We start from the raw sequence: 47,590 nt of genomic DNA, 5'->3' as shown, positions 1-47,590 counted from the left end.
CCCGGCCCCCTTCGACCGGTCCACGCCGGGCAGCCCCCTTCCGCGCAGGTTGGGGGCTTTCCTCGCTTTCCACCCGTGTTGCGAGAATCATTCCCCTATCCTGGGGTCGTCGGCCGGCGTCGCCCGGCCGCCCGCACCACCGTCCCGCGCTGCTCCGCCCGACCGGTGAGCGGCTGATCCACATAGAGCGCGCCCCTTCGTCGCCGGGCCGGCGGTGAGGGGGCGCGCGTTGTCGTCTTCTCCCCGGGCCGCTGCGGCGAATGGTGGCCCCAGCCCCGTTCGCACCCTCCCCACGAGGTAAGAGCAGATTCACCCTGTCCGCACCTAAACGCAGAGATATTTCGGGTTTGGCTACAAGGCGAGGAAAGTTCTCATAGCTTAGGTTTCGGCAGCTACAACCGATTTGTAGCAGGGGACGCCCCGCCTGAGGTGTGGTGACCCTGTCTGGTACGAGGAGAGGGCAGAGAGCTCCGATGTCCAACTACCTAGAGAAGAACGCAACCTCCGACCGGGCCACGGCGGCCACTCGCCGCCGTCGGCTCTGGTGGGTGGGCGGCGTGGCCGGATTGACCGGAATGGTGAGCCTCGCCGCCGTGGGCGTCGCCGGCACCGCCGTGGCGGTCGGGGTGAGCGACCTCAAGCTGGCCGTCGCCCAACAGATCGCCAGCGGCGGCGACCAGGGCCGCGAGGACAACCGATCCGACCAGGACAACCGCTCCGACCAGGACAACCGCAAGGACAACGGCAACGGCAAGGGATCCACCCAGAACAACCGGGAGAACGAGAACCGCCGGGAGAACGAGGACCGCCGGGAGAACGAGGACCGCCGGGACGACAAGCGGGGGAAGGAGGTGCCCTGCAACACGGACAGGCTGATCCAGGCGATCATCTTCGCCAACGACAACCACGGTGGCGACACCGAGCTGCGCCTGGCGAAGGACTGCACCTACACCCTCACCCGCAGCGACCACGGCAACGGTCTGCCGGTGATCACCAACCGGGTGACCCTCACGGGCGAGCACACCACGATCGTCCGGGACGCCACCGCCGACTACTTCCGCATCCTCAACGTCGGCCCCGGCGGGCACCTGACCGTCAAGGGCGTCACCGTCAAGGGCGGCCAGACGCTGCCCTACTGGAACGGCCCGACGCCGCACTCGGTGTGGTCGGCGTACTCGACCTCGACCGAGGTCACCGAGGCGGTCAAGGCCGGCAAGCAGCTCGACAAGGCGCTCGCCACCGAGGGCAAGGCGGCGCTGAAGGCGGCGCCGAAGGTCTCCCCCAAGCCGGGGCTGGCCGCGCCACTGGTGGAGTACCCCGGATGGTTCGACGGGGCCGGCATCCTGGTGCAGCCGGGCGGCAGCGCCGACCTGGTGGACACCAGGATCATCCACAACCAGGCCGGCGGCAACGGCGGCGGCCTGGCGAACTACGGCACCACGCAGGTACGCAAGAGCGAGATCGCCCACAACACGGCGTTCTTCTTCGGCGGTGGCATCTTCAACGCCGGCCTGCTCAAGGTGAACGAGTCGAAGATCAAGGACAACACCGCCATCATCGGCGGTGCCGGCATCTCCAACGGCGCTCCGCGGATCTTCAAGAAGGACATCGACGCCGGGACCGTCATCGTCGACAAGACCGACCTCGTCGACAACGAGACCCTCGGCTTCGGCGGTGGCCTGCTGGACGTCGGCGGCACCACCAACGTCTACAACTCGCACATCGTCTCGAACACCGCGGTGGTCGCCGGCGGTGGCATCGCGACGGCGGACGCCCAGCTCAACCTGCGGCACACCACCGTGGCGCGGAACAGCACCGCGGGCGTCGGCGGCGGCCTCGCCATCACCTTCGGCAGCGCGGCCACCATCGAGAAGAGCGTCATCAAGGAGAACACGGCCGGCTTCTTCGGCGCCGGGCTGTTCAACTCGCACAGCACCACCACGCTGCGCGAGACCGAGGTGCTGGGCAACCGGGCCATCGGCCCGTTCTCGTTCGGCGGCGGCATCTTCAACTGGGACGGTCAGGTCACCCTGACCAAGTCGACGGTCGCCTTCAACTTCGCCACGTTCCCGCCGGGGGGAATCTTCACCAACAACTCCGGCGTGTCCCTGGACGAGAAGACGGCGGTCACCGGCAACCGGCCGACCAACTGCAAGGGCAGCTTCACCACGATCCCGCGCTGCTTCGGCTGACCACGGGGTAACGTGCGGCCGACCACCGGCGGCACGAGGCACGAACCAGGGCCGGCCCCCTTCCGCTCCGCGCGGAAGGGGGCCGGCCCACGGGTACGTCAGCGCTGGACGAAGACCGCCACGCTGCGCGCCGGCACGGTGAACGTGCCCGTGTCCCGGTCGAACGACGCGGTCCGCAGCACCGGGTCCGCCGAGTCCCGCAGCACCGGGTGCAGCGACACGTCCGCCCCGCGCAGCCCGGTCACCCGCTGCGTCGCCGCCCGCCCGGTGGCGTTGAAGACCACGGTCACCGACCGCCACTGGCGGTCCAGCCCCCGGCCGTCCACCGTCATGGTCAGCACGCCCGGCGTCTCCTGCGGACCGGAGAGCGGGAAGGCCACCCGCTGCTGCACCTGGGCGGCGGTGCTCAACCCGAACACCGGCGACGAACGGCGGATCCGCAGCAGCTCGGCGTACCGGGCCCGGGTCAGCTCGACCGCCGCGCAGTCCGGCACCAGCGCCGGGTCGGCCAACAGCGGCTGCGCGTACGGCCACTTGTCCCGGTTGTCCGCCGCCGGGGGCAGGCCGATGCCGAACCCGTTGCCCTGCCGGCAGTCCCACCGGATCTGGTTGAACCAGTCTCCCGAGTTGTACGAGTTGCGGTCCAGCGACTTCGACCGCAGCAGCTCGGTGCCGGTGGTGACGAACCCGGCGCCCTGCCCCATCACCACCGTGCCCAGCGCCAGCACCTGCATCCGCGCCCGGTCGGCCGCCGGGGTGTCCTGCGGCAGCTTGTACGCCAGCGCGTCGTACAGGATCTCGTTGTCGTGCGCGTCGACGTAGGTGACCGCCTCCCCCGGCGCGGCGGTGTACCCGGCCGGCGCGCCGTTGTAGTCGACCTCGCCGCCGGTGACCGACCGGCCGGCCGAGTCGGTGAACCGGTAGTCGCGCAGGTTGCCGGTCAGCCCCACCTTGATCTGGTCGTGGGAGTGCAGCAGCCGGGCCCGCTGCTCCGCCTCGGTGCCGTTGACCGGGTCGCCGTTGGGGTCGGTGAACAGGCCGGAGGCGAAGCCCTGCTGCCGGGGGTTCGGGTCGAACGGGCCGCCGCCCCGGACCGCGTCGCGGAGCCGGTCGTTGAAGGTGCCGATCCCGGTGCCGGCCAGGTTGGCCTGGGTGGCCTGGACGAACCGGGCGTCGTCGGCCACCTCGCCGAAGTTCCAGCCCTCGCCGTAGAGCAGGATGCTACGGCCGTCCACGCCGTCCCGGGCCAGGGTCAGCTTGTCCAGCGCGGCCCGCACGGCCAGGATGTTCGCCTTCGGGTGGTGGCCCATCAGGTCGAACCGGAACCCGTCCACCTTGTAGTGCTTCGCCCAGGTGACCATCGAGTCGACCACCAGCTTGCCCATCATGGCGTGCTCCGGCGCGGTGTTCGCGCAGCAGGTGGAGTTGGCCACCGTGCCGTCGTCGAGTAGCCGGTGGTAGTAGCCGGGCACGATCTGGTCGAGCACCGACGTCGGGTCCGCCCCGGCGGCGGAGGTGTGGTTGTAGACCACGTCCAGCACCACCCGCAGGCCGGCGCCGTTGACCCCGGCGACCATCCGGCGGAACTCGGTGGTGCGGGCCGCCCCGGCCGGGTCGACCGCGTACCCGCCCTCCGGCACGGTGTAGTGCAGCGGGTCGTACCCCCAGTTGTAGCCGTCGGTGTCGGCGACCGCCGCGACGCACTCCTGCTGCCGCGGCGAGTCCGGCGGCAGGGCCGCCAGGTCGCAGTCGGTCCGGCGCTGGTCGGCCCGGCGTTCCGGGATGGTGGCGAAGTCGAACGTGGGCAGCAGGTGCAGGTGGGTGACCCCGGCGTCGCCGAGGCCGCGCAGGTGTGTCATCCCGGTGCTGGCCGGGTCGGTGAAGGCGAGGTAGGTGCCCCGCCGGTCCGCCGGGACGCTGTCGTCGGCGACCGAGAAGTCCCGCACCGACAACTCGCTGATCTGCACCTTCGCCGACGGGACCGCCGCCGGCTTGCGCAGCCCGGCCCAGCCCGCCGGGGCCAGCGCCGGGTCGGCCAGGTCGACGAGCTGGCTGTGCGTGGAGTCCGGGGCCAGGGCCACCGAGTACGGGTCGGTCACCGCCACCGTGGCGAGCCGCTGCGTCGCCGGCTGCCACGCCCGCACCTGGTACCGGTAGTACCGGCCGGTCCAGCTCCGCTCCCCGCGCACCGACCAGACGCCGGTGCGGTCGTCCCGGCGCATCGCCACCGTGCGGGGCTGACCGGTCGGGGTGTCGAAGAGCTGCAGCGCCACCGTCTGCGCGGTGGGCGCCCAGACGGCCAGGCTCGGGCGTCCCCCGGTGAAGGTCGGCCCCAGCTCGGCGGCGGTCGCCGCCCGGTAGACGTCGTCGAGCACGCCGGGGATCTGCACCCCGGTCGCGCCGAGCAGCCGCCCGGTGTGGTCGCGTTCGGTGACCAGGAGCTGCCCGCGCAGCGCCGCCGGGACCGTCGCCAGGTCACCCCGGTCGAGGGTGAACGTCCGGTGCGCCCACAGGTGCGGGAAGGCCGCGCGCTGGGCCTCGGTGAGCCCGTTGCGCTGTGCGGTCAGCGGCAGCGAGGTGTACCGGCCGGACAGCTCCCCGTCAACCACGCTCACCCCGCCGTCGGCGGCGCTGACCAGGGCGTACGTCCGCCCGTCGGTGGCCGGCACCGACCAGGCCACGGTGGACCGGTCGATCCAGTGCGCCCGCTGCCGGGTGATGTCGAGGTCCTGACCCGGGCCGCTCGCGGTGGACGGCAGCACCCGGCCCGGGGTGGCCGCGAGCAGCCACACCTCCCGACCCGCCTCGGCGAAGTCGAGCCGCTGGTCGGTGGGGAGGTCCTTCTCGTCGCCCCGATGAATGATGTACGACAGCCCGGTCGCCCCGTCGGCCAGCGGCACCCGGTACACCGCGCCGAACGAGTCCACCTCGGCCGGCGGCAGCGGCTTCGCCCAGTCCGTCGGCTCGGCCGCGCCGTCCCAGACGTGCAGCCCCCAGCCGTCGTAGTTCCCGTCGGCCCGACGGTGGTGGATCACCGCCGTCGACTCGTCGACCGGTGGGTCCGGTTCACCGGTGGCCGCCTCCCGGCTCGGGTGCACCGTCGGGTCGCCCTGTCTGATCCAGACCTCGCCGGTGCTGGCCACGTCGATGGTGCGGTCGGCGTCGACGTCCTTGTTCCCGTCGGCGTCGACCACCAGGAACCCGACCGACCGCGCGCCCGGCTTAAGCTTCACCCAGGCGAACCGGCCGTACGAGTCGGTGCCGGCGAACGGCTGCCCCTTCGGCCACTCGGTGACGTACCCCGGGTCGATGTCGCCCCAGGCGTACAGGTTCCAGTCGTCGTAGCGGCCGTCGGGGCGCTGGTAGTGCACCACCGCCCAGTCCCGGGACGCGCTGGTGTCGGGGGTGCCGACGGTGGCGCTGGTCCGGGCGGTGGCGGTGCGGCCCCGGCCGTCGCGGACCACCGCCTTGTACTCGATCCGGGTGCCGCCGGGCAGCCCGGTCAGGTCGTGGTGCACGGTGTACGGCGCGCGGTGGGCGCTGCCGAGCAGGGTCCACCGCCCGCCGTCGACCCGGGCGGCGACGGTGACGGTGGCCAGCGGGTCGCCGGCCACCTCGGCGGTGACGGCGGCCCGGGTGGCGACCGGGGCGTCGGCCTGCGGGGCGGTGAGGGTCAGCCGGGGCGTGCCGGCGGGCAGGGCGACCGGTGTACCGGCCCGGTGCACCACCGCCGACAGCGGCGGGACGGTGACGGTGAGCCGGCCGTCCGGCCCGGCGACGGCCGCGCTGCTTGCGCCGTAGATACCGGTGAACCGGGCACCGGGCGACCAGGTGTCCACGGTGACAGTCTGCGGGGTGTCGGCGTTGTTCGCCGCGACGAGGTACTCGGTGCGGGTGCGCGGGTCGAAGCGGGAGAAGGCGAAGACGCCGGGGCCGTCGGCCGCGTACCGGGTGACCTGGACGCCGTCGCGAAGCGCCGGGTGCGCCGCGCGGAGCCGACCCAGCTCGGCGATGGCGCGGTAGAGCGGGTGCCGCCGGTCGAACTGGTCCTCGGCGTGGGTGCGGTCGGTGCCGAGCAGGTCGTCGTCGAGGTAGTCGGGCACCTTCGAGGCGAACATGGTCTGCCGGGAGTCCTTGTCCCCACCGGGGCCGGTGAAGCCCTGCTCGTCGCCGGAGTAGACCACCGGCTGCCCCCGGGTGAGGAACATGAGCTGGTGGGCGAGCTGGTCGCGGCGCAGGTGGCTGGCCGGGTCGGTGCCACCGGAGGCGATGAACGAGCCGATCCGGCCCATGTCGTGGTTGCCGAGGAAGGTGGTCAGCCGCCGGGCGTCGGTGTCCCGGGCGGCGTACAGGTCGTCGCGGGCGTACACGTCGGCGAGGGCCTTCGCGGAGCCGGGGCCGGCGGTGAAGCCCCGGGCCGCCTCCTGGAAGGCGAAGTCCAGGGTGGCCGGCAGCCCGCCCTGCCGCACGTACGTCGAGGTGACCTCGGGGTCAGCGCTGTAGACCTCACCGAACATGAAGAAGTCCGGCTTGCCGGCCCGCTCGGCGGCGCGCTCGACGCCCTGACTGAACTGCGGCCAGAAGTCGAGGTTGACGTGCTTGACGGTGTCCAGCCGGAAGCCGTCCACCCCGGTCTCGGTGACCCAGTCGGCGTAGATCTTCGTCAGCCCGCGCACCACCTCGGGCCGCTCGGTCCACAGGTCGTCCAGGCCGAAGAAGTCGCCGTACTCGCTGTTCTCGCCGACGAAGGTGGAGTCGCCCCGGTTGTGGTACATCGTCGGGTCGTTGAGCCACGCCGGGACCTTGACCTTCGCGTCGGCGGGGGTGGCGAAGGTCGGGGTGTACGGGAAGGAGTCCCGGTTCACCGCCGGGAAGTCCCGGGTACCGTCGGCGTAGTGGCGGTCCTCGAAGGCCCGCCCCTGCGCGTCGGTGTACGGCGCGGTCTTCTTGTCGACGTAGGAGTACCGGTCCTCGGCGTAGGTGATGACGTCGGCGGTGTGGTTGACGATGACGTCGAGGTAGACCTTGATCCCGCGCCGGTGCGCGGCCTTGACCAGCTTCTTCAGCTCCTCGTTAGTGCCGAAGTGCGGGTCGACCTGGGTGAAGTCGGTGATCCAGTAGCCGTGGTAGCCGGCCGAGACGTCGTCCCCGCTGCCCTGCACGGGGCGGTTGGTGAACACCGGGGCGAGCCAGATCGCGGTGGTGCCCATCCCCTCGATGTAGTCGAGGTTGTCGAGCACTCCCTTGAGGTCACCGCCCTGGTAGAAGCCCTTGTCGGTGGGGTCGAGGCCGGTGCGCAGCCGGTCGCCGGTGAGGCCACCGGCGTCGTTGCGCCGGTCGCCGTTGGCGAACCGGTCCGGCAGCAGGAAGTAGAACTGTTCGGCCCTCCCCGCCGGGGCACCGGCGGCGAGCAGGTCCGCCGCCGACGGCTCGGTGCGCCACTGGCGCGCCCCGGCGGCGGCGAGCGGGTCGGTGCCGGGCTCGACCCTGGCCGGCCGCCCGGTCGGCTCGGCGCCGAGCTGGTGGACGACGACCGGGGTACCGACGAGGGCGAGGGTGAGGGTGGAGACCAAGGCGAGCAGCGCTCTGCGCGGCAGCGGCGGGGGTTTCATCGACGGCCTTCCTCTGGTCGCTGATTGGCCCGCACGCTAGCCCTTGCCGAAACATTCTGCAATACCTTGCAAACAGAGCCGCAACAAGGTCATCATCTTGCGCAAGACAGCGCGGAGAGGGGGCAGCGCGAACCGCCGAGCGGATCACCCGGGGCGGTCGGCGGGCGGGGACCAGCCGGGTGGGCAGGGCCTGCCGGCGGGCGGGGATCAGCCGCCGGAGCAGGGCGAGCCGTTGACGGTGCAGCGCACCGGACGGGTGCTCGGGCCCGTCCGTTCGAGGTGGAACCGCAGCACGGCCGAGCCACCGGGCGGCAGGTCGACCCCGCCGACGTAGCTGAAGACACCGTCGGACATGGACCCCCGACCCTGCTCGGCGCTCTCCACCCAGGCGGTCACCAGCCGCCCCTGCGGGTACACCAGCCGCACCTGCCACGGCTCGGACCCCGACCCGGCGTTGGTCAGCCGCAACTCCCCGATGAAGGCGTCACCGTAGTTGCCGACGACCCCGTACCGGCCGGTCACCTCGGAGCGGGGTGCGTCGGGGCTGGGCTGCCCGGACGCCTGCGCCGGGCGGGACGGTCGCGGCGACCGGGCCGGCGTCGGCTCGGTGGGCTCGGGCGACTCGGAGCCCTGCGGCGTCCGGGGCAGGTCGGTGGAGCGCGGCGACAGGCCCGGCACGGCGGGCGGCGCCGGCGTCCGCACCGCCACCTCGGGCGTCGGCGCGGAGGGCTCGTCCTCGGCCGGCGGCAGCGCCGGCAGCGAGACACCCGCCCCACTCGATCCGAAGTGGACGTCGTCGGTGAGCCCCTGCCCCTGACTCGAACAGAACGCCACCACCATCAGCACGACCATCACGATCACGCCGACCGACACCACGATCCAGGGCGAGGACGCCACAGCATTGGCACGGACCGAATGCTGCGCGCGACGCGTGCCGGACATACCCCTCCCCGGTCGGTCCCGTCCGGAGAGCGTAGCGATCGTGGGCAATGTCGGAAAGTACCGGGGTGATCACGGAACTTCCCCGACAGCGCCGAGAAGGCCGCCGAACGCTCGCCGATCCTGGTTGGAGCCCGGTCAGCCGGTCCGAACCACGGTGCAGATGACCGGGCCCTCGTCGGTGCCGCGCAGCAGGTAACGATACCGCTCACCCGGCACCCGACGCCCCTCGCCGTCCAGGAACTCCCACTCCACGGCCACCATGGTCAGCAGGGCGGAGACCGGCTGGACCTCGCTGATGAGAGCGTTCGCCGCGATCAGCGCCCGCTCCTGGTAGTCCGGGGCGGCGCCGATGAACGAGAGCGCCACCGCGGCCGGGCTGGTGAAGGTGAAGCTGTAGGTGTCCGCGACCACCAGCCCCGGCAGGGCGTAGCAGCCGGCGACGGCCGCGATGTCGCCGGTGGTCAGGGCGACGCCGTACCGGTTGAAGAAGTCGGCCAGGGTCTCGAGATCGGTCGAGGCGTTCACGGGACTGCAATTGCCGCCCGGCCGCCCCGGCAAACCCGTCCGGCGACTCAGCGGGGCGGGATGCGCACCTCGATCTCCGCGCCGAGCTGCGCACCGGCGGCCAGGCCGAGGTCGTCGCCGCTCCAGAACCGGCCCGGGTCGTACCAGTTCGGCCGGCGACCGGCCGGCAGCAGCCCCATCGCCTCGTACGTCACCGCGACCACCTCGGCGCAGTACGCCGTCTCCAGCGCCGCGTCCCGCACCGGCGTCCCGCCGGCCGCCTCCGCCCGCCCGGCCCCGACCGGACCGCCGGAGTAGTCGTCCGTGGCCGGGCCGCCCGGCAGGTCACCCGCCACCGGGACGCCACGCCCCGGGCCACGCCGCCACCGCTGCGGCAGCCGGCTCGTCAACCGCTGCGGCAACGACCCCGGCAACCCGTCGGGCAGCCGGACGGCCGGCGTGCGGCCCCGCAGCCAGCGCCAGGCGAGCTGGGCGGTGGACGGGAAGGGGGTGCCGTCCAGCCGGGCGATGGTGCGCAGCACCGCCCGTTCCATCTCCGCGTCGGCCGACGGTTCGAGCTGCCGCAGCCAGGCCCGCTGGCCGTACCGGTTGGCCCAGACGCAGACCGCGTCCCGCAGGTCGTGCAACTGCACCCCGCGATGGTGGGTGCCGGTCCACATGTCCCGCAGCGACCGGCCCAGCTCGGCGTGCCACATCAGCGGCGGCATGTCGTCGAGCACCACGGCCATCCCGACGTGGTTCACCGGACTGTTCGTGGTGAACTGGATCGCGCGGTCCGGCACGCTGCGCCCCCGGAACACCCACACGTCACCGGTCCGGGTCAGCTCCACGGCCTCGTCCAGGCTGATGCTCATGCCGCCCGCGCTCCCCTGGTGGTTCGGTCGCTCATGGAGGTCTACCCTAGGCCGATGCGGCAACGGGTGCAGTGGTGGAAGGTGCTCGGGCTGGCCGGTCTCGCGGGGGTCGCCGCGACCGGCGTGGTCATCGCGCGGGCCGAACGACGCCGCCGGGCGTACACCCCGGAGGAGATCCGGGCCCGGCTGCGGGACCGTTACGAGGAGGCCACCTCTCCCGGCGACGCCGCCTCCTCCTGATTCGACACCGCGGCGCCGGGCGGGGCGCGACGGCGAAGGTCGCCCACGGCCCGGTCCCACACCGCCGCCGGGTCGACCCCGGGCGGAAACCGGCCGGCGGGTTCGCGGTCGACCAGGCCGTGCGTGAGGCCCCAGCGGCACCCCGGACCATCGCCCCACCGACCCCCGTGTCCGATATGTGGTGATATGTCCCGTGACCGGGGCCACCCCGGCGGCGGAATCGTGGCGGGGCGGGGGTCGTTACATCTCCCGGACGCCCGAGCAGGCCGAGCCGCCGGGCGACCTCCTGACTTCCCCCTCGCGGCGCGCCGCTCCCCCGTGGCGTGCCGTACCTCCGACAGAGAGGCACTCATCATGCGTACCACTCTGCTTCGCAAGGCCGCCCTGACCGCCGCCGGCCTCGCCTTCACCGGCGGTGCCATCGCCGGCCCCGTGACCGCCGCCCACGCCGCCCCCGACGCCCTCGGCCGGACCACCGCCGCGGTGCAGACCGAGCGCAAGCCCGGCGGCGAGCGCGAGCTGAACGTCCGCTACGAGGCCCAGCCCAACTTCTACTACTGCGGCCCCGCCGCGGCCCGCAACGCCCTGAGCGTGCAGGGCAAGAACATCGACGTGCACGCCATGGCCAAGGAGATGGGCACCACCGAGAACGGCACCGACTCCATCAACGACATCACGCCGGTCCTGAACAAGGAGACCGGTCGGGACGCGTACCGCAGCACGGTGATCCCGTCGGGCAAGGCGGACACCACGCGCGTCGACACCCTGCGGGCCGACATCGTGCGGACCGTCGACGACGGCCGTGCCGTGGTCGCCAACATCGCCGGCACCGCCACCGACACCGACGGCAACGCCCACTCCTTCGAGGGTGGCCACTACATCAGCGTGGTCGGCTACACCGACGAGGGCCGCACCGTGACCATCGCCGACTCGGCCGACCCGAACCAGGCCTCCTACCGCCTGGACGTCAGCGAGCTGGCCCAGTGGATCGCCAGCCGTGGCTACGCCCACTGACCCGACCCAGTCCACGAACGGGCCGGCCCCCTCTGCGGGGGCCGGCCCGTTCGGCGTATCCGGCCCGGCCCCGCCCACACCCCCGAGGCCGGCCCGTTCGGCGTGTCCGGCCCGGGACCGCCCACACCCCCCGCAGCCGGGCGGACGCGGCCCCGGCCCGCAAACACCCCGGGCCGGGCGGACGCCTCCACCGGGCGGACATCGGCGCGCCGGGTGACCTGGTCGTTCCTACCGGCGACCCGGCGTGGATGCACCGTCGCGACCCACACCCGTTCCTTCAGGTCTGCGTCACGGCATGTCTGCGCGCGAGGCCGGACCGGGCGACCCGGCACACCTGGCGGCATGACAGCCGCGCGACCGGCAGCCTGACGCCTGCGAGACCGGGGCCGGGAGCCGCGTCCCCCGAGGCCGTCCGCCGGGATGTCCCCCGACTCCCCGGTGTCCGGTTCGCCACCCTGGCCGGTGGCGGGGGTCACCCGGGCGGCGGAATCGTCGCGGGGGTGGAGGCGTTGTACATGGCATACCCCGGGCGCTCCCCCGCCCGCCCTCGCCTCCCCCGGCGTGGGCAGTGGGCCCCGCCCCGGGATCCCGGATGACGCCGGCCGGAATGTGGCCGGCCCCCGGGTCGTTACATCTACCGGACGCCCGAGCAGGCCGAGCCGCCGGATGTCCCGCTCACTTTCTCCCCCTCGCGGCACCCGTCGCTCCCCCGTGGCGGTGCCGTACCCCCGACAGAGAGGCACTCATCATGCGTACCACTCTGCTTCGCAAGGCCGCCCTGACCGCCGCCGGCCTCGCCTTCACCGGCGGTGCCATCGCCGGCCCCGTGACCGCCGCCCACGCCGCCCCCGAGCAGGGGCGTGCCACCGCCGCCGTGCAGACCGAGCGTCGCCCCGGCGGAGAGCGTGAGCTGAACGTGCGCTACGAGGCCCAGCCCAACTTCTACTACTGCGGCCCCGCCGCGGCCCGTAACGCCCTGAGCGTCCAGGGCAAGGACATCTCCGTCCACGAGATGGCCAAGGAGATGCGCACCACCGAGGCCGGCACCGACTCCGTCAACGACATCACCCCGGTCCTCAACAAGCACACCGGCAAGGACGCCTACCGCAGCGTCGAGATCAGCAGCAGCAAGGCCGACGACAAGCAGACCGATCGGCTGCGGGCCGACATCGTGCGGACCGTGGACGAGGGTCGGGCCGTGGTGGCGAACATCGCCGGCACCGCCACCGACACCGACGGCAACGCCCACTCCTTCGAGGGTGGCCACTACATCAGCGTGGTCGGCTACTCCGACGAGGGCCGGACGGTCACCATCGCCGACTCCGCCGACCCGAACCAGGCCAGCTACAAGATGAGCGTGGACAACCTGGCCGACTGGATCGCCACCCGCGGCTACATCCACTGAGCCACCGGCACGCAGACGAAAGGGCCGACCCCACCCGGGGTCGGCCCTTTCGTCTGCGTGCCGGTCGCCGCCGGGCGGCCGGTGACCGGGTGGTGGATCATGGGTGCCGGTCGTCCCGGAGAGTGACGCGAGGTTGCGCCAATAGCAAGACGGACGTACGGTTTTGTTGAAGCGCGAAGTGGCGGTAAGTGTCGCCTAACCTCGGCGGCGCCCCGACCGGTGCGACAGACTGCTCAGGACTACTCACGGTCGCTGGTGTGAAGGAGTACGACGTGGCGAGCCTCGACACCTTCGGTGCGAAGACCCAGCTACGCGTCGGAGACGCGAGCTACGAGATTTTCAAGATCGACAAGGTGGACGGTCACGACCGGCTGCCGTACAGCTTGAAGATCCTGCTGGAGAACCTGCTGCGGACCGAGGACGGCGCGAACATCACCGCCGACCACATCCGGCAGCTCGGCGGCTGGGACCCGACCGCCGACCCGAGCGTGGAGATCCAGTTCACCCCGGCACGGGTGCTGATGCAGGACTTCACCGGCGTACCCTGCGTGGTCGACCTGGCCACCATGCGCGAGGCGGTCCGCGACCTCGGTGGCGACGCCACCAAGGTGAACCCGCTCGCCCCGGCCGAGCTGGTCATCGACCACTCGGTCATCGCCGACCTGTTCGGCCGCGAGGACGCCTTCGAGCGCAACGTCGAGCTGGAGTACGAGCGCAACAAGGAGCGCTACCAGTTCCTGCGCTGGGGCCAGACCGCGTTCAACGAGTTCAAGGTCGTTCCCCCGGGCACCGGCATCGTGCACCAGGTCAACATCGAGTACCTGGCCCGCACGATCATGGAGCGGGGCGGCCAGGCGTACCCGGACACCGTCGTCGGCACCGACTCGCACACCACGATGGTCAACGGCCTGGGGGTGCTGGGCTGGGGCGTCGGCGGCATCGAGGCCGAGGCCGCGATGCTCGGCCAGCCGGTCAGCATGCTGATCCCGCGCGTGGTCGGCTTCAAGCTCTCCGGCGAGATGCCGGCCGGCACCACCGCCACCGACCTGGTCCTCACCATCACCGAGATGCTGCGCAAGCACGGGGTGGTCGGCAAGTTCGTCGAGTTCTACGGCCCCGGCGTGAGCGCCGTGCCGCTGGCCAACCGGGCCACCATCGGCAACATGTCGCCGGAGTACGGCTCCACCGTCGCCATCTTCCCGATCGACGCCGAGACCGTCCGCTACCTGGAGCTGACCGGCCGCGACCCGCAGCAGGTCGCGCTGGTCGAGGCGTACGCCAAGGAGCAGGGCCTCTGGCACGACCCGGCCCACGAGCCGGAGTACTCCGAGCGCCTGGAGCTGGACCTGGGCACCATCGAGCCCTCCCTGGCCGGCCCGAAGCGCCCGCAGGACCGGGTGCCGCTGGGCAGCGCCAAGACGCTGTTCCGCTCGGCGCTGGCCGACTACGTGACCGTCGAGGCCGGGGCCGAGCTGCCCTCCGGCGCCGCCGGCCCGGCCGACGAGGCCAGCGCCGAGTCCTTCCCGGCCAGCGACTCCCCGGCCAACGACGTCAACGACCCGGCCGACGCCCCGCGTGACCTGGTCACCGCCGCCGTCGGCGCCGGCGGCCGGGCCAGCGACCCGATCCGGGTCACCGGCGCCGACGGCGTCGAGTACGAGCTGGACCACGGCGCGGTGGTGATCGCCGCGATCACCTCCTGCACCAACACCTCGAACCCGCAGGTGATGATCGGTGCGGCGCTGCTGGCCCGCAACGCGGTGGACAAGGGTCTGGCCCGCAAGCCGTGGGTGAAGACCACCCTGGCCCCGGGTTCCAAGGTCGTCATGGACTACTACGACCGCTCCGGCCTGACCCCCTACCTGGAGAAGCTCGGCTTCAACCTGGTCGGGTACGGCTGCACCACCTGCATCGGCAACTCCGGCCCGCTGCCGGAGGAGGTCTCCGCCGCCGTCAACGAGAACGACCTCGCCGTCGTCTCGGTGCTCTCCGGCAACCGGAACTTCGAGGGCCGGATCAACCCGGACGTCAAGATGAACTACCTGGCGTCCCCGCCGCTGGTGGTGGCGTACGCCCTCGCCGGCACGATGGACATCGACCTGGCCAACGAGCCGCTCGGCGAGGACAGCGCCGGCAACCCGGTCTTCCTGCGCGACATCTGGCCGGCCACCGCCGAGATCCAGGACGTCATCGCCTCGGCGATCGGCGCCACCGGCTTCAGCGCCGCGTACGCCGACGTCTTCGCCGGTGACGAGCGCTGGCAGTCGCTGCCCACCCCGACCGGCGACACCTTCGCCTGGGACGGCGAGTCGACGTACGTGCGCAAGCCCCCGTACTTCGAGGGCATGGGACAGCAGCCGGCGCCGGTCGCCGACATCAGCGGGGCCCGGGTACTGGCCAAGCTGGGCGACTCGGTGACCACCGACCACATCTCCCCGGCCGGCGCGATCAAGGCCGACTCCCCCGCCGGGAAGTACCTCGCCGAGCACGGGGTGCCGCGCCACGAGTTCAACTCGTACGGCTCCCGCCGGGGCAACCACGAGGTGATGATCCGGGGCACCTTCGCCAACATCCGGCTGCGCAACCAGCTCGTCCCGGGCGTGGAGGGCGGCTTCACGGTCAACCACCTGACCGGCGAGCAGACCTCGATCTACGACGCCTCGACGGCCTACCAGGAGGCGGGCATCCCGCTGGTCGTGCTGGCCGGCAAGGAGTACGGCTCCGGTTCGTCGCGGGACTGGGCGGCCAAGGGCACCATGCTGCTCGGTGTGAAGGCGGTCGTCGCCGAGTCGTACGAGCGGATCCACCGGTCGAACCTGATCGGCATGGGCGTCCTGCCGCTGCAGTTCCCGGCCGGCGAGACCGCCGAGTCGCTGGGCCTGACCGGCACCGAGACGTTCAGCATCGCCGGGGTGACCGAGCTGAACGAGGGGCGCACCCCGCGTACCGTCAAGGTCACCACCGACACCGGCGTCGAGTTCGACGCGGTGGTCCGGATCGACACCCCGGGTGAGGCGGACTACTACCGCCACGGCGGCATCCTGCAGTACGTCCTGCGCCGCATGATCGCGAGCTGACGGCACACGACGCGGGGCCCCTGCCGGTGTACGGCAGGGGCCCCGCGTCGTTGCGGCCGGGCCGGTAGGCGGCCGGGCTAGCGCTGCTCGGGCGGCAGGTCGGGCAGCCGGGACGGGGAGTTGACGAACTTGCCGACCCGGGCGACCAGCATCGCCATCTCGTAGGCGATGAGCCCGACGTCGGCCTCCTCGTCGGCGAGGACGGCGAGACAGGCGTTGCGCCCGGCGGCCGTGACGAACAGGAACGACGACTGCATCTCGATGATCGTCTGCTGCACCCGGCCGCCGCCGAACCGCTTGCCGGCCCCCCGGGCGAGGCTCTGGATGCCGGCCGCCATCGCCGCGAGGTGCTCCCCGTCGTCCCGGCCCAGTCCCCGCGAGGACGCCATCAGCAGGCCGTCCGCAGAGAGCGCGACCGCGTGCTCGGCCTGCTGCACCCGGCCGACCAGGTCGTCCAGCAACCACGTCAGGTCTGCGCTCGGAGTCGTCTGCTGCACCACTCGTCGTCCTCTTCCCCGGCTGGTGTCGCCGTTCGCTCGTGTCGGACTCTCCGTCGTACCCGACCCGTGGGCCCGGCGGCGGCCCGGCCGGTACGGCCCGGCGGCGGCCACGGAGCCGGGTGCGACCGGCGCCGCCCGGCGCCGCACCTGATCATCCATTATGGACTGTCATCGACGCTCCGGTCGGAGCCGCCCCTCCGCCGCCGACCGGGCGGCCGACGTTCTCCGTCGGCCACCCACCCGATCGTCGGGGCCCACCGGCCGGCGGGCGCACGCACCGGCACCGACCGCTGCGGGCCACCCCGTAGACCTGAGGCGGGCACCGGCGCGAGTCGGCCCGCAATGGCCGGACGGGCAAAATTTTCACCATACGGCTGGTGAGCATCTCACCCTTCGCCTCGCGGCTGAAGGCCGGGCGGCCATCCGGCGGTGTGAGATACCCGGTACCTTCGCCCGACCGGCCCGCCGACGGCACCGTCCACAGCCGAGAACCGGGCGGCCGGGCACGGTGGTGCGTGGGGCGCGGTGATGTGCGGGCACGGGGCGGCATCGCCCCGGCAGGCCGGGTGGCGCGCAGGATCGACGACCGGCCGCGCGTTGCGCCGGGCTGTGCCAGGCTCACAGGCATGGACGACAGGGACATCTTGAAGCGGATCTCCGACCTGGTCGACGAGGAGCACCGGCTCCGGTCGGCGGCGCAGGTCCACGAGTCGGGCACCGAGGGCGACCGGGACCGGCTGCGGGAGTTGGAGGAGTCGCTGGACCAGTGCTGGGACCTGCTCCGTCGGCGGCGGGCCGCCCGACAGACCCACGGCGACCCGGAGGCCCAGGGGGTCCGCCCCACCTCGGAGGTCGAGCGGTACCTCCAGTAGCGCGACCCGGCGGCCCGCCGGGGGCGGACAGGTCGACCCGCCCCGGGCAGCCGGGCAGCCGGACGCTCGGGCACGGGGCGCTCACGCACCTGCGGGCGGCCCGGACGGCTGGTGTGCCGTCCGGGCCGCCCGTGCTCAGCGCAGGCCCGCCTCGCGCAGCAGGGTCCCGGTGAGCGCCGCCGGGTCCGTGGCGGCGCCGGTGAGGCCCCGTGCGGCGAACCAGGTGGCGACCACCCGGACGTCGCGGGCCAGGAACTCCGGCCCCTGCGGGTTCGCCACCAGGTCGACCACCTGCGGCAGGTCGATCAGGACCAGCCGGCCGTCGTGCACCAGGAGGTTGTACGGGGACAGGTCGCCGTGCGCGTACCCGGCCCGCGCGAGCAGCACCAGGGCGTCCACCAACTGCGTCCAGAGGTCGCCGAGCTGCGCCGACCCGGGCCGGAGCTGGGCCAGCCGGGGAGCGGCCCGCCCGGAGGCGGGGTCGCCGAGGAACTCCAGCATCAGCTCGGTGCCGAGCAACTGGACCGGGTACGGGACCCGGATCGCGCCGGTGGCGTCGCCCAACTCCCAGAGCCGGGCGAGGACGGCGAACTCGGCGGCGGCCCACTGGCCGGCGATCATCTGCCGGCCGAAGGCGGTCCGGCCCGCCATCGCTCGGTTCTCCCGGGACCGGCGGACCCGGCGGCCCTCCAGGTAGCCGGCGTCGCGGTGGAAGAGCCGGTGGGTGGCGTCCCGGTACCGCTTCACCGCCAGCAGGCAGGACCGGTCGGTCTCCGGTACCGCCCGACGGACCAGGTGCACGTCGGCTTCCTTGCCGGTCTTGAGCACGCCCAGTTCGGTGTCCCGGGCGGCCAGCTCGGTGACCAGCCAGTCCGGGTACGGCTCGGGGCCGTGCACGGCCGCGTCCCAGGAGGACCAGTGGTCCCCGGTCGCCGGGTCCGGCTCGTCGTCGGGCTCGGCCGGGGCCGGCTCGGCGGGCCGGCCGCGCTTCAGCAGGTACGGTTCGTCGTCGTCGAAGCGGCGCTTGCCGCGGGTACGGCGCGCAGGCGCCGGCAGGTCGTGGTCTTCACGCACGTCGTTGGTGATCCCTTGATCGAGGCTGGTGGGGTCGGGCGGGCAAACCCTGCGAAGACGGCCATGACCGACCTCCTCACCACTCGACCGGGCGTCACCCGGGCACATGCCGTACGTGCGCCGACCATCCTGGTGACCGCCGGGCGGGCGGTCAACCGAATTCCGGCCGGGCCGGGCCGGGTCAGCCGGCGAGCACCAGGGCGATCGCGGCGATCAGACTCTCGACGGCGTGCGTGGGAGCGAACCGGGCATCCGGCCACCGGCGGCCCCGGTGCAGCCAGACGCTGGGCAGACCGGCCGCCGTCGCGCCCCCGATGTCGGTCTCCGGGCTGTCGCCGATCACCCAGGCCCGGCGCAACGGCATCCGGACCCGCTGGGCGGCGAGGGCGAAGATGCGCGGGTTGGGCTTGCTCACCCCGGCCTCTTCGGAGATCACCCAGTCGGCCACGTACCGGTCCACCCCGGTGCGCCGGATCAGCTCCTCCTGGTGCCGTACCGCGCCGTTGCTGACCACCACCGGCACCCAGCCGGCGTCGTCGGCGATCCGCAGCGCGCAGGCGACCAGCGGATCGAGCCGGGTGTGGGCTAGCACCCCCTCGTGGAGCTCGTCGACCAGGTCGATCGAGGGCACGAGCAGGCCGTACCGGCCCCGGATGGCGTCCGCGAGGTCCCACCGGTCGGTCAGGCCGTCGGCGTCGATGGACAGCAGCCAGTCGAGGTCGGCGGGCGGAGCACCGACATTGGCCAGGAAACGCGCCCCCCAGGTACGGAACGCCCCGGACCGGTCGATCAGGGTGTTCTCCAGATCAAGCAGGAGCAACGGCACCCGCCGAAGGGTACGGGACGACCGGGTGCCGCCGACAGGGCCGGGTGGCCCACCGTGGCCTTCCGACGCCACCGCGTACACCCCGGGCCGGAAGCGCGCCGCCGGCCAGCGGATCAACGGAGCGACTGCCCGGGACGGCGGCGCTCCCCAAGCCGTACGTACGGTTTGCACGGGCCTACCGCACCTGACACGATCGACCCGTGCCCAGAGTAAGTCAGGACCAGCTCGACGCCCGGCGACAGGAGATCCTGGCCGCCGCGCGGGCCTGTTTCGCCCGCCACGGCTACGAGGGGGCCACCGTACGGCGGCTGGAGGAGGCGACGGGCCTGTCCCGGGGCGCGATCTTCCACCACTTCCGGGACAAGGACTCGCTCTTCCTGGCCGTCGCCGAGGACGACGCCGTCGCCATGGTCGAGACCGTGGCCCGCAACGGTCTGGTCCAGGTGATGCGGGACCTGCTGGCCCGCGCGGTCTCCCCGGACACCACCGGCTGGCTGGGCAGCCAGTTGGAGGTGTCGCGCCGGCTGCGCACCGACCCCGCCTTCGCCCGCCGCTGGACCGAGCGGTCGGCGGCGATCGCCGAGGCCACCCGGGACCGGCTGGCCCGGCAGCGGGAGGCCGGGGTGCTGCGGGAGGACGTCCCGATCGACGTCCTGGCCCAGTTCCTGGAGCTGGCCTACGACGGGCTGGTGCTGCACCTGGCGATGGGCCGCCCCGCCGGCGACCTGGGTCGGGTGCTCGACCTGGTCGAGGAGGCGGTCCGCCGCCCCTGACGGTCGCCGGGGCCGGGAGCCCACGGCTGGGGCTGATGGCCCGGGGCCGGTTCGGCGGCCCGTACGCGCCGACGACCGGAGACCGACCGGACGTCACCGCTGCACCGGTCCTGGCACGGCTACCCCACAATGAGATCCACCCTTCTCGCGCGACAACCAGGAGCCGAGCATGATCGTCATCGCCGCATCCGGTGACACCTGGGGCATCTCCGGTCCGGTCTTCCTCGGGATCTACCTCACCGCCGTCGCCGTGGTCGCCGTCGGGGCGGCGGTGGACCGGGCCCGGATCCTCGCCGGCCCGACCGGTCGCCCCGACCATCTCGACGCCCAGCAGGTCGCCTACCTCGCCGGCGGCGCCCAGCGGGCCGTCTGGGCGGCGCTCAGCGGACTGCGGGCCAGTGGCATCGTCGGCGTCAGCCCGGACCGCCGGCTGGCCGCCAGCGGCAGCCTGCCGGCGGGGGGCACCCCGTTGGACGTGGCGGTCCACCGGGCCGCGTACCGGCGGCGCACCGCCCGCGAGCTGCACCTCGATCCCGAGGTCGGCGCGGCCCTGACGACCCTGCGGGACACCCTGCGGCAGCGGGGCCTGCTGCTGACCCCCGCGCAGCGGCAACGACTGCGCACCGGCGGGATCGTCCTGTTCGGGCTGGAGGCGCTGGGCTGGCTCCGGGTCGTCGCCGGGCTCGCCAACGACCGGCCGGTGGGCTTCCTCATCGCCAGCCTGATCCTCACCGCGGTACTGGCCGTCGTGTTCTTCCTGGCCCCTCGGCAGACCCGGGCGGCGCGGGCCGCCCTGCGCGCGCAACGCCGGCAGCACGCGCACCTCACCCCGACGGCCGCGCCGGCCTACGCCACCTACGGGGCGGCGGGGGCCGCGATGGGCGTGGCCCTCTTCGGCACCGCGTCGCTGTGGGCGTTCGACCCGGCCTTCGCCGAGCAGGCCGAGATCCAGCGGCAGTCGGCGGCCGGCAGCACCGGCGGCGGGTCCACCGGCGGCGGGGACGGTGGCGGCGGCAGCGGTGGAGACGGCGGGGGCGGCTGCGGCGGCGGGGGTGGTGGCGGCTGCGGCGGCGGGTGCGGCGGGTGACCGGTCCGGACCCGGCCCCGCACCCGCATTCGACCCGGCACCCCGACGGCACCGGGGCCGACGGCACGGGGACCGGTCCGAGCGGGGTGGGCATCGGCTGGCGGCCGGAGATCGCCGGCTTCGTCGCCGACCTGCCCGGACTGCGGTTCGTCGAGGTGATCGCGGAGTCGGTGCCCTCGGCCGGGCCGCTGCCCGGCGGCCTCGACGAGCTGCGGGCCCGGGGCGTCACGGTCGTACCGCACGGGGTGCGGCTCTCCCTCGGCGGGGCCGAGCCGGTCGACCCGGACCGGGTGACGCACCTGGCCCGGGTCGCGGAGCTGACCGGTGCGCCGCTGGTGAGCGAGCACATCGCCTTCGTCCGCGCCGGCGGGCTGGAGGCGGGCCACCTGCTCCCGCTGCCCCGCAGCCGGGAGGCGGTGGCGGCGACCGTGGCCAACGTCCGCCGGGCCCAGGCGGAGCTGCCGGTGCCGATCGCGCTGGAACCGATCGCCGCCCTCTTCGACTGGCCGGACGACGACCTCGACGAGGCCGCGTTCCTCACCGAGATCCTCGACCGGACCGGGGCGTGGCTCCTGCTCGACGTCGCCAACGTCTACGCCAACGCCCGCAACCGGGGCACCGACCCGGTCGCGCTGCTGGACCGGCTGCCCCTGGACCGGATCGCGTACGCGCACGTCGCAGGCGGCGCCGAGGCGGGCGGCTTCTACCACGACACGCACACCGATCCGCTGCCGGCCGAGGTGCTGGACCTGGTCGGTGAGCTGTGCGCCCGGCGGTCGCCCCCGGCGCTGCTGCTCGAACGGGACGGGCACTACCCGCCCGCCGCCGAGCTGCGCGCCGAGCTGGACGCGCTGGCCGCCGTGGCCGGCCACCCGGTGGTCACGTGACGACCGGTGACCTCGCCGCGCGGCAGGCCGCCCTGGTGGCCGCCCTGGTCGCCGGTGCCCCACCGCCGCCGGGCTTCGCGCCCGGCCCGCTGGCCGCCGCGCGTACCGCGCTGTTGCGCAAACGGGCCGGCGACGTGGCCCGGCACTGGCCGCTGCTCGCCGCCGCCCTCGGCCCGTCCTGGCCGGGCGTCTTCGCCGCCTGGGCGGCCGACCGGCCCACCAACGGCTCCCTGCGCGACGGCTGGGACCTGGCCCGGCACCTGCACGACCGGGGTGAGCTGCCGGCGCTCGGCGCGGACGAGCTGGCCACCCGGGAGGCGACCACCCGCTACGACGGGCGCAACCCCCCGCGCCGCCGCCGCGCCCCCGCGCTGGGCCGGGCCGGCGGCGCCGTCGCCGGTCAGCTCGCCGGCCGGGTACGCCTGCTCCGCCCGGCCCCCCGCCCGGCCGTCGACCCCGCCCCGGCGGAGCACTGACCCCCACCCTCGGCGTGCCCGCCCGACACCGGGTACGGCAGGATCCCGGGTATGGATCTCGGACTGACCGACCGGGTGTACCTGCTGACCGGCGCCTCCCGGGGGCTCGGCTTCGCCACGGCCGAGTGCCTGGTCGCCGACGGCGCCCGGGTGGTCGTCTCGGCCCGTGACCCGGCGGCGGTGTCGGCCGCCGTGGCCCGGCTCGGCGGCCCGCAGCGGGCGGTGGGGGTGGCCGCCGACCTGTCCCACCCGGAGACCCCCGAACGGCTCATCGCGGCGGCCGGCGCCCACTTCGGGCGGCTCGACGGGGCACTGGTGTCGGTCGGTGGACCGCCGCCGGGCGTCGCCGCCGAGGTCACCGACGAGCAGTGGCGGACGTCCTTCGAGACGGTCTTCCTCGGTACCGTCCGCACCGCCCGGACCGTCGCCGCCGCGCTGACCGGCGGCGGGGCGATCGGCCTGGTGCTCTCCTCCTCGGTCCGGGCCCCGATCGCCGGGCTGGGCATCTCCAACGGGCTGCGCCCCGGCCTGGCCGGGGTGGCCAAGGACCTGGCCGACACGTACGGCCCCCGGGGCGTACGGGTGGTCGGGCTGCTGCCGGGGCGCATCCTCACCGACCGGTACCAGGACCTGCTGGCCGCCGACAGCGACCCGGAGGCGGCCCGCGCCGAGACCGAGGCGCTCGTCCCGCTGCGCCGCATCGGCGAGCCCGCCGAGTTCGGCCGGGTCGCCGCCTTCGTCCTCTCCCCCGCCGCGAGCTACCTGACCGGGATCACCCTGCCGGTCGACGGTGGCGCGCTGCGCGGACTGTGACCCCGCCCGCCCCGAGGGGCCGCCCCGACACCGCTGCCGGCCGGCCCGCCGGGCCACCGGCGGCGCGCCGGCCGGGCCCGCCGCACGAGCCGGCGACGGGCCTTTCGCGCCCGCCGCACGAGCCGGCTGCGCGCCGGCCGAGCCGGGAGGAGTTGGCGGCGGCGGTCGACCGGACCCTCCCGGACGTGCTCGCCCCGGACCTGGCGGTGCTCTTCGTCGGGATCAACCCCGGCCTCTGGTCGGCGGCGACCAGCCGGCACTTCGCCCGGCCCGGCAACCGCTTCTGGCCGGCCCTGCACCGGGGCGGCTTCACCCCCGAACAGATGCACCCGAGCCAGCAGGACGACCTGCCCCGGTACGGGCTGGGCATCACCAACCTGGCCGCGCGGGCCACCGCCCGCGCCGACGAACTGACCCCCGAGGAACTGGTCACCGGGGTCCGGATCCTCACCGACACGGTGCGGCGGTACCGGCCCCGGTGGGTGGCCGTGCTGGGGGTGACCGCGTACCGGACCGGGTTCGCCCGGCCGAAGGCCCGGTTCGGGCCGCAACCGGAGCGACTGGGCGAGGCACGGCTCTGGGTGCTGCCCAACCCGAGCGGCCTGAACGCGCACTTCCAGCTCGCCGACCTGGCCGCCGAGTTCGCCCGGTTACGGGTGGCGACCGGTCAGTTCGCGGCGGACGGGGGCAGCGCCTCCTCGGCGACGTAGCCGCCCATCGGCCCGACGGTGGTGATCACCGGCTCCGGGCCGGTGGCGTCGGCGTACGGGCTGGGCGAGTCGGCGACCGCGAACTGGGTGCGGTACAGCTCGGCGTAGAGCCCACCGACCGCGACCAGTTCGTCGTGCCGGCCCCGCTCGACGATCCGCCCGCCGTCGAGGACGAGGATCTGGTCGGCGTCGCGCACGGTGGAGAGCCGGTGTGCGATCACCAGCGCGGTCCGCCCGGTCAGCGCCACCGACAGCGCCCGCTGCACCGCCGCCTCGCTCTCCGAGTCCAGGTGCGCGGTGGCCTCGTCGAGGATCACGATCGACGGGGCCTTGAGCAGCAGCCGGGCGATCGCGATGCGCTGCTTCTCCCCGCCGGAGAAGCGGTACCCGCGCTCCCCGACGGTGGTCTCCAGCCCGTCCGGCAACGCCCGGATGAGGTCGGCGACCTGCGCACCGGCCAGCGCCGCCCAGAGCTCGTCGTCGGTGGCGTCCGGCTTGGCGTAGCGCAGGTTCGCCGCGATGGTCTCGTGGAACAGGTGGGAGTCCTGGGTGACCACCCCGATCTCGGCGCGCAGCGAGGACAGGGTGGCGTCGCGCACGTCCACGCCGCCGACCAGCACCTGCCCGTCGGTGACGTCGTAGATCCGGGAGACCAGCATCGACAGCGTCGACTTGCCGGCCCCGGAGGGCCCGACCAGGGCCACCATCTGGCCCGGCTCGACGGCGAACGAGACGCCCCGCAGCACCGGCTCGTTGACCGTCCGGTCCAGCGCGGCGACCTCCTCCAGCGAGGCGAGCGACACCTCGGCGGCGCTCGGGTAGCGGAACCGCACGTCGCGGAACTCGACCCGGCCGTCACCCCGGGGCACCGGCACCGCGTCGGGCTTCTCCTCGATCCCGGGGCGCAGGTCGAGCACCTCGAAGACCCGGTCGAAGGAGACCAGGGCGCTCATCACGTCCACCCGGACGTTGGAGAGCGCGGTCAGCGGACCGTACAGGCGGGTGAGCAGCAGCGCCAGGGTCACCACCGTGCCGGCGCTGACGCTGCCGGTGACCGCCAGCCAGCCGCCGAGACCGTAGGTGAGCGCCTGGGCCAGCGACGCGACCAGCAGCATCGCCACGAAGAACGTCCGGGAGTACATGGCGGACTGGATGCCGATGTCGCGGACCCGCTCGGCCCGCCCGGCGAAGCGGCGGGCCTCCTCCTCGGGCGAGCCGAAGAGCTTGACCAGCAGCGCCCCGGCCACGCCGAACCGCTCGGTCATCGTCGCGTTCATCCTCGCGTCGAGGTTGTACGACTCCCGGGTGATCTCGGCCAGCCGCTTGCCGACCCGCCGGGCGGGGATGATGAAGATCGGCAGCAGCACCAGCGAGAGCGCGGTGATCTGCCAGGAGAGGGTGAACATCACCGCGGCGGTGAGCACCAGTTGGATGACGTTGCTGACCACCCCGGACAGGGTGGAGGTGAACGCCCGCTGGGCGCCCATCACGTCGGTGTTGAGCCGGCTGACCAGCGCGCCGGTCTGGGTCCGGTTGAAGAACTGCAACGGCATCCGCTGCACGTGGTCGTAGACCCGGGTCCGCAGGTCGAGGATGATCCCCTCGCCGATGCGGGCCGAGTACCACCGTTGGGCCAGGGAGAGCAGCGCGTCGAGCACGGCCAGGCCGGCGATGAACAGGGCGAGCCGGACGACCAGCGCGCCCGCGTCGGGGCCACCCCGGTTGATCGCGTTGATCACGTCACCGGCCAGCACCGGCGTGGCGACGCCGATGATCGCGGCCAGCACGACGGTGACCAGGAAGACCACGATGTCCGCGCGGTACGGCCCGGCGAACGCCACGATGCGGCGGCTGGTGCCACGGGTGAGCCGGTGGGCGGAGACCTCGTCCTGGTTGCGCATCGACCGGAGCATGCTCCACCCGGCCATGCCACCGCCGGACATCGGGTTGGACACTGTCACCTCCGGATCGTCGGGACCGCCAGGGTCAATTCTCCCGACGAGTACGACAACCTCGGTGGTAACCCGGCTGTTCCCGAACGGTCCTTACGCGCGGCACCTCGCCCGGTTCTTCCGCAGCGTCCCGCCGGGGCAGGCTACCCGGGTGCGGCGGGGCCGGCTACTCGCCCAGGCCGGCGAGGTCGCGCAGGCGACGGGTCTGCGCCTCCCGCTCGGCGCGCAGCTGCTCGGCCGGCGAGCGGCCGGCGGCGCCGGCCAGCAGGGCCTTGATCTCCACCACCGCGTCCCGGGGGTGGGCCAGCAGGCCGGCGGTGAGGTCCCGGACCGCGTCGTCCAGCTCGGCCCGGGGCACGACCAGCGTGGCGAGGCCGATCCGGTCCGCCTCGACGGCGTCCATCCGCCGCCCGGTGACGCAGAGCTCCAGGGCGCGCGCGTAGCCGACCAGGTCCACCAGCCGTTTCGTGCCGGCGAGGTCCGGGACCAGACCGAGGGTCACCTCGGCCATGGAGAGCCGGGCGTCGTCGGCCAGGATCCGCAGGTCGCAGGCGAGGGCGAGTTGGAAGCCCGCGCCGATGGCGTGCCCCTGCACGGCGGCCACCGAGATGACGTCCGGCCGGTGCAGCCAGGTGAAGGCGTCCTGGAACTCGGCGATCCGGTCGGCGCACGCCGCCTCGGGCAGGGTGGCCAGCTCGGTGAAGGACCCCGGCCCGGTGGCACCGGCGACCGCGAGGTCGAGCCCGGCGGAGAAGGCCCGGCCCTCCCCGCGCACGACGACGACCCGCACGTCGCCAGGGAGGTCCCGGGAGAAGTCGCGCACCGCGTGCCACATCGCCGGGGTCTGCGCGTTGAGCACGTCGGGCCGACACAACGTCACCGTCGCGACCGGCCCGGCGCAGTCGATGCGTACCCCGTCGGCGCCGGGGGTCACCGAACGCCCCACGGGGTGGCCTTGCTGGACAAATCGGGGCGGATCACGCCTTCTTACGACGACGGGCGCCGCCACGCTGACGCAACTGCACCCCGGACTCGGTGAGCACCCGGTGGATGAAGCCGTAGGAACGGCCGGTCGAGGCCGCGAGCGCGCGGATGCTCTCCCCCGAGGTGTACCGCTTTACCAGGTCCTTGGCGAGCGTCTGACGCTCGGCTCCGACGATCCGGCGACCCTTCTCAGTGCTGGTGGCTGTGCCAGTGGCTGCCATGTTGATTCCTCACGTCCCAGACTGTGCGGTTCGGATACGGTCCCACCTATTAGACCGCCTCGAACGATCATGCGCCAGATATCAACTCTTCGCCAACCGACACGCTATGCAGTGTCAGCTACCCGATAGAGTGACGCTCCCGACCCGCCGCCCGCCGCGTGTGCCGCCGTCGGACCGGGCCGGCGTGGCCCGGGACCGGCCGACCGGGTCAGGCCAGCTCGACCAGTTCCAGCAGGTCGTCGCTCCAGGCGTCCTCGTCGCCGTCGGGCAGCAGGATGGCCCGGTCCGGCTTGAGCGCCGCCACCGCCCCCGGGTCGTGGGTGACCAGCACGATCGCACCGGGGTACCGGGCGATCGCGTCGAGCACCTGCTCCCGGCTGACCGGGTCGAGGTTGTTGGTCGGCTCGTCGAGCAGCAGCACGTTCGCGCCGGAGCAGACCAGGGTCGACAGGGCCAGCCGGGTCTTCTCCCCGCCGGAGAGCACCCCGGCCGGCTTGTCCACGTCCTCGCCGGAGAAGAGGAACGCCCCGAGGATCTTGCGCAGGTCGGTGTCGGTCTGCTCGATCGCGGCGGCGCGCATGTTCTCCAGCACGGTCCGCTCCACGTCCAGCGTCTCGTGCTCCTGGGCGTAGTAGCCGAGCCGCAGCCCGTGCCCCGCGTGCACCTCACCGGTGTCCGGCGTGAGCAGCCCGCCGAGCATCCGCAGCAGGGTGGTCTTGCCGGCGCCGTTGAGGCCGAGGATGGCCACCCGGGAACCCCGGTCCACCGCAACGTTCACGTCCGTGAAGATCTCCAGCGACCCGTACGACTTGGACAGGCCGGTGGCGGTCAGCGGGGTCTTGCCACAGGGGGCCGGGGTCGGGAACCGGACCTTCGCCACCTTGTCGGAGACCCGTACCTCCTCCAGGCCGGAGATCAGCTTCTCGGCACGGCGGGCCATGTTCTGCGCGGCGACGGTCTTGGTGGCCTTGGCCCGCATCTTGTCCGCCTGGGCCATCAGCGCGCCGGCCTTCTTCTCCGCGTTGGCCCGCTCCCGGCGGCGCCGCCGCTCGTCGGTCTCCCGCGCCTCCAGGTACGCCTTCCAGCCCAGGTTGTACCCGTCGACCACGCTGCGGGTGGCGTCCAGGAACCAGACCTTGTTGACCACCGCCTCCAGCAGCGAGGCGTCGTGGGAGATCACGATCAGCCCGCCCCGGTGGTTGGCGAGGAACCCGCGCAGCCAGGTGATCGAGTCGGCGTCGAGGTGGTTGGTCGGCTCGTCGAGCAGCAGGATGCCCCCGCCGTTCTCCCCCGCGTCCCGGAACAGGATCCGGGCCAGCTCGATGCGGCGGCGCTGACCACCGGAGAGGGTGCCGATGGTCTGGGCCAGGGCCCGGTCGGGCAGCCCCAGGTTGGCGCAGATCCGCGCCGCCTCGGCCTCGGCCGCGTACCCGCCGAGCGAGGCGAACTGGTCCTCCAGCGCGCCGTAGCGGCGGACCAGCTTGTCGTCGGGGGCGTCCGCGAGCCGGGCCTCCAGCTCCTTCATCTGGGCCATCAGCACGTCCAGGCCCCGGGCGGAGAGGACCCGGTCCCGGCCGGTGACCTCCAGGTCACCGGTACGCGGGTCCTGCGGCAGGTAGCCGATCGCGCTGCGCCGGTCGATCTGCCCGGCGTAGGGCTGCCCCTCCCCGGCGAGCACCTTGAGGGTGGTGGTCTTGCCCGCGCCGTTGCGGCCGACCAGACCGATCCGGTCCCCGGGCTGCACCCGCAGGGTGGTGTCGGACAGCAGGATCCGGGCGCCGGCACGCAGCTCCAGGCCGGTGGCAGTGATCATTTCGGGGAACTCGCTCTCGGGGTCCAGAAGGGCTGACTCGGGGCACGCGAAAACGCCGCCGGGCGCGGGGCCCGTCGGCGCGGGGCGGTTCAGCCTTCGCAGAGCAGCACCCGACAAGTGTACCGGGCGCCGGTCTGCCGCCCGCCCGGATTACCGGGCAAGATCATCGGGTACGGCTGCGACGTCCGGACCCGGTCCGGCACCCGCACCACACCAACCGGCCAGAGGGTGATCGAGGTCATCATGGAGCTGAACGAGAACGCGCGGATCGACACCAGTCAGGTGGACGACCGGCGAGGGTCCGGGGGCGGCGGCGGTGGGCTGGGCATCCCCATCCCGATCGGCGGGGGCCGGGGCGGCCTCGTCGGTCTGGTCGTCGCGGTGGTCCTCGCCCTGGTCGGCGGCGGCTACGGGCTCAACTCCGCGTTCAACGACGGCGGCGAGGCCGGCGACAACACCGCGCTGGAGCAGCGCTGCGCGGCCGAGAACGCGCTGGAGCAACTCGACTGCCGCAACACCCTGTACGTCAACTCGATCCAGGCGTACTGGCGCACCGCCCTGCCCCAGGCGTTCGGCGAGCAGTACCGGCCGACCCGGACCGTCTTCTTCAGCCAGGCGGTCAGCACCGCCTGCGGCCAGGCCGACTCGGGCGTCGGCCCGTTCTACTGCCCCGCCGACAGCCAGGTCTACATCGACCTGACCTTCTACCGGGTCCTCGCCGACCAGCTCGGCGCGGCCGGCGAGTTCGCCCAGCCGTACGTGCTGGCCCACGAGTACGGCCACCACATCCAGAACCTGCTCGGCACCAACGAACAGGTCCGCCGCCAGCAGCAACGCGACCCGGGCAACGCCAACGCCCTGTCGGTACGCCTGGAACTCCAAGCCGACTGCTACGCCGGCGCCTGGGCGAAGAACGCCACCGGCACCGCCGACGACACCGGCCAACGGATCTTCACCAGCATCACCGAGCAGGACATCCGGCAGGCGATCGACGCGGCCGAGAAGATCGGTGACGACGCCATCGCCGAGCGGGCCAACCGCCCGGTGAACCCGGACGAGTTCAGCCACGGCTCCTCCGCCCAGCGCCGCGAGTGGTTCACCCGGGGCTACGACACCGGCGACCCCCAGCAGTGCAACACCTTCACCAGCTGAGGTGTAAGGAAGGGCCCCTTATTAACGCATACGGTAGAGAAGGGTTCCCTTCTCACGACCCGCCGCCCGCCGCCGGACGCACGGCGACGGGCGGCGTTTCGGCGGGCAGCGGCCCGGCGGGCGCGCGACGGTGGGCGGGCCGGCGGACGGGCGGGTCGGCGGACGGGCGGGGCCCGCGACGGAGCGGGCGAGCCTTGGGTGTTAACAAGGGGCCCCTGCTCTACCGCAGGCGTTAATAGGGGGCCCTTCCTTACACGCCTACGCGGGGTCGCGGACGAGGATGTGGACGGCGCGGGCGGCGGTGATCGCGGCGACCAGGACGGCGTGCCGGGGCTCCGGTACGTCGAGCAGCCGGTCGGCGCGCAGCGCGGCCAGGGGCGCGAGGCGACGGTCGGTGAGCACGGTGTCGACGGCCCGCCGGTCCCCGCCGCAGACCAGTGTGGTCAGCGTCGACACCGCCGGCAGCAGCAGCCGGACGGCCAGGTCGGCGGCGTCGGTGAGGGCGGCCTTCGCCTGGTTGTCCCGGCGGCGGGCGAACCGCTGCTGCGACCAGCCCCCGGCGGCGGTGCGCCCCTGCACGTACCGGGTGTCGACCTTGGACACCACCAGGTCGTCGCCGGCCGCCACGCCGACCGCGACCGCGCCCTTGCGGGCGAGCAGCAGCCCGAGCCGGCGCGGCGCGGTGGCGGTACCCACGAATCCGGTCAGGTCGGCGGCGGGCCGCGCGCCGGGTGGGGTGTGCAGTTCGGCGGTGGCCCCGTCCGGGGCGGTGAGCAGCAGACCGTACCCGAGGGGGGTGGTGGTGGGTGGGCCGTGCCGGTCGGCGAAGCCGTCGACCCAGCGGGCGACGCGGGCCGGGTCGACCTCGACCCACCGGCCGCCGCCGGCAGCGGGTCGGCTGGACATGACCCGACGGTACGGCACCCGACGCACCCGGCGGCAGGGTGGTCGCCGGCCCGGAACCGGGTGACGGCAGGATCCCCGAGTCGATCAACCGCTCGCCAAGCGGGCAGCGGGTGGTCGCTGGCGCGGAGCCGGTCGCGGCAGGAGCGCGGTCACCTGGTCCGGGCCGGAGTGCAGCCGCTGGCGAGCACCGACGGTCGGGGTCAGCCGCCCAGCAGGGTGACGACGGCCAGCGCCGCGACGATCACGCTGGCGGCCAGCGCGGTCACCAGCCGGCCCCGGGGCCCGGTCAGCACCCGGCCGACCAGGCTGCCGCCACCGGCGATCAGCAGTTGCCAACTCGCCGAGGCGAGGAAGACGCCGGCCACGAAAAGCGCCCCGGCGAGCCGGTCCGCGCCGACCACGTCGCCCCGGCCGAGCACCAGGGCCACGAAGTAGACCACGGTGGCCGGGTTGAGCACGGTCAGGGCCAGCACCCCGGCGAAGGCCCGGCCCGGGGTGCCCAGGCCGTCCCGGGCGGGCGGGCCGGGCACCGCCGGGCGGGGCCGCAGCGCGCCCCACGCGGTGTACCCGGCCAGGGCGAGCAGCACTCCCGCCGCGACCAGCCGCAGCGGCCCGGCGACCGGGGCGACGAGGCCGGCCACCGCCGCGCCGCCGAGGACGGCCACGGCGGCGTACAGCCCGTCGGCGGTGGCCACGCCGAGCGCGGCCCCGGCGCCGACCCGGAACGAGGTACGGGCACTGAGCCCCATGACCAGCACGGCGATCGCGCCGACGGGCACGGCGACGCCGTAGCCGGCGACCACGCCGGCCAGGAAGGCGGTGGTCACGAGGGTCGGTGGCGGGCCGGGACGGCACCCGGCCGGACCGGCTGTCGCCGGGCGCTCCCGGTCACGGTGGTGACGGGAGGGCGGCGGCCGGGGTACGTCTCGATCACCCGCTCATGGTGCCCGCACGCCCGCGCCGTCACCACCGGTTTCCGCCCGCCCCGACGGGCGGGCGGGTCACCGCCGGTCAGCCCACCTCGAGCGGCAGGGACGGGTCGCTGGTCCACTCCATCAGCGAGCCGTCGTAGACCGCCACGTCGGTCTCCCCGAGCAGGCGCAGGGCCAGGGCGTCCCCGGTGGCGGCGATCCCGCCCCCGCAGTAGGTCACCTTCCGGCCCGGCTCGGCCTGCACCTCCTGGAAGAGTTCGCGCAGCTCCGGTACCGGCCGGAACGTCCCGTCGGCGGGGTCGAGCAGGGCGGCCACGAAGACGTTGCGGCTGCCCGGGATGCGGCCCGGACGCGGGTAGCTGACCGTCTCGGTGGCCCGGTAGTCCTCCGGCGACAGCGAGTGGACCAGGCACGCGCCGCCGCCGTTCTCCACCACCTGTCGCACCTCGGCGAGGTCGGCGAAGAGTTCCGGGCGGGGCGTGCCGACGAACTCGGCCGGCGGGTAGCTCTCCGCCCCGGAGCGGGTCGGCCGCCCCTCGGCGGTCCACTTGCCGAAGCCGCCGTCGAGCACCGCCACGTTGTCGAAGCCGTTGGCGAGCAGCAGCCACCACACCCGGGTCGCCCAGAACACGTTGACCGCGTACACCACGACCGTGGTGTCGGGGCCGATGCCGAGCCGGCCGGCCGCCGCCGCGAACCGCTCCGGCGACGGCTTGGTGAACCACCCGCCGTCGGGCTCGGAGAGGTCGGCGATGACGTCGGCGAACGCCGCACCGGGGATGTGGGCGGCCAGGTACTCCGGCCGGCCGGTTGTCTGGCTCCACGCCCCGCCCGCCTCGGCCGGTGGGGCCAGGTGCACGGTCGCGTCGAGGATCCGCAGCGTCGGGTCGTCGAGGTGGTCGGCGAGCCACTCGGTGGAGACGAGCGGGGTGGGCAGGGCCGTGGTGGGTGCCATGGGTCCTCCTGGTGTCGTCGGCACGAAAATCCCTACTGCTTCGGACGGGATTACATCCGGCGTCAAGTCACCCGCTTCACCAGGTATTCCAGCAGGTGGCGCGGCTCACCGGACAGCACGGCCGATGACGGCACCGCTGCCCGAGCGCGGCGACGACGGCCGTGCTGCCTGCCGACGGGCCCGAGCGGCGGCTCCGCTGCCGACGGCGTGCCGCGTGGCGGCCTCGCCGCCCGCCGGCGGCCCCGTGCCCCGCCCGGATTCGCGCCTGGGCCGCACCGGCGGCCCCCACAGCCGTCGAGCGCGCCACCCGGGGTGGGTGACGCGCTCGGCGGTCGTCCGGCGCGGCCGGATCAGACGTTGAAACCGAGGGTACGGAGCTGGTCCCGCCCCTCGTCGGTGATCTTGTCCGGGCCCCACGGCGGCAGCCACACCCAGTTGATCCGGATGTCGTCGACCAGTCCACCACCGGGGCCGGTGGTGAGCGCCGACCGGGCCTGGTCCTCGATGACGTCGGTCAGCGGGCAGGCCGCCGAGGTCAGCGTCATGTCCAGGGTGGCGACGTTGCCGTCGTCGACGTGCACGCCGTACAGCAGGCCCAGGTCGACCACGTTGATGCCCAGCTCGGGGTCGACGACGTCGCGCATCGCCTCCTCGATGTCGGCGATCTTGGCCTTGCCGCCCGCCGCCGACCCGTTCGCCGCCGACCCGTTCGCCGCCGCGTCGCTGGCGGCCGGTCCGGTGGTCGCCGACTCGTCGGTCGCCACGCCGTTGGTGGCCACGCCGTCGGTCGGCGGCGTCACGGCGCCCTCGCCCGCCTCCGGCGTCGCCGCAGTCGCGGTGTTCTCGCTGCTCATGCCGTCACCTCCGTCGGGCTCGCGCCCACTCCCGCGCGCGCCGCCGCGTCCTTGAACGCCATCCACGGCAGCAGCGCGCACTTGACCCGGGCGGGGTAGCGGGCGACACCCGCGAACGCCACCCCGTCACCGAGCACGTCCTCGTCCGGCTCGACCTGACCACGACCGGACATCAACTCGACGAACGCCTCGTGCACCGCGAACGCCTCCCCCGCGCCCCGACCGCGCAGCAGCTCGTGCAGCACGCTCGCCGACGCCTGGCTGATCGAGCAGCCCATCCCGTCGTACGAGATGTCGTGCAGCACGGCGCCGTCGGTGGCGACCCGGACCGTCACCTCGTCCCCGCACGTCGGGTTCACGTGGTGCGCCTCGGCGACCCGGTCGCCCGGCTCCGCCGCGTCCCGCAGGCCCCGGCCGTGCGGGTGCTTGTAGTGGTCCAGGATGATCTCCTGGTAGAGCTGGTCGAGCTGCATCAGTCGAACACCTTCCGCACCTGTTCCAGGGCACCCACCAGGGCGTCGATCTCCCCGGTGGTGGTGTAGACGTAGAACGACGCACGGGTCATCGCCGGCACCCCGAAGCGGGTGCAGACCGGCTTGGCGCAGTGGTGGCCCACCCGGACCTGCACGCCGAGCGAGTCGAGCACCTGCCCGACGTCGTGCGGGTGCACGTCGCCGAGGGCGAAGGAGATCGTCCCGCCCCGCCCCACCGGTACCGTCGGGCCGAAGATCCGCAGGCCGGGCACGGACGCCAGGGCGTCCAGGGCGTACGCGGTGATCTCCTTCTCGTGCCACTGCACGGCCCGCATGTCCAGCGCGGTGAGGTAGTCCACGGCCGCGCCGAGCGCCACCGCCTCGGCGATCGGCGGGGTGCCCGCCTCGAACCGGGCCGGTGGCGCGGCGAAGGTGGAACCCCCCATCGACACCGTCTCGATCATCGAACCGCCGCCGAGCACCGGGGGCATCGCGGCGAGCAGCTCGCCCCGCCCCCAGAGCACCCCGATGCCGGTCGGGCCGCACATCTTGTGGCCGGTGAAGGCGACGAAGTCGGCGTCCAGCGCGACCACGTCCACCGGCAGGTGCGGCACCGACTGCGAGCAGTCCAGCAGCAGCAGCGCCCCCACCTCGCGGACCCGCTCCGTGATCCGCGCGGTGGCGTTGACCGTGCCGAGGATGTTCGACACGTGCACCAGCGAGACCAGCTTGGTCCGCTCGGTGACCAGGTCGTCCAGCCCCGACTCGTCCAGCCGGCCCTGCTCGGTGACCGGGAACCAGCGCAGCGTCGCGCCGGTCCGCTCGGCCAGGAGCTGCCACGGGACGATGTTCGAGTGGTGCTCCATCTCCGAGATGACGATCTCGTCACCGGGCCCCAGCCGGAACCGGGGGTCGGCGTCGGCGCGCAGCGAGGCGTTGGAGAACGCGTACGCCACGATGTTGATCGCCTCGGTGGAGTTCTTGGTGAACACCACCTCGTCCACGCTGGGCGCGTTGACGAACGCGGCGACCTTCGCCCGCGCCCCCTCGTACGCCTCGGTGGCCTCGGTGCCCAGGGTGTGCACCGAGCGGGACACGTTGGCGTTGTGCCGCGCGTAGTGCTCGTCGAGCACCTGGAGCACCTGGCGGGGCTTGTGCGAGGTGTTGGCGCTGTCCAGGTAGACCAGCGGGTGCCCGTTGACCTCCCGGTCCAGGATCGGGAAGTCGGCCCGCACCCGCGTCACGTCGAACCGGGGCACGTCGTCGTACTGCGGCATGCCCTCCGGAATCGCGATGGACGTCATGACGGCAGTCAGGCCCGTGCCGAGCCGGCTCCGGCCACGTACCGCTCGTAGCCCTCTTCCTCCAGCTTGTCGGCCAGCTCCGGGCCACCCTCCTCGACGATCCGGCCGGCGACGAAGACGTGCACCTGGTCCGGCTTGATGTAGCGCAGGATCCGGGTGTAGTGGGTGATCAGCAGCAGCCCGGTGTCGCCGGTGTCACGGACCCGGTTGACGCCCGCGCTGACCACGCGCAGCGCGTCCACGTCGAGCCCCGAGTCGGTCTCGTCGAGGATCGCCATCTTCGGCTTGAGCAGCTCCAGCTGCACGATCTCGTGCCGCTTCTTCTCGCCGCCGGAGAAGCCCTCGTTGACGTTGCGCTGGGCGAAGGCCGGGTCCATCTGGAGGCGCTCCATGGCCCCGCGCAGCTCGCCGCCCCAGGTACGCAGCTTCGGCGCCTCGCCGTCGATGGCGGTCTTCGCGGTGCGCAGGAAGTTCGCCACCGAGACGCCGGGGACCTCGACCGGGTACTGCATGGCGAGGAAGAGGCCGGCGCGGGCCCGCTCGTCGACGGACATGGCCAGCACGTCCTCGCCGTCGAGGGTCACCGTGCCGCCGGTGATCTCGTACCGGGGGTGGCCGGCGATCGAGTACGCCAGCGTCGACTTGCCGGACCCGTTGGGGCCCATGATGGCGTGGGTCTCCCCCGACTTCACGGTCAGGTCGACTCCGGCCAGAATCGGCTTGAGCTCACCCTCGGGCAGCTTGACCGACACCTTCAGGTCGCGGATCTCCAGGGTGCTCATTATCGGGTCACTCCATTGCTCGGCAGGGGGCGGCCGTCGTCGCCCACCGGGATGTAGATGTCGCCGTCGCGGACCTCGACGGCGTAGACGGGAACGGGTTCGGTCGCGGGCAGCCCGGTCGGCTCACCGGTGCGCAGGTCGAAGCGGGAGCCGTGCAGCCAGCACTCCAGCGTGCAGTCCTCCACCTCGCCCTCGGAGAGCGCCACGGCCGCGTGCGAGCACTCGTCGTGCACGGCGTGGAAGGTGCCGTCCTCGGCGTGCACGACGGCGACCTGGGTGCCGTCGACGTCCGCGCTGATCACGGTGCCCTTCGGCACGTCCTCGGTCGAACAGATCCTGATCATCAGGCACCGGCCTTGGCGAGCCGGGCCTCGATCGCCTCACCGAGCCGGTCCCGCAGCTCCTCGACCGGGATCTTGTTGATCAGCTCGGCGAAGAAGCCCCGCACCACCAGGCGGCGGGCCTCGGCCTCCGGGATGCCCCGGGCCATCAGGTAGAAGAGCTGCTCGTCGTCGAAGCGGCCGGTCGCGCTGGCGTGGCCGGCGCCGGCGATCTCGCCGGTCTCGATCTCCAGATTGGGTACGGAGTCCGCCCGCGCGCCGTCGGTGAGCAGCAGGTTCCGGTTGATCTCGTACGTGTCGGTGCCGGTCGCCTCGGCCCGGATCAGCACGTCACCCACCCAGACGGTGTGCGCGTCGGCGCCCTGCAACGCGCCCCGGTACCCGACGTGGCTGCGGCAGTCCGGCACGGTGTGGTCGACGAGCTGCCGGTGCTCCAGGTGCTGCCCGGAGTCGGCGAAGTAGACGCCGTACAGCTCGGCCTCGCCGCCCCGCTCGGTGTACTCCACGGTGGTGTACTGCCGGACCAGGTCCCCGCCGAGGGTGACCTGGACGTGGGTGACCCGCGCGTCCCGGCCCAGCCTCACCTTCAGGTGCTGCGCCTGGACCGCGTCGGCGGCCCAGTCGGCCACGGTGACCAGGGTCAGCTTCGCCCCGTCGGCCACCGTCACCTCGACGTTGTCGGCCAGGGTGGCCGAGCCGACGTGCTCCAGCACCACGGTCGCCTCGGCGAACCGGCCCACCTCGACGACGGTGTGCCCGAAGGCCAGCCCCTCGGCGCCGTCCCCGACCACCCGCAGGGTCACCGGCTCGGCCACCACCGCCTCCGGGGCCACCGCGAGCAGCAGCGCCGTCGACGCGCCGCCGTACGCCAGGGCGCTGATCCGGTCGACCGGGGTGAGCACGCTGCCCACCCGCGCGTCGTCGGCGCCGATCCGGTCGACGGTGACGCCGGCCGGCAGGTCACCGTACTCGTGCCGGACGGTGCCGGTGGGGGCCTGGGCCTCGCCGGTCAGCCCGCGCAGCCGCTTGAGCGGGGTGAAACGCCACTCCTCCTCCAGGCCGGTGAGGGCCGGGAAGTCGGCGACGTCGTACGAGCGGAGCGCCTGCGACTTGGTGCTGGGCGGCGGCGCGGAAGCCTGAGTGGTCATCTCTTCCTTGGTCTGTTTCCGGGACGACGGTGTCTGGGGCCTGGTCCGGCGGGCCGGGGCGTGCCCGACCCGCCGCGCGGGAGCGGACGGCGTCAGCCGACCGCGCCCTCCATCTGCAGCTCGATCAGGCGGTTGAGCTCCAGGGCGTACTCCATCGGGAGTTCCTTGGCGATCGGCTCGATGAACCCACGCACGATCATCGCCATCGCCTCGTCCTCGCTCAGCCCCCGGCTCATCAGGTAGAAGAGCTGGTCGTCGCTGACCTTGGAGACGGTGGCCTCGTGCCCCATCGACACGTCGTCCTCACGGATGTCGACGTACGGGTAGGTGTCCGAGCGGGAGATCGTGTCGACCAGCAGCGCGTCGCACTTGACGGTGCTGGCGCTGTGGTGCGAGCCCTCCAGCACCTGCACCAGCCCCCGGTACGAGGTCCGGCCGCCGCCCCGGGCGATCGACTTGGACACGATCGTCGAGGAGGTGTGCGGCGCGGCGTGCACCATCTTGGCGCCGGCGTCCTGGTGCTGGCCCTCGCCGGCCATCGCCACCGAGAGCACCTCGCCCTTGGCGTGCTCGCCGGTCATGTAGACCGCCGGGTACTTCATGGTCACCTTGGAGCCGATGTTGCCGTCGATCCACTCCATGGTCGCGCCCTCGTGGCAGACGGCGCGCTTGGTGACCAGGTTGTAGACGTTGTTCGACCAGTTCTGGATGGTCGTGTACCGGCACCGGGCGTTCTTCTTCACGATGATCTCCACGACCGCGCTGTGCAGCGAGTCGGAGGAGTAGATCGGCGCGGTGCAGCCCTCGACGTAGTGCACGTACGCGCCCTCGTCGACGATGATCAGCGTCCGCTCGAACTGGCCCATGTTCTCGGTGTTGATCCGGAAGTACGCCTGCAGCGGGATCTCCACGTGCACGCCCTTCGGCACGTAGATGAACGAGCCGCCGGACCACACGGACGTGTTCAGCGCGGCGAACTTGTTGTCGCCGACCGGGATCACCGTGCCGAAGTACTCCTTGAAGAGTTCCTCGTGCTCCTTGAGGGCGGTGTCGGTGTCGAGGAAGACGACACCCTGCTCCTCCAGGTCCTCACGGATCTTGTGGTAGACCACCTCGGACTCGTACTGGGCCGCGACGCCGGCGACGAGGCGCTGCTTCTCCGCCTCGGGGATGCCCAGCTTGTCGTAGGTGTTCTTGATGTCCTCCGGCAGGTCCTCCCAGCTCGTGGCCTGCTTCTCGGTGGACCGGACGAAGTACTTGATGTTGTCGAAGTCGATCCCGGTGAGGTCGGCGCCCCAGGCCGGCATCGGCTTGCGGCCGAACAGCCGCAGGCCCTTGAGCCGCAGGTCGAGCATCCAGGCCGGCTCGCTCTTCTTGGCCGAGATGTCCCGCACCACCGCCTCGTTGAGGCCACGCTGGGCGACCGCGCCGGCCACGTCGGGGTCGGCCCAGCCGTACTCGTAGTTGCCCAGGGCGGCGAGCTGCTCCTCCTGGGTCAGGGGCTGGACGATCTGCTCGGTCATCTATCTGTCCTCACAGTGGTGACGGTTCTTCCGGACTGCTCACGCCCCGGCTGGGTGGGGATGTGCGTGGTGCACACCCCGTCGCCGTGCGCGATGGTTGCCAAACGCTGCACGTGCGTGCCGACCAGGCGGGAGATCACCGCGGTCTCGGCCTCGCAGAGCTGCGGGAACTCGGCGGCCACGTGCGCCACCGGGCAGTGGTGCTGGCAGAGCTGCCCGCCGGTGGCGATCGCGGTCGCGCTGGCGGCGTACCCCTCGGCGGTCAGCGCCGCGGCGAGCGCCGCCGCCCGCGCCAGGGGGTCGTCCCCGGCGTCGGCCAGGGCGGCCTGGCAGCGGGCCTCCAGCGCGGCGACCTGCTCCGCGGCGAACGTCTCCACCGCCGCCGAACCGCCCGTGCGGGCGATCCAACGCAGCGCGGCGGTGGCCATGTTGTCGTAGTGGTGGGTGCCGCAGCGCACCCGGGCCGCGTCGGTCAGCAGGAAGACCTTGGCCGGGCGGCCCCGGCGCCGGTGCCCCCGCACGGCCTCCTCGCGGGCGACGACGTCGCCGTCGGCGAGCATCGCGTCCAGGTGCCGGCGGATCGCCGCCGGACTGAGCCCGAGCGCGGTGCCGAGCTGCGCGGCGGTGGTCGCGCCCCGCTCCAGCAGCAACTGGGTCACCCGGTCGCGGGTGGGGACGTCGGCGACCGGGGACGCCGAGGCACCGGCGGCCGTCCCGGCCGTCGGTCGGTGCCCGTCGAGCGCCGCCCCCTTTTTCACAACGCCAACGTTACGTATTTCGGGGAAGCTCCGCAAACTCGGGTCCGGGTGATCCGGAGCACCGGGCCTGCGGAGTCGCCCGAAGCGTCAAAACTACCGTGCGTAGGATTCACGACGTGACGCTCTCCCCCCGGTTTCCGGTCTCCGACACCCTGCTGCGCCGACTCGCGCTCGCGTCGATCGTCGCGAACGTCGGAATCGTCGCCACCGGCGGGCTGGTCCGGCTGACCGCGTCCGGCCTCGGCTGCCCCACCTGGCCCCGGTGCACCGACGAGTCGTACGTCAACACCCCGGAGATGGGCATCCACGGGGTGATCGAGTTCGGCAACCGGCTGCTCACCTTCGGCGTCGGGGCGATCGCGCTCGCCGTGGTGGTGGCGGTGCTGCTGCACCGGCCCCGGCGGCCGGGGCTGCTGCCGCTGGCGGTCGGGGTGCTCGCCGGTATCCCGGCGCAGGCGGTGATCGGCGGCATCACCGTGCTGACCGACCTGAACCCGTGGGTGGTCGGGCTGCACTTCCTCGCCTCGATGGTGGTGATCGCCGTGGCGTACGCGCTCTGGCGCCGGATCATCGACCCGGACGGCCCGGTGGTGCCGACGGTGCCGGGCCCGCTGCGTACCCTGGCCCGGCTCACCACCGTGGTCAGCGCCTCGGTGCTGGTCGTCGGGACCTGGGTGACCGGCAGCGGCCCGCACGCCGGCGACCACGGCGCCGCCCGCAACGGGCTGGACCCGGAGGCCATCTCCCAGGTGCACGCCGACGGCGTGTTCCTGCTGCTCGGGCTCTCCGTGGCGCTGATCTTCGCGTTCCGCGCCGTCGGAGCGCGGCGGGCCACCCGCGCCGCCGTGGTGCTCGTCGCGGTGGAGCTAAGCCAGGGCGTGATCGGCTTCGTGCAGTACCTCACCGACCTGCCCGCGCTGCTGGTCGGCGCGCACATGGTCGGCTCCTGCCTGGTGCTGCTGGCCACCCTGGGGATGCTCTGGTCGACCCGGGAGCGCCGCCCGGCGCCGCCCGCCTCCGACCAGAGCGCGCCGGTCGAGCCGGCAGCCCCGACTGCGCCACCGGTGCCGGTCAGCGCCTAGCCGAGCGGGCATTCTCCCGGGAGCCCACCCGCCGCCGCCCCGAAAGTCCACCCGCCCCAGGTCACCTGCGCCGGCGGGTCGCCCGCGCCGGGCCTCCGCCGCGTGCACCGGAGGGTCGCCCGCGCCGGGAGCACGCCTCGCACAGCCTGTCGAGCTGCCCCCACGGACGGGGCGTGCTCCGGGTCTCCCGAAGACGGTGGCCCTCCGCACGCGGTGGCCCTCCGCACGCGGTGGCCACCCCAGCAGGCGGAAGGCCCTCCGGACGCGCCGCCACACAGCGGGTCGCTTCCCCAGACGGGTCGGCCCCACAGAGGGGCCGGTCCACAGAAGGGTCGGCCCCCACAGAAGGGTTGGTCCCACAGACGGGGCAGCCCGAAAGGCTTCTCCACCGACCTCACCGACCCGGATCGGCCGCCGGACGCGGCTCCCGGACCGCCCAGCTCCCGGACCGCCCAGCTCCCGGACCGCCAGCCGCCCGACCACCCGGAAGCTGGACCACCCGGCAGCCGGGCGCGCCGGCTAGCCGGACAGGTGGTGACGGATGGCCTCGGCGAGCCGCTCGGGAGCGCCGTCGGCGTACCCGACGAACAGCGACGGCTCGGTCAGCTCCAGCTCGACCAGGACGGGCTCCCCGTCCGGGCCGGGGATGAGGTCCACCCGGGCGTAGAGCAGGCGGTCCGTGCCACCGGGCACCGCCGCCAGGGTCCGCCCGGCGACCGCGAGCTGCTCCGGGGTGGCCGTCCGGGGGGTGATCTCCTCGGCCCGGTACAGCCCGTCGACGCCCCGGTCGGGGCCGGTGAGGATGGGCCCCTTGCGGATGGCGTGGCTGAACCGGAGCCCGTCCGGGCCGGCCAGGTGGAGCAGGGCGGTCTCGCCGGCGGTGTCCACCGCCGTCAGGTACGGCTGCACCATGACGTGCCGGCCGGCGTCGGTGAGCCGGCGGACGTGCGCCGCGGCCAGCTCCCGGTGGTCCGGATCGGCCAGGTCGTACCGGCCGGTGTCCCGGCTGCCGGCGCTGACCGCCGGCTTGACCACGTACTCGCCGTGGCTGGTGGGCGGGGTCCACTGCTCCCCGGGCGCGATCCACGAGGTCGGCACGGTGGGTACCCCGGCGGCCGACAGCTCGGCGAGGTAGCGCTTGTCGGTGTTCCAGCGGACCACGTCGGCCGGGTTGGCCAGGCGGGGCACCGTGTCGGCCCAGGCCACGAACTCGGCGTGGCGCAGCATGTAGTCCCAGGGCGAGCGGAGCACGACGAGGTCGTACCCGGCCCAGTCGACCGTGCCGTCGTCCCAGACGGCGGCGGTGGCCTCGATCCCGGCGGCGGCCAGCGGGGCGAGCACCAGCCGGTCGTCCGGGTCGAGGTCGGGCAGGCCGGCGCAGGTGACGAGAGCGACCCGGGGTCGCCCCCGGGTCGGCTGGTGGTGGTCGGTCACGGTGCGGGCGTCAGCGGGCCATGGTGCGGCGGGCCATCGACCGCCACAGGTCGTTGCTCGGGCGCATCTGGTCCATCAGCTCCCGCTCCCAGGCGTTCTCCACGTCGACCCCCGCCAGCGCGCAAGCCTGCCGGGCGACGACCGTGTCGTCGGCGAACTGGTCGCCCCACGCCCCGTCGGTGCCGACCAGGACGATGCGGGCCCCCCGCTTGCCGACGTACTCGATGACCGCCTTCGCGCCGCCGTGCTCGCCGGCGAACGACCGGATGCCCGCGACCAGGCCGTTGGGGGCCTGTCCCGGGGTGCCCTGGTCGGCGGTCAGCGTTGTATCGGAACCTTCTGCCATGACGCGAAGCCTAAGCAGAGTTCCATCCACGTGGGCGGGAACGATGAACTTATTGTGATGCCCATTACCTGGAGGTTTGACTTCCCAGCCGTCCCATTTGACCGGATATTTCCGTTATAAACTTCCCATTCGGGCGGGAAATGTTACAAGATTTGTCGTAGAAAGACATTCACCCGACACCCGCCTCATATCCCCCACCACCGCCCCGTCGGGGCGCGGAAGGGACCCGGGCGGCCGGGTCAGATCAGGGCGTCCAACGCGACCGCGGCGAAGACGATCGTCAGGTACGTCGTCGACCAGTGGAACAGCCGCATCGGCTTGACGGCCTCGCCCCGGTTCACCCGGCCGGCGAGCCGGTGCGCCTCGATCACGAAGATCGCGCCGACCACCAGGGTGGGCAGCCCGTAGATCGGGCTCATCCCGAGCGGCCAGACCGCCAGCGAGGTGAGCACGGTCAGCCAGGCGAAGATCACGATCTCGGCGTTGACCCGGCGGGGCGAGGCCACCACCGGCAGCATCGGGATGCCGGCCCGCGCGTAGTCCGCCTTGTACTTCATCGCCAGCGGGTAGAAGTGCGGCATCTGCCAGAAGAAGACCACCGCGAAGAGTGCCCAGGCGGCCGGGGCGAGCGACCCGGTGACCGCCGCCCAGCCGATCAGCACCGGCGCGGCCCCGCACGCCCCGCCCCAGAACGTGTTCGCCGTGGTGGTCCGCTTGAGCCAGAGCGTGTAGACCACGTCGTAGTAGACGATCGCGGCGAGGGTCAGCCCGGCGGCCAGCAGGTTGGTGAACGCCGCCATCAGCGCCACCGACACCACCGCCAACACCAGCCCGAAGACCAGCGCGCTGCGCGGCGACACGGTGTGCGCGGGCAGCGGGCGACGCTTGGTGCGCCGCATCAACTGGTCGATGTCCCGGTCGATGTAGCAGTTGAGCACGCTCGCCGCGCCGGCCGCGAGCGAGCCGCCGACCAGCACCACCGCCACCAGCCACAGCGACGGCATCCCGCCGGCCGCGAGCATCATCGCCGGCACGGTGGTGACCAGCAGCAGTTCCACGATCCGGGGCTTGGTGAGCGCGACGTACGCCGCGACGACCGCCCGCACGTCCCGCCGGGCGACCGTGGGGCTGTCCTCCGTGCGCACCGGCGGCTGCCCGGCAGGTTTGCTGACGGGGCGCTCGGTGATCATGCTCACGGATTGCCACCTTCCGGCGTCGGCAGGGGATCGGGTCGGGCGGGCCCGGATCGGGGCCACACACCGACCGACAGCCTACGCGGCGTCGTTTTCGCTGCCCGAACGACCCGACAAGGGTGCGGGCCGTCACAGTGCGCGATGAACGCCGGAGGGGGTCCGTCCCGTACCGCAGACCATCACCCGATCCCTGGGCGGATGTTTAGAACCGCTCGATAGGGTCATGACCGAGGGTTCCGCCCAACCGAGGAGCACAGACATCGTGGCTGCCAACCGTCCCGATCACTCGACACTGAACTGGACCGACCTCGACGGCCGAGCGGTGGACACCGCCCGCGTGCTGGCCATGGACGCCGTGGAGAAATCCGGCAACGGCCACCCGGGTACCGCGATGAGCCTGGCGCCCGCGGCGTACCTGCTGTTCAACCGGGTCATGCGGCACAACCCCACCGACCCGGACTGGACCGGCCGGGACCGGTTCGTGCTCTCCGCCGGGCACTCCAGCCTCACCCTCTACATCCAGCTCTTCCTCTCCGGGTACCCGCTCAGCCTGGACGACCTCAAGTCGCTGCGGCAGTGGGGCTCGCTCACCCCGGGTCACCCGGAGCACGGCCACACCCCGGGCGTGGAGACCACCACCGGGCCGCTCGGCCAGGGCCTGGGCAACGCGGTCGGGATGGCGATGGCGGCCCGCCGCGAGCGCGGCCTGCTCGACCCGGACGCCGAGCCGGGCGCCTCCGTCTTCGACCACCACATCTGGTGCATCGCCTCCGACGGCGACATCGAGGAGGGCATCAGCCACGAGGCCAGCGCCCTCGCCGGCCACCAGCAGCTCGGCAACCTCACCCTGATCTACGACGACAACGAGATCTCGATCGAGGACGACACCCGGATCGCCAAGAGCGAGGACGTCGCCGCCCGGTACGAGGCGTACGGCTGGCACGTGCAGACCGTCGACTGGCGTGCCGGGGACCCGGAGCAGGGCGACTACCACGAGAACGTCGAGGCGCTGTACGAGGCGCTGCTGGCCGCCAAGGCGCAGACCGACAAGCCGTCCTTCATCGCGCTGCGCACCATCATCGGCTGGCCCGCCCCGAACAAGCAGAACACCGGCAAGATCCACGGCTCGGCGCTCGGCGCCGCCGAGGTGGCCGCCACCAAGGAGATCCTCGGCTTCGACCCGGCCCGCACCTTCGAGGTCGACGAGGCCGTCCTCGGCCACGCCCGGCAGGTGCTCGGCCGGGGCGACGCGGCCCAGCAGGAGTGGAACCAGGCGTACGCGGCGTGGGCGGAGGCCAACCCGGAGCGCAAGGCGCTGCACGACCGGCTGGCCGGCCGGATCCTGCCGGAGGGCTGGACCGAGGCCCTGCCGACCTTCCCCGCCGACGCCAAGGGCATCGCCACCCGGGCCGCCTCCGGCAAGGTGCTGGAGGCGCTCGCCCCGGTGCTGCCGGAGCTGTGGGGCGGCTCGGCCGACCTGGCCGAGAGCAACAACACCACGATGAAGGGCGAGCCCTCGTTCGTCCCCGCGGTGCACGCCACCAAGGACTTCCCCGGCCACGAGTACGGCCGCACCCTGCACTTCGGCATCCGTGAGCACGCCATGGGCGCGATCCTCAACGGCATCGCCCTGCACGGCGGCACCCGCCCGTACGGCGGCACCTTCCTGGTCTTCAGCGACTACATGCGCCCCTCGGTGCGGCTGGCCGCGCTGATGAAGCTGCCGGTGACCTACGTCTGGACGCACGACTCGATCGGCCTGGGCGAGGACGGCCCCACCCACCAGCCGGTGGAGCACCTGACCGCGCTGCGGGCCATCCCCGGCCTGGACGTGGTCCGCCCGGCGGACGCCAACGAGACCGTCTGGGCCTGGCGGGTGGCGCTGGAGCACACCGACCGGCCGACCGCGCTGGCGCTGAGCCGCCAGAACCTGCCGACCCTGGACCGGTCGACCCTGGCCGGCGCCGAGGGCGTCGCCAAGGGCGGCTACGTGCTGGCCGAGGCGTCCACCGGCAAGCCCCAGGTGATCATCATCGGCACCGGCTCCGAGGTGCAGCTCTGCCTCACCGCCCGGGAGCGGCTGGAGGCCGACGGCACCCCCACCCGGGTCGTCTCCATGCCCTGCCAGGAGTGGTTCTTTGCGCAGGACGAGGCGTACCGGGAGTCGGTCCTGCCGCGCGGGGTAAAGGCCCGGGTGAGCGTCGAGGCGGGCATCGGGATGTCCTGGCAGGGCATCGTCGGTGACACCGGCGAGACGGTGAGCCTGGAGCACTACGGCGCGAGCGCCCCGCACTCCGTGCTCTTCGAGCAGTTCGGGTTCACCCCCGACCGGATCGTGGCCGCCGCGCACGCGGCCCTGACCCGGCAGGGTGACATCACGGGTTTCACCACTGGTAACTGAAGGGAGCGTGAGCGGCATGACGGACAGGCTGGGTGAGCTCACCGCCGCGGGAGTGGCGGTCTGGCTCGACGATCTTTCGAGGGTGCGGCTCAGCTCGGGCGGGCTGGACCAGCTCCGCCGGGAGAAGCACGTGGCCGGGGTGACCACCAACCCGACCATCTTCGCCAAGGCGCTCGGCGACGCCGCCGAGTACGACTGGCAACTGCGCGACCTCGCCACCCGGGGGGTGGAGGTCGAGGAGGCGGTCCGCATGCTCACCACGTACGACGTGCGGTGGGCGTGCGACGTGATGCGCCCGTCGTACGACGGCAGCGCGGGCGTCGACGGCCGGGTCTCCATCGAGGTGGACCCCCGGCTGGCCCACGACAGCGACAAGACCGTCGCCGAGGCCAAGGCGCTGTGGTGGCTGGTCGACCGGCCGAACCTGTTCATCAAGATCCCGGCGACCGAGGCGGGGCTGCCGGCGATCACCGCCACCCTGGCCGAGGGGATCAGCGTCAACGTCACGCTGATCTTCGGCCTGGACCGGTACTCGCAGGTGATGGAGGCGTTCCTGGCCGGCCTGGAGCAGGCGAAGGCCAACGGCCACGACCTGTCCACCATCGGCTCGGTGGCCTCCTTCTTCGTCTCCCGCGTCGACAGCGAGGTGGACAAGCGGCTGGAGAAGATCGGCTCGGCCGAGGCGAAGGCGCTGCGCGGCAAGGCCGCCGTGGCCAACGCCCAGCTCGCCTACGAGCGCTACGGCGAGGTCTTCTCCTCCGCGCGCTGGCAGGCCCTGGCCGACGCCGGTGCCCACCCGCAGCGCCCGCTGTGGGCGTCCACCTCGACGAAGAACCCGGACTACCGGGACGTCATCTACGTCGAGCAGCTCATCGCCCCCGGCACGGTCAACACCATGCCGGAGTCGGTGGTCCACGCCTACGCCGACCACGGCGAGACCCAGCCGGACACCATCACCGGCGCGTACGCCGCGGCCCGCGAGGTCTTCGACCAGCTCCTGGCGGTCGGGGTCGACCTGTCCGACGTGATCGCCACGCTGGAGCAGGAGGGCGTGGAGAAGTTCGAGGCGAGCTGGCAGGAGCTGCTCGACGGCGTCCGTGCCTCGCTGGCCGCCGCCGGCAGCGGCGAACGCTCCGCATGAGCGAGAGCCACCGGCG

General features: G+C 73.1%; 41 protein-coding genes. 16 read left to right on the top strand and 25 right to left on the bottom strand.

Going from position 1 to position 47,590, the window contains the following annotated elements:
• Positions 1–473: 473 nt before the first annotated feature.
• Positions 474–2,192: a hypothetical protein gene (locus tag AWW66_RS14595; RefSeq protein ID WP_067365703.1), complete on the top strand. Its 1,719-nt coding sequence runs from the start codon at positions 474–476 to the stop codon at positions 2,190–2,192.
• Positions 2,193–2,290: 98 nt separating this feature from the next.
• On the opposite strand, the gene pulA is transcribed toward AWW66_RS14595, so the two are convergent.
• From pulA to AWW66_RS14575, 4 genes are all read right to left on the bottom strand, one after another.
• Positions 2,291–7,804, bottom strand: a complete 5,514-nt coding sequence (gene pulA, locus AWW66_RS14590) for a pullulanase-type alpha-1,6-glucosidase (protein ID WP_067365699.1) — start codon at positions 7,802–7,804, stop codon at positions 2,291–2,293.
• Positions 7,805–8,011: 207 nt separating this feature from the next.
• A complete protein-coding gene (locus AWW66_RS14585; RefSeq protein ID WP_245648292.1) occupies positions 8,012–8,656 on the bottom strand; it encodes a cellulose binding domain-containing protein in 645 nt (214 codons plus the stop codon).
• A 225-nt stretch (positions 8,657–8,881) separates the two neighbouring features.
• A complete protein-coding gene (locus tag AWW66_RS14580; protein WP_067365695.1) occupies positions 8,882–9,271 on the bottom strand; it encodes a hypothetical protein in 390 nt (129 codons plus the stop codon).
• Positions 9,272–9,318: 47 nt separating this feature from the next.
• On the bottom strand, positions 9,319–10,125 hold the full coding sequence (locus tag AWW66_RS14575; RefSeq protein ID WP_067365693.1) for a hypothetical protein: 807 nt from the start codon (positions 10,123–10,125) through the stop codon (positions 9,319–9,321).
• A gap of 54 nt (positions 10,126–10,179) precedes the next feature.
• Between AWW66_RS14575 and AWW66_RS14570 the strand changes: the two genes are divergently transcribed.
• The 4 genes from AWW66_RS14570 to AWW66_RS14555 all read left to right on the top strand — a co-directional run bounded on the left by AWW66_RS14570 (position 10,180) and on the right by AWW66_RS14555 (position 15,861).
• Complete coding sequence (locus tag AWW66_RS14570; protein WP_067365690.1) at positions 10,180–10,365, top strand: hypothetical protein; 186 nt, start codon at positions 10,180–10,182, stop codon at positions 10,363–10,365.
• A 354-nt stretch (positions 10,366–10,719) separates the two neighbouring features.
• The gene (locus AWW66_RS14565) at positions 10,720–11,379 is read left to right on the top strand and encodes a C39 family peptidase (RefSeq protein ID WP_067365687.1); all 660 of its coding nucleotides are present in this window, start codon (positions 10,720–10,722) and stop codon (positions 11,377–11,379) included.
• A gap of 748 nt (positions 11,380–12,127) precedes the next feature.
• Positions 12,128–12,784 carry a C39 family peptidase gene (locus AWW66_RS14560; RefSeq protein WP_067365684.1) on the top strand — a complete coding sequence of 219 codons (657 nt, stop codon included), beginning with the start codon at positions 12,128–12,130 and terminating at the stop codon, positions 12,782–12,784.
• A gap of 257 nt (positions 12,785–13,041) precedes the next feature.
• Positions 13,042–15,861: an aconitate hydratase gene (locus tag AWW66_RS14555; RefSeq protein ID WP_067365680.1), complete on the top strand. Its 2,820-nt coding sequence runs from the start codon at positions 13,042–13,044 to the stop codon at positions 15,859–15,861.
• A gap of 77 nt (positions 15,862–15,938) precedes the next feature.
• Here the strand turns inward: AWW66_RS14555 and AWW66_RS14550 are convergent, their stop codons facing one another.
• Positions 15,939–16,358, bottom strand: a complete 420-nt coding sequence (locus tag AWW66_RS14550) for a roadblock/LC7 domain-containing protein (protein ID WP_396890503.1) — start codon at positions 16,356–16,358, stop codon at positions 15,939–15,941.
• Between the two features lie 629 nt (positions 16,359–16,987).
• On the opposite strand from AWW66_RS14550, the gene AWW66_RS14545 reads away from it, so the two are divergent.
• Positions 16,988–17,233: a DUF2630 family protein gene (locus AWW66_RS14545; protein WP_067365675.1), complete on the top strand. Its 246-nt coding sequence runs from the start codon at positions 16,988–16,990 to the stop codon at positions 17,231–17,233.
• 135 nt (positions 17,234–17,368) lie between these two features.
• Here the strand turns inward: AWW66_RS14545 and AWW66_RS14540 are convergent, their stop codons facing one another.
• Positions 17,369–18,307, bottom strand: coding sequence for a serine protein kinase RIO (locus AWW66_RS14540; RefSeq protein WP_067365672.1), 939 nt, complete (start codon positions 18,305–18,307; stop codon positions 17,369–17,371).
• Between the two features lie 181 nt (positions 18,308–18,488).
• Positions 18,489–19,133 (bottom strand): HAD family hydrolase, encoded by a 645-nt coding sequence (locus AWW66_RS14535; protein ID WP_067365670.1) that lies wholly within the window; start codon positions 19,131–19,133, stop codon positions 18,489–18,491.
• 200 nt (positions 19,134–19,333) lie between these two features.
• Between AWW66_RS14535 and AWW66_RS14530 the strand changes: the two genes are divergently transcribed.
• The 6 genes from AWW66_RS14530 (at position 19,334) to mug (ending at position 23,879) form a co-directional block, all read left to right on the top strand.
• Complete coding sequence (locus AWW66_RS14530) at positions 19,334–19,906, top strand: TetR/AcrR family transcriptional regulator (RefSeq protein WP_067365667.1); 573 nt, start codon at positions 19,334–19,336, stop codon at positions 19,904–19,906.
• A 169-nt stretch (positions 19,907–20,075) separates the two neighbouring features.
• Complete coding sequence (locus tag AWW66_RS14525; RefSeq protein ID WP_067365664.1) at positions 20,076–20,993, top strand: TIGR04222 domain-containing membrane protein; 918 nt, start codon at positions 20,076–20,078, stop codon at positions 20,991–20,993.
• Positions 20,994–21,079: 86 nt separating this feature from the next.
• Entirely contained in the window at positions 21,080–21,880 is an 801-nt protein-coding gene (locus tag AWW66_RS14520) for an MbnB/TglH/ChrH family RiPP precursor modification enzyme (protein WP_067365709.1), read from the top strand.
• The gene (locus AWW66_RS14515; RefSeq protein WP_067365661.1) at positions 21,877–22,356 is read left to right on the top strand and encodes an SCO6045 C-terminal-like domain-containing protein; all 480 of its coding nucleotides are present in this window, start codon (positions 21,877–21,879) and stop codon (positions 22,354–22,356) included. Before AWW66_RS14520 ends, AWW66_RS14515 begins: the two co-directional genes overlap by 4 nt.
• 51 nt (positions 22,357–22,407) lie before the next feature.
• Positions 22,408–23,169, top strand: coding sequence for an SDR family oxidoreductase (locus tag AWW66_RS14510; RefSeq protein ID WP_067365658.1), 762 nt, complete (start codon positions 22,408–22,410; stop codon positions 23,167–23,169).
• A complete protein-coding gene (gene mug, locus AWW66_RS14505; protein WP_083978489.1) occupies positions 23,166–23,879 on the top strand; it encodes a G/U mismatch-specific DNA glycosylase in 714 nt (237 codons plus the stop codon). Before AWW66_RS14510 ends, mug begins: the two co-directional genes overlap by 4 nt.
• Here the strand turns inward: mug and AWW66_RS14500 are convergent.
• The 4 genes from AWW66_RS14500 to AWW66_RS14485 all read right to left on the bottom strand — a co-directional run bounded on the left by AWW66_RS14500 (position 23,837) and on the right by AWW66_RS14485 (position 28,849).
• Positions 23,837–25,822, bottom strand: a complete 1,986-nt coding sequence (locus tag AWW66_RS14500; protein WP_067365651.1) for an ABC transporter ATP-binding protein — start codon at positions 25,820–25,822, stop codon at positions 23,837–23,839. The genes mug and AWW66_RS14500 overlap by 43 nt on opposite strands.
• Before the next feature lie 175 nt (positions 25,823–25,997).
• Positions 25,998–26,765, bottom strand: a complete 768-nt coding sequence (locus AWW66_RS14495; RefSeq protein WP_067365649.1) for an enoyl-CoA hydratase/isomerase family protein — start codon at positions 26,763–26,765, stop codon at positions 25,998–26,000.
• A 43-nt stretch (positions 26,766–26,808) separates the two neighbouring features.
• Entirely contained in the window at positions 26,809–27,036 is a 228-nt protein-coding gene (locus AWW66_RS14490; protein WP_007462679.1) for a helix-turn-helix domain-containing protein, read from the bottom strand.
• Positions 27,037–27,244: 208 nt separating this feature from the next.
• Entirely contained in the window at positions 27,245–28,849 is a 1,605-nt protein-coding gene (locus AWW66_RS14485; RefSeq protein ID WP_067365646.1) for an ABC-F family ATP-binding cassette domain-containing protein, read from the bottom strand.
• Positions 28,850–29,092: 243 nt separating this feature from the next.
• Here AWW66_RS14485 and ypfJ point away from each other — a divergent pair, with 243 nt between their 5' ends.
• A complete protein-coding gene (gene ypfJ, locus AWW66_RS14480; protein ID WP_067365706.1) occupies positions 29,093–30,001 on the top strand; it encodes a KPN_02809 family neutral zinc metallopeptidase in 909 nt (302 codons plus the stop codon).
• A gap of 258 nt (positions 30,002–30,259) precedes the next feature.
• Here ypfJ and AWW66_RS14475 read toward each other — a convergent pair whose 3' ends face one another.
• From AWW66_RS14475 to AWW66_RS14425, 11 genes are all read right to left on the bottom strand, one after another.
• On the bottom strand, positions 30,260–30,907 hold the full coding sequence (locus AWW66_RS14475) for an acVLRF1 family peptidyl-tRNA hydrolase (RefSeq protein ID WP_067365643.1): 648 nt from the start codon (positions 30,905–30,907) through the stop codon (positions 30,260–30,262).
• Positions 30,908–31,107: 200 nt separating this feature from the next.
• Positions 31,108–31,734: a LysE family transporter gene (locus tag AWW66_RS14470; protein ID WP_067365640.1), complete on the bottom strand. Its 627-nt coding sequence runs from the start codon at positions 31,732–31,734 to the stop codon at positions 31,108–31,110.
• A 184-nt stretch (positions 31,735–31,918) separates the two neighbouring features.
• Positions 31,919–32,794 (bottom strand): sulfurtransferase, encoded by an 876-nt coding sequence (locus AWW66_RS14465; protein WP_067365638.1) that lies wholly within the window; start codon positions 32,792–32,794, stop codon positions 31,919–31,921.
• Between the two features lie 350 nt (positions 32,795–33,144).
• Positions 33,145–33,648 carry a metal-sulfur cluster assembly factor gene (locus AWW66_RS14460; protein ID WP_067365635.1) on the bottom strand — a complete coding sequence of 168 codons (504 nt, stop codon included), beginning with the start codon at positions 33,646–33,648 and terminating at the stop codon, positions 33,145–33,147.
• A complete protein-coding gene (gene sufU / locus AWW66_RS14455; protein ID WP_067365631.1) occupies positions 33,645–34,121 on the bottom strand; it encodes a Fe-S cluster assembly sulfur transfer protein SufU in 477 nt (158 codons plus the stop codon). Before sufU ends, AWW66_RS14460 begins: the two co-directional genes overlap by 4 nt.
• Positions 34,121–35,425 (bottom strand): cysteine desulfurase, encoded by a 1,305-nt coding sequence (locus tag AWW66_RS14450; protein WP_067365628.1) that lies wholly within the window; start codon positions 35,423–35,425, stop codon positions 34,121–34,123. The genes sufU and AWW66_RS14450 overlap by 1 nt, the downstream gene beginning before the upstream one ends.
• A gap of 8 nt (positions 35,426–35,433) precedes the next feature.
• Positions 35,434–36,207 (bottom strand): Fe-S cluster assembly ATPase SufC, encoded by a 774-nt coding sequence (sufC, locus tag AWW66_RS14445; protein WP_067365625.1) that lies wholly within the window; start codon positions 36,205–36,207, stop codon positions 35,434–35,436.
• A complete protein-coding gene (locus AWW66_RS14440) occupies positions 36,207–36,551 on the bottom strand; it encodes a non-heme iron oxygenase ferredoxin subunit (protein ID WP_067365622.1) in 345 nt (114 codons plus the stop codon). Before AWW66_RS14440 ends, sufC begins: the two co-directional genes overlap by 1 nt.
• Positions 36,551–37,696 carry a Fe-S cluster assembly protein SufD gene (sufD, locus tag AWW66_RS14435; protein ID WP_067365620.1) on the bottom strand — a complete coding sequence of 382 codons (1,146 nt, stop codon included), beginning with the start codon at positions 37,694–37,696 and terminating at the stop codon, positions 36,551–36,553. The genes AWW66_RS14440 and sufD overlap by 1 nt, the downstream gene beginning before the upstream one ends.
• Positions 37,697–37,788: 92 nt before the next feature.
• A complete protein-coding gene (sufB, locus tag AWW66_RS14430) occupies positions 37,789–39,219 on the bottom strand; it encodes a Fe-S cluster assembly protein SufB (RefSeq protein ID WP_067365617.1) in 1,431 nt (476 codons plus the stop codon).
• The gene (locus AWW66_RS14425) at positions 39,216–39,977 is read right to left on the bottom strand and encodes a helix-turn-helix transcriptional regulator (RefSeq protein ID WP_067365614.1); all 762 of its coding nucleotides are present in this window, start codon (positions 39,975–39,977) and stop codon (positions 39,216–39,218) included. The genes sufB and AWW66_RS14425 overlap by 4 nt, the downstream gene beginning before the upstream one ends.
• 98 nt (positions 39,978–40,075) lie before the next feature.
• Between AWW66_RS14425 and AWW66_RS14420 the strand changes: the two genes are divergently transcribed.
• The gene (locus AWW66_RS14420; RefSeq protein ID WP_067365611.1) at positions 40,076–41,059 is read left to right on the top strand and encodes a COX15/CtaA family protein; all 984 of its coding nucleotides are present in this window, start codon (positions 40,076–40,078) and stop codon (positions 41,057–41,059) included.
• A 519-nt stretch (positions 41,060–41,578) separates the two neighbouring features.
• Here the strand turns inward: AWW66_RS14420 and AWW66_RS14415 are convergent.
• From AWW66_RS14415 to AWW66_RS14405, 3 genes are all read right to left on the bottom strand, one after another.
• Positions 41,579–42,493, bottom strand: coding sequence for an ATP-grasp domain-containing protein (locus AWW66_RS14415; protein ID WP_067365608.1), 915 nt, complete (start codon positions 42,491–42,493; stop codon positions 41,579–41,581).
• Between the two features lie 10 nt (positions 42,494–42,503).
• Positions 42,504–42,839: a hypothetical protein gene (locus tag AWW66_RS14410; protein WP_067365605.1), complete on the bottom strand. Its 336-nt coding sequence runs from the start codon at positions 42,837–42,839 to the stop codon at positions 42,504–42,506.
• Between the two features lie 239 nt (positions 42,840–43,078).
• Positions 43,079–44,035: a heme o synthase gene (locus AWW66_RS14405; protein ID WP_067365602.1), complete on the bottom strand. Its 957-nt coding sequence runs from the start codon at positions 44,033–44,035 to the stop codon at positions 43,079–43,081.
• A gap of 259 nt (positions 44,036–44,294) precedes the next feature.
• On the opposite strand from AWW66_RS14405, the gene tkt reads away from it, so the two are divergent.
• Together tkt and tal are read left to right on the top strand one after the other, a co-directional pair.
• Entirely contained in the window at positions 44,295–46,433 is a 2,139-nt protein-coding gene (gene tkt / locus AWW66_RS14400) for a transketolase (RefSeq protein ID WP_067365599.1), read from the top strand.
• 16 nt (positions 46,434–46,449) lie between these two features.
• The gene (gene tal / locus AWW66_RS14395) at positions 46,450–47,574 is read left to right on the top strand and encodes a transaldolase (protein ID WP_067365596.1); all 1,125 of its coding nucleotides are present in this window, start codon (positions 46,450–46,452) and stop codon (positions 47,572–47,574) included.
• The last annotated feature ends 16 nt before the right edge of the window (positions 47,575–47,590 follow it).

This window comes from Micromonospora rosaria (genome assembly GCF_001567585.1).
Lineage (GTDB): Bacteria > Actinomycetota > Actinomycetes > Mycobacteriales > Micromonosporaceae > Micromonospora > Micromonospora rosaria.
The sequence above is the reverse complement of the archived record's forward strand: the minus strand, read 5'-3'. Positions and strand labels throughout refer to the sequence as shown.

What these genes read in the sequence shown, in the direction of transcription:
- AWW66_RS14595 (WP_067365703.1), top strand. Translation starts at nt 474, where the DNA reads ATGTCCAACTACCTAGAGAAGAACGCAACCTCCGACCGGGCCACGGCG.
- pulA (WP_067365699.1), bottom strand. Translation starts at nt 7,804, where the DNA reads ATGAAACCCCCGCCGCTGCCGCGCAGAGCGCTGCTCGCCTTGGTCTCC.
- AWW66_RS14585 (WP_245648292.1), bottom strand. Translation starts at nt 8,656, where the DNA reads ATGGTCGTGCTGATGGTGGTGGCGTTCTGTTCGAGTCAGGGGCAGGGG.
- AWW66_RS14575 (WP_067365693.1), bottom strand. Translation starts at nt 10,125, where the DNA reads ATGAGCATCAGCCTGGACGAGGCCGTGGAGCTGACCCGGACCGGTGAC.
- AWW66_RS14570 (WP_067365690.1), top strand. Translation starts at nt 10,180, where the DNA reads ATGCGGCAACGGGTGCAGTGGTGGAAGGTGCTCGGGCTGGCCGGTCTC.
- AWW66_RS14565 (WP_067365687.1), top strand. Translation starts at nt 10,720, where the DNA reads ATGCGTACCACTCTGCTTCGCAAGGCCGCCCTGACCGCCGCCGGCCTC.
- AWW66_RS14560 (WP_067365684.1), top strand. Translation starts at nt 12,128, where the DNA reads ATGCGTACCACTCTGCTTCGCAAGGCCGCCCTGACCGCCGCCGGCCTC.
- AWW66_RS14545 (WP_067365675.1), top strand. Translation starts at nt 16,988, where the DNA reads ATGGACGACAGGGACATCTTGAAGCGGATCTCCGACCTGGTCGACGAG.
- AWW66_RS14525 (WP_067365664.1), top strand. Translation starts at nt 20,076, where the DNA reads ATGATCGTCATCGCCGCATCCGGTGACACCTGGGGCATCTCCGGTCCG.
- AWW66_RS14510 (WP_067365658.1), top strand. Translation starts at nt 22,408, where the DNA reads ATGGATCTCGGACTGACCGACCGGGTGTACCTGCTGACCGGCGCCTCC.
- AWW66_RS14500 (WP_067365651.1), bottom strand. Translation starts at nt 25,822, where the DNA reads ATGTCCGGCGGTGGCATGGCCGGGTGGAGCATGCTCCGGTCGATGCGC.
- AWW66_RS14490 (WP_007462679.1), bottom strand. Translation starts at nt 27,036, where the DNA reads ATGGCAGCCACTGGCACAGCCACCAGCACTGAGAAGGGTCGCCGGATC.
- AWW66_RS14485 (WP_067365646.1), bottom strand. Translation starts at nt 28,849, where the DNA reads ATGATCACTGCCACCGGCCTGGAGCTGCGTGCCGGCGCCCGGATCCTG.
- ypfJ (WP_067365706.1), top strand. Translation starts at nt 29,093, where the DNA reads ATGGAGCTGAACGAGAACGCGCGGATCGACACCAGTCAGGTGGACGAC.
- AWW66_RS14475 (WP_067365643.1), bottom strand. Translation starts at nt 30,907, where the DNA reads ATGTCCAGCCGACCCGCTGCCGGCGGCGGCCGGTGGGTCGAGGTCGAC.
- AWW66_RS14465 (WP_067365638.1), bottom strand. Translation starts at nt 32,794, where the DNA reads ATGGCACCCACCACGGCCCTGCCCACCCCGCTCGTCTCCACCGAGTGG.
- AWW66_RS14460 (WP_067365635.1), bottom strand. Translation starts at nt 33,648, where the DNA reads ATGAGCAGCGAGAACACCGCGACTGCGGCGACGCCGGAGGCGGGCGAG.
- sufU (WP_067365631.1), bottom strand. Translation starts at nt 34,121, where the DNA reads ATGCAGCTCGACCAGCTCTACCAGGAGATCATCCTGGACCACTACAAG.
- AWW66_RS14450 (WP_067365628.1), bottom strand. Translation starts at nt 35,425, where the DNA reads ATGACGTCCATCGCGATTCCGGAGGGCATGCCGCAGTACGACGACGTG.
- sufC (WP_067365625.1), bottom strand. Translation starts at nt 36,207, where the DNA reads ATGAGCACCCTGGAGATCCGCGACCTGAAGGTGTCGGTCAAGCTGCCC.
- AWW66_RS14440 (WP_067365622.1), bottom strand. Translation starts at nt 36,551, where the DNA reads ATGATCAGGATCTGTTCGACCGAGGACGTGCCGAAGGGCACCGTGATC.
- sufD (WP_067365620.1), bottom strand. Translation starts at nt 37,696, where the DNA reads ATGACCACTCAGGCTTCCGCGCCGCCGCCCAGCACCAAGTCGCAGGCG.
- sufB (WP_067365617.1), bottom strand. Translation starts at nt 39,219, where the DNA reads ATGACCGAGCAGATCGTCCAGCCCCTGACCCAGGAGGAGCAGCTCGCC.
- AWW66_RS14410 (WP_067365605.1), bottom strand. Translation starts at nt 42,839, where the DNA reads ATGGCAGAAGGTTCCGATACAACGCTGACCGCCGACCAGGGCACCCCG.
- tal (WP_067365596.1), top strand. Translation starts at nt 46,450, where the DNA reads ATGACGGACAGGCTGGGTGAGCTCACCGCCGCGGGAGTGGCGGTCTGG.